49 protein-coding genes and 2 tRNA genes (2 of these 51 only partly in view) are annotated in these 57,671 nt (G+C 57.2%); 17 read left to right on the forward strand and 34 right to left on the reverse strand.

Translation table 11 applies throughout. From position 1 onward, the window contains the following. The 18 genes from ndk to pncB all read right to left on the reverse strand — a co-directional run. Positions 1-218 carry the 5' portion of a nucleoside-diphosphate kinase gene (ndk, locus tag BQ7486_RS03885; protein WP_074009236.1) on the reverse strand. Its footprint begins 208 nt before the window's first position, so the window shows 218 of its 426 coding nt (coding positions 1-218); the start codon lies at positions 216-218; the stop codon falls past the left edge of the window. Between the two features lie 186 nt (positions 219-404). Then, on the reverse strand, positions 405-1,874 hold the full coding sequence (rlmD, locus tag BQ7486_RS03890) for a 23S rRNA (uracil(1939)-C(5))-methyltransferase RlmD (protein ID WP_074009042.1): 1,470 nt from the start codon (positions 1,872-1,874) through the stop codon (positions 405-407). 93 nt (positions 1,875-1,967) lie between these two features. Next, a complete protein-coding gene (locus BQ7486_RS03895; protein ID WP_022373731.1) occupies positions 1,968-2,909 on the reverse strand; it encodes a M23 family metallopeptidase in 942 nt (313 codons plus the stop codon). A 50-nt stretch (positions 2,910-2,959) separates the two neighbouring features. Further along, positions 2,960-3,703, reverse strand: coding sequence for a 5'/3'-nucleotidase SurE (gene surE / locus BQ7486_RS03900; RefSeq protein ID WP_022373732.1), 744 nt, complete (start codon positions 3,701-3,703; stop codon positions 2,960-2,962). A gap of 453 nt (positions 3,704-4,156) precedes the next feature. Continuing rightward, positions 4,157-4,233: transfer RNA gene (locus tag BQ7486_RS03905), tRNA-Pro, on the reverse strand. A 101-nt stretch (positions 4,234-4,334) separates the two neighbouring features. After that, on the reverse strand, positions 4,335-5,594 hold the full coding sequence (locus tag BQ7486_RS03910; protein ID WP_074009043.1) for a MerR family transcriptional regulator: 1,260 nt from the start codon (positions 5,592-5,594) through the stop codon (positions 4,335-4,337). Between the two features lie 170 nt (positions 5,595-5,764). After that, positions 5,765-6,142: an integration host factor subunit alpha gene (locus BQ7486_RS03915; protein WP_022373734.1), complete on the reverse strand. Its 378-nt coding sequence runs from the start codon at positions 6,140-6,142 to the stop codon at positions 5,765-5,767. A gap of 49 nt (positions 6,143-6,191) precedes the next feature. Continuing rightward, positions 6,192-8,600 carry a phenylalanine--tRNA ligase subunit beta gene (gene pheT / locus BQ7486_RS03920; protein WP_074009044.1) on the reverse strand — a complete coding sequence of 803 codons (2,409 nt, stop codon included), beginning with the start codon at positions 8,598-8,600 and terminating at the stop codon, positions 6,192-6,194. A 28-nt stretch (positions 8,601-8,628) separates the two neighbouring features. Next, positions 8,629-9,645, reverse strand: coding sequence for a phenylalanine--tRNA ligase subunit alpha (gene pheS / locus BQ7486_RS03925; RefSeq protein WP_022373736.1), 1,017 nt, complete (start codon positions 9,643-9,645; stop codon positions 8,629-8,631). A 252-nt stretch (positions 9,646-9,897) separates the two neighbouring features. Beyond that, positions 9,898-10,254, reverse strand: a complete 357-nt coding sequence (gene rplT / locus BQ7486_RS03930; RefSeq protein WP_022373737.1) for a 50S ribosomal protein L20 — start codon at positions 10,252-10,254, stop codon at positions 9,898-9,900. 18 nt (positions 10,255-10,272) lie between these two features. Further along, positions 10,273-10,470, reverse strand: coding sequence for a 50S ribosomal protein L35 (rpmI, locus tag BQ7486_RS03935; RefSeq protein WP_022373738.1), 198 nt, complete (start codon positions 10,468-10,470; stop codon positions 10,273-10,275). Positions 10,471-10,629: 159 nt separating this feature from the next. Next, positions 10,630-11,166, reverse strand: coding sequence for a translation initiation factor IF-3 (infC, locus tag BQ7486_RS03940; protein WP_022373739.1), 537 nt, complete (start codon positions 11,164-11,166; stop codon positions 10,630-10,632). Positions 11,167-11,291: 125 nt separating this feature from the next. Beyond that, entirely contained in the window at positions 11,292-13,211 is a 1,920-nt protein-coding gene (gene thrS / locus BQ7486_RS03945; protein WP_074009238.1) for a threonine--tRNA ligase, read from the reverse strand. Between the two features lie 194 nt (positions 13,212-13,405). Then, positions 13,406-13,482 (reverse strand) — tRNA-Val (locus BQ7486_RS03950). A 114-nt stretch (positions 13,483-13,596) separates the two neighbouring features. Continuing rightward, the gene (locus BQ7486_RS03955) at positions 13,597-15,726 is read right to left on the reverse strand and encodes a RelA/SpoT family protein (protein ID WP_084765650.1); all 2,130 of its coding nucleotides are present in this window, start codon (positions 15,724-15,726) and stop codon (positions 13,597-13,599) included. 162 nt (positions 15,727-15,888) lie between these two features. Beyond that, entirely contained in the window at positions 15,889-17,922 is a 2,034-nt protein-coding gene (locus tag BQ7486_RS03960; protein WP_143183034.1) for an autotransporter outer membrane beta-barrel domain-containing protein, read from the reverse strand. Between the two features lie 396 nt (positions 17,923-18,318). After that, positions 18,319-19,725: a sodium:proton antiporter gene (locus BQ7486_RS03965; RefSeq protein WP_074009046.1), complete on the reverse strand. Its 1,407-nt coding sequence runs from the start codon at positions 19,723-19,725 to the stop codon at positions 18,319-18,321. A gap of 147 nt (positions 19,726-19,872) precedes the next feature. After that, the gene (pncB, locus tag BQ7486_RS03970; RefSeq protein ID WP_074009047.1) at positions 19,873-21,063 is read right to left on the reverse strand and encodes a nicotinate phosphoribosyltransferase; all 1,191 of its coding nucleotides are present in this window, start codon (positions 21,061-21,063) and stop codon (positions 19,873-19,875) included. Between the two features lie 289 nt (positions 21,064-21,352). On the opposite strand from pncB, the gene BQ7486_RS11895 reads away from it, so the two are divergent. Then, a complete protein-coding gene (locus BQ7486_RS11895) occupies positions 21,353-21,517 on the forward strand; it encodes a hypothetical protein (protein WP_154666307.1) in 165 nt (54 codons plus the stop codon). 15 nt (positions 21,518-21,532) lie between these two features. Beyond that, a complete protein-coding gene (locus BQ7486_RS11615; protein ID WP_143183035.1) occupies positions 21,533-21,868 on the forward strand; it encodes a hypothetical protein in 336 nt (111 codons plus the stop codon). Positions 21,869-22,191: 323 nt separating this feature from the next. On the opposite strand, the gene BQ7486_RS03975 is transcribed toward BQ7486_RS11615, so the two are convergent. From BQ7486_RS03975 to BQ7486_RS04035, 13 genes are all read right to left on the reverse strand, one after another. Further along, entirely contained in the window at positions 22,192-23,022 is an 831-nt protein-coding gene (locus tag BQ7486_RS03975; RefSeq protein WP_074009048.1) for a cysteine ABC transporter substrate-binding protein, read from the reverse strand. 82 nt (positions 23,023-23,104) lie between these two features. Then, the gene (locus BQ7486_RS03980) at positions 23,105-23,869 is read right to left on the reverse strand and encodes an amino acid ABC transporter ATP-binding protein (RefSeq protein ID WP_022372569.1); all 765 of its coding nucleotides are present in this window, start codon (positions 23,867-23,869) and stop codon (positions 23,105-23,107) included. Next, positions 23,866-24,546 (reverse strand): amino acid ABC transporter permease, encoded by a 681-nt coding sequence (locus BQ7486_RS03985; RefSeq protein WP_074009050.1) that lies wholly within the window; start codon positions 24,544-24,546, stop codon positions 23,866-23,868. The genes BQ7486_RS03980 and BQ7486_RS03985 overlap by 4 nt, the downstream gene beginning before the upstream one ends. After that, positions 24,527-25,189 (reverse strand): amino acid ABC transporter permease, encoded by a 663-nt coding sequence (locus BQ7486_RS03990; protein ID WP_204206988.1) that lies wholly within the window; start codon positions 25,187-25,189, stop codon positions 24,527-24,529. The genes BQ7486_RS03985 and BQ7486_RS03990 overlap by 20 nt, the downstream gene beginning before the upstream one ends. Positions 25,190-25,531: 342 nt before the next feature. After that, positions 25,532-26,539 (reverse strand): beta-N-acetylhexosaminidase, encoded by a 1,008-nt coding sequence (nagZ, locus tag BQ7486_RS03995; protein ID WP_074009241.1) that lies wholly within the window; start codon positions 26,537-26,539, stop codon positions 25,532-25,534. Positions 26,540-26,573: 34 nt separating this feature from the next. After that, on the reverse strand, positions 26,574-27,335 hold the full coding sequence (locus BQ7486_RS04000) for a pyridoxine 5'-phosphate synthase (RefSeq protein WP_022372565.1): 762 nt from the start codon (positions 27,333-27,335) through the stop codon (positions 26,574-26,576). A gap of 41 nt (positions 27,336-27,376) precedes the next feature. Then, positions 27,377-28,186 (reverse strand): DNA repair protein RecO, encoded by an 810-nt coding sequence (gene recO / locus BQ7486_RS04005; RefSeq protein WP_074009051.1) that lies wholly within the window; start codon positions 28,184-28,186, stop codon positions 27,377-27,379. Next, positions 28,179-29,105, reverse strand: a complete 927-nt coding sequence (gene era / locus BQ7486_RS04010) for a GTPase Era (protein ID WP_074009052.1) — start codon at positions 29,103-29,105, stop codon at positions 28,179-28,181. The genes recO and era overlap by 8 nt, the downstream gene beginning before the upstream one ends. Before the next feature lie 10 nt (positions 29,106-29,115). After that, positions 29,116-29,820 carry a ribonuclease III gene (gene rnc, locus BQ7486_RS04015; RefSeq protein WP_074009053.1) on the reverse strand — a complete coding sequence of 235 codons (705 nt, stop codon included), beginning with the start codon at positions 29,818-29,820 and terminating at the stop codon, positions 29,116-29,118. Positions 29,821-29,845: 25 nt separating this feature from the next. Continuing rightward, positions 29,846-30,736, reverse strand: a complete 891-nt coding sequence (gene lepB, locus BQ7486_RS04020; RefSeq protein ID WP_022372561.1) for a signal peptidase I — start codon at positions 30,734-30,736, stop codon at positions 29,846-29,848. 27 nt (positions 30,737-30,763) lie between these two features. Further along, positions 30,764-32,041 (reverse strand): RNA-guided endonuclease IscB, encoded by a 1,278-nt coding sequence (gene iscB / locus BQ7486_RS04025; protein WP_074009054.1) that lies wholly within the window; start codon positions 32,039-32,041, stop codon positions 30,764-30,766. Between the two features lie 298 nt (positions 32,042-32,339). Then, a complete protein-coding gene (gene lepA / locus BQ7486_RS04030) occupies positions 32,340-34,136 on the reverse strand; it encodes a translation elongation factor 4 (RefSeq protein ID WP_022372560.1) in 1,797 nt (598 codons plus the stop codon). 193 nt (positions 34,137-34,329) lie between these two features. Next, positions 34,330-35,529: an ATP-binding protein gene (locus BQ7486_RS04035; protein ID WP_074009055.1), complete on the reverse strand. Its 1,200-nt coding sequence runs from the start codon at positions 35,527-35,529 to the stop codon at positions 34,330-34,332. Positions 35,530-36,092: 563 nt separating this feature from the next. Here BQ7486_RS04035 and BQ7486_RS04040 point away from each other — a divergent pair. The 6 genes from BQ7486_RS04040 (at position 36,093) to BQ7486_RS04065 (ending at position 44,068) form a co-directional block, all read left to right on the forward strand. Continuing rightward, positions 36,093-39,197, forward strand: a complete 3,105-nt coding sequence (locus BQ7486_RS04040) for a molybdopterin-dependent oxidoreductase (protein ID WP_074009056.1) — start codon at positions 36,093-36,095, stop codon at positions 39,195-39,197. A 33-nt stretch (positions 39,198-39,230) separates the two neighbouring features. After that, positions 39,231-40,124: a 4Fe-4S dicluster domain-containing protein gene (locus tag BQ7486_RS04045; protein WP_074009057.1), complete on the forward strand. Its 894-nt coding sequence runs from the start codon at positions 39,231-39,233 to the stop codon at positions 40,122-40,124. A gap of 18 nt (positions 40,125-40,142) precedes the next feature. After that, on the forward strand, positions 40,143-40,877 hold the full coding sequence (locus BQ7486_RS04050; RefSeq protein WP_022372557.1) for a cytochrome b/b6 domain-containing protein: 735 nt from the start codon (positions 40,143-40,145) through the stop codon (positions 40,875-40,877). A gap of 89 nt (positions 40,878-40,966) precedes the next feature. Next, a complete protein-coding gene (locus BQ7486_RS04055) occupies positions 40,967-41,848 on the forward strand; it encodes a formate dehydrogenase accessory protein FdhE (RefSeq protein WP_074009058.1) in 882 nt (293 codons plus the stop codon). Between the two features lie 28 nt (positions 41,849-41,876). Beyond that, positions 41,877-42,734: a formate dehydrogenase accessory sulfurtransferase FdhD gene (fdhD, locus tag BQ7486_RS04060; RefSeq protein WP_084765655.1), complete on the forward strand. Its 858-nt coding sequence runs from the start codon at positions 41,877-41,879 to the stop codon at positions 42,732-42,734. A 152-nt stretch (positions 42,735-42,886) separates the two neighbouring features. Further along, positions 42,887-44,068, forward strand: coding sequence for a DUF2863 family protein (locus BQ7486_RS04065; protein WP_022372554.1), 1,182 nt, complete (start codon positions 42,887-42,889; stop codon positions 44,066-44,068). Positions 44,069-44,154: 86 nt separating this feature from the next. Here BQ7486_RS04065 and BQ7486_RS04070 read toward each other — a convergent pair whose 3' ends face one another. The 3 genes from BQ7486_RS04070 to clpB form a co-directional block, all read right to left on the reverse strand. Continuing rightward, positions 44,155-45,396 (reverse strand): RNA-guided endonuclease InsQ/TnpB family protein, encoded by a 1,242-nt coding sequence (locus BQ7486_RS04070; protein ID WP_074009059.1) that lies wholly within the window; start codon positions 45,394-45,396, stop codon positions 44,155-44,157. Continuing rightward, the gene (gene tnpA / locus BQ7486_RS04075) at positions 45,332-45,664 is read right to left on the reverse strand and encodes an IS200/IS605 family transposase (protein WP_074009060.1); all 333 of its coding nucleotides are present in this window, start codon (positions 45,662-45,664) and stop codon (positions 45,332-45,334) included. The genes BQ7486_RS04070 and tnpA overlap by 65 nt, the downstream gene beginning before the upstream one ends. A 282-nt stretch (positions 45,665-45,946) precedes the next feature. After that, a complete protein-coding gene (gene clpB, locus BQ7486_RS04080) occupies positions 45,947-48,541 on the reverse strand; it encodes an ATP-dependent chaperone ClpB (RefSeq protein WP_074009061.1) in 2,595 nt (864 codons plus the stop codon). Positions 48,542-48,944: 403 nt separating this feature from the next. On the opposite strand from clpB, the gene BQ7486_RS04090 reads away from it, so the two are divergent. The 9 genes from BQ7486_RS04090 to BQ7486_RS04135 form a co-directional block, all read left to right on the forward strand. Next, positions 48,945-49,940 carry a Bug family tripartite tricarboxylate transporter substrate binding protein gene (locus tag BQ7486_RS04090; RefSeq protein ID WP_074009243.1) on the forward strand — a complete coding sequence of 332 codons (996 nt, stop codon included), beginning with the start codon at positions 48,945-48,947 and terminating at the stop codon, positions 49,938-49,940. 148 nt (positions 49,941-50,088) lie between these two features. After that, on the forward strand, positions 50,089-50,559 hold the full coding sequence (locus BQ7486_RS04095) for a tripartite tricarboxylate transporter TctB family protein (RefSeq protein WP_022373119.1): 471 nt from the start codon (positions 50,089-50,091) through the stop codon (positions 50,557-50,559). A gap of 12 nt (positions 50,560-50,571) precedes the next feature. Next, positions 50,572-52,080, forward strand: coding sequence for a tripartite tricarboxylate transporter permease (locus BQ7486_RS04100; RefSeq protein WP_074009063.1), 1,509 nt, complete (start codon positions 50,572-50,574; stop codon positions 52,078-52,080). 62 nt (positions 52,081-52,142) lie between these two features. Continuing rightward, positions 52,143-53,504 (forward strand): RluA family pseudouridine synthase, encoded by a 1,362-nt coding sequence (locus tag BQ7486_RS04105; protein WP_074009064.1) that lies wholly within the window; start codon positions 52,143-52,145, stop codon positions 53,502-53,504. Between the two features lie 114 nt (positions 53,505-53,618). After that, positions 53,619-54,656 carry a tetraacyldisaccharide 4'-kinase gene (gene lpxK / locus BQ7486_RS04110; RefSeq protein WP_074009065.1) on the forward strand — a complete coding sequence of 346 codons (1,038 nt, stop codon included), beginning with the start codon at positions 53,619-53,621 and terminating at the stop codon, positions 54,654-54,656. Positions 54,657-54,670: 14 nt separating this feature from the next. Next, on the forward strand, positions 54,671-54,877 hold the full coding sequence (locus BQ7486_RS04115; RefSeq protein ID WP_022373123.1) for a Trm112 family protein: 207 nt from the start codon (positions 54,671-54,673) through the stop codon (positions 54,875-54,877). A 3-nt stretch (positions 54,878-54,880) separates the two neighbouring features. Continuing rightward, positions 54,881-55,642 (forward strand): 3-deoxy-manno-octulosonate cytidylyltransferase, encoded by a 762-nt coding sequence (gene kdsB, locus BQ7486_RS04120; protein WP_074009066.1) that lies wholly within the window; start codon positions 54,881-54,883, stop codon positions 55,640-55,642. A 426-nt stretch (positions 55,643-56,068) separates the two neighbouring features. Next, on the forward strand, positions 56,069-56,722 hold the full coding sequence (gene adk / locus BQ7486_RS04130) for an adenylate kinase (RefSeq protein ID WP_074009068.1): 654 nt from the start codon (positions 56,069-56,071) through the stop codon (positions 56,720-56,722). Positions 56,723-56,849: 127 nt separating this feature from the next. Beyond that, positions 56,850-57,671: the start of a sodium-translocating pyrophosphatase gene (locus BQ7486_RS04135; protein ID WP_022373126.1), read on the forward strand. The gene runs 1,227 nt beyond the window's last position; 822 of the gene's 2,049 nt are visible here — the first part of the coding sequence; it begins with the start codon at positions 56,850-56,852; its stop codon lies beyond the right edge, outside the window.

Below are 57,671 nucleotides of genomic sequence, written 5' to 3' on the forward strand. Positions count from 1 at the left end.
ATGACGGGACCGGAGATCATGAAGTCCACGAGCGCCTTAAAGAAGGGGCGTTCGCGGTGCACAGCGTAGAAGCCTTCGGCTTCGGCACGGGAGAGCTGACGCATCTGAGCGGCAACAATGCGCAGACCGTTGGTTTCGAAACGGGAGTAGATCTTGCCGATCACGTTCTTGGCGACGGCATCGGGCTTGATGATGGAAAGGGTACGCTGAATAGCCATTTCTTCTTTTCTCTTCTTTGAGAAGTATGCGAGTTTGCGGTTAAGTCCGCCGCAGCAGTCTTTGCCGCAGACACAAAAACACATCGGCTGCGCGCGTCCTAAAAAAAACCGCGCAGTCGATGCCTGAAAATTCAATCCCCGGCCCTTAAAGGCCAAGGGGCGGTTATTTTAGCATGGAGCCGGTTTTTAAACGCCGTCTTCAGGCACCTTAGAGGCGGCGTCTTTTGCCGTCGTTTCAGGCGTCTGCAGGCTCTCGGCCGCAACCGGCTCCTCCGGTTTTTTCTCAGGCTTGGGACCGGGCTCAAGCACCGCCATGCTTTCGACGTGTCCGGTGTGCGGGAACATGTTCATGACGCCCGCGGCACGGATGTGCCAGCCGCCTTCATGGTGCAGAATCGCACAGTCACGTGCAAGCGTTGCCGGGTTACAGGACACGTAGACCACACGCGCGGGGCGCTTGTCGGTTTTCGCAAGCACCTGCGCCAAAGCCTGCGCGCCTTCTCTCGGGGGATCAATGAGCACGCGGTCAATGCCGCCCGACCTTTCCCAGAGCGCATTCCAGTCGTCTTCGCTCCAGGTAAAGAGGTTCCGCGCGATAAAGTCGGTTTTCTCAGCAAGGCCGTTCATTTCGGCGCCGGCCCGCGCCCGGGCCACAAGCCCATCACTGCCTTCTAAGCCCGTGACGTGCGCCGCGCACCGCGCCAGGGGGAGCGTAAAGTTACCCAAACCGCAGAAAAAGTCCGCGACCTTATGCCCGGGCTTTACGCCCAGAAGATGCACGGCACGCGAAACCATCGTTTCATTTAAGGCGTGATTGACCTGCGTGAAGTCCGTGGGTTTAAAGACGATGTCAACGCCGAATTCCCCGAGGTGAAGTCTCAGCTTATCGGCGTCTTCCGGGTTCATGGGATAGGCGGTCTCAGGGCCCTTGGGCTGCAGCCAAATGTCGGCGCCCTTGTCTTTGCCGAACGCAAGAAGCCTTGCGGAATCGGCCTCCGTCACCGGCTCAAGATTGCGGAAAACAAGCGCCGTATGGCCGTCGCCTGCGACCGCCACTTCAATCTGGGGCATCCGGTCACGCATATCAAGGGAAGCGACAAGCTCACGCATCGCAGGGAGCATGTCGCTGATTTTCTTCGGCAGAATCAGGCACTCTTTCATATCCGCGACATAGCTGGAGCTTTTTTCGTGAAAGCCCACGAGCACGCCGCCCTTTTTCTCAACGTTTCGGACCGTCAGGCGCGCTCTGTGGCGGTAGTGCCAGAAGGGACCGTAAATGGGCGCAAGAAGCGACTCGGCCTTCAATTTTCCGATGTGCCAGAGCGCGTCGGTTAAAACCGCCTGCTTAAAGGCCACCTGGGCATTGGGTTCAAGGTGCTGCATGGCGCAGCCCCCGCAGCTGCCCGGGCCGATGCCGAAATTCGGGCATTTGGGCGTCACGCGCAGCGAAGACTCCTTGAGAATCGTCTTCACGCGCCCGATTTCAAAGTTGGGTTTATTGCGGAAACACTCGTAATCCACGGTTTCTCCGGGCAAAGCCCCTTCGACAAACGCAACCTTCCCTTCGTGGTGCCCGACGCCGCGTCCCTCGCCGTCCAGGCGTTCAATCGCAATGCGGTAAACCGGATGTTCCTTGACTTTCTTTGCTCGGGCCATTTTTTTCTAATCTGTTCTCAAAGAAATTAATCAGCCCGGCCGGCATCGGATGACGCTCGACCGGGCACGGGGTGTTTTTTGTACGCTCCGCGTTTAGGGTTCTTTACGCGGCTCAAGATACTTCATGGGATCAAGCGGCGGCCCCTGACGCACTTCAAAGCGCATCTTGGCGCCCGTGTCGCTGTCGGAATCCCCCATCAGGGCAATCGTCTGCCCCTTGCGCACGCTTTCATTGATGCGCACAAGGATTTTGGAGGTGTTGCCGTAAACCGTCACCAGGGGCATCGCGCTCTTACCGGGCAGACGCACGTTGTGGCGCACGATCACGAACTGACCGTAGCCCTTGACGTTCTGACCCACGTACTGCACCGTACCGTCAAGCACGGCCTTAATGGGTTCGCCGATCGTGCCCGCGATATCAATCCCCATATTGCCGGTCTGCTCGTAGGTGGCGATCACCGCTCCGGGCACAGGCCACGGGAACTGAATTTCACCGCGGGCGGCGGCTTCACGCATCGCCCTCTGGGCTTCAATTTCGCGCGTCGCGGCTTCATCCGGCGTCTCAGGGCGCTTGGCAACTTCAACCGCCGCACCCGCTGCGGGTGCTGTTGTTGTCGCAGTCACGGTTTCGCCCCCCGCCGCAGGAACCATTTCAATGGTCTCACCCATCACCGTCGTTTCGGCGGGCTCGGTCTGAGGGATTCTGAGTTCAGTTCCGATCGAAATCGTCGTCGGATCGGAAATACCGTTTAAGGCGGCGAGTTCCCTCGGGTTCACGCCGTAGCGCACGCCGATGTTGTAGAGCGTATCGCCGGCAACCACCACGTGCATGCGGCCGCTTGAAACCGGGGCTTTTTCTTTCGCGAGGTAGGGCGAAGCCGGCACCTGCGTTGAGGAACCTTCCTCAATGGGTACGGTCGTTGCCGCACTCTCACTGCCCCGCGCGTGGTTTTCAATCGGGGCCATCGTGGTCGTGGTGGAGCAGCCCACCAGGGTTGCCGCGGCCGCTGCGGCGAAAAGAAGTTTCAGCTGCATGAATTCAGTTGCTCACAAAAATAGGTTCGGGCCGAAAACTGCCGGATATTTTACTGAAGCCATTTGGCGGCATCAGCAACGCGGTTGTGGGCCGTGAGGTCAATCTGCAGGGGTGTTGCCGACACAAAGCCGTGGGACACCGCCCAAAAGTCCGTGCCCGGTCCGCAGTCACGGGGGTCGCCCGCTGCGCCCAAACGGTAAACCGCAGGCTGCTGCGTTCCCGGCTGCAGAATGAGCGGATACGCGTTGTGGCGTCTGCCGAGGCGCGTAGCCATAATGCCCTCAAATTCGTCGGCGGCAAGGTTGGGCATATTGACGTTTAAAAGCACGGGATCCGTTCCCGTTTTACGGCTTAAAAACCGTTCCACCACAACGCAGGCCATATCCACTGCGGCATCGAGATTTTTCCAGCCCTTTTCAATCTGGCTGAAGGCAATGGAGTCAATCCCGAAGACGTAGCCTTCGATCGCCGCAGCGACCGTGCCGGAATAAAGCGTGTCATCGCCCATATTGGCGCCGCAGTTAATCCCGGAAACAACAAGATCTGGCTTATCTTTGAGAAACCCGGTGAGCGCCGTATGCACACAGTCCGAAGGCGTTCCCTTCACCACAAACACGTTTTCCGCCGTCTGCATGACCGAAAGCGTTTTATTAAGCGTCAGGGCGTTACTCGCACCGCTTTGGTTGCACTCAGGCGCAAACACCGTCACGCGGCCAAAATTACTCATCGCGTGCGCGAGCTTCTGAATACCGGGCGCGCTGTAGCCGTCGTCATTACTCACCAGGATATGCATGGCTTTCAAAGAGAAAAACAATCCGAAAACGGCAGTGTACAAGAGGCCAGGCCAAAAGACGTGCCTTCTGGCACCGATTGTGTTTCTGACGCGCAGATGACAGTTCTGTCAGAGAGTGCGTCTTTCAGATTGGGCTCTGCCCGCTCGCGCACCATTGCGCACACCGTCGGTCGCTGACCGATCCCATTTTTTTCGGAAACCTTACAAAAAATGCTGAAAAATCTGTTTACCTCCCGCGCTCTCTGCGCCGACTTCGGACTTCTTATCCTGCGCGCGGGCCTCACGCTTTCCCTGCGGGAAATTCTGTGATTTGGAGACTGAGAACCGGCCGGTTTGTGATTACTGCACACCGGCCGTCTTCTTATTCTGCGGAGAAAAACTGACTCGCTGTCCGGAGCCACGGATAGAAGAATGAAAAAAGGAGACAACTTTCGTCATCTCCTTTCCTGGAATTGGTCGGGGCGGCGGGATTCGAACTCGCGACCCCTTGCACCCCATGCAAGTGCGCTACCAGGCTGCGCTACGCCCCGAATGAGTTGCGCATTGTACAGAGTTCGGCGCCTGTCGGCAAGAAAAATCAGCAAGCAGGCGCCGTTAAACCGTCAACGCATTGAAATCAAAGACTTCTTTATTACTCCGCAGTTTTTGCCGGCATGAGACTTTTGAGTTCATTGACTGCTGCATTTAAAACCGTACGAAGCCGCTCACACTCAGCGCGGCTGACGCGCAGTTCCTCGTCTTTGCCGGCCAAGAGCGTGTCCACCGACTGCCTCTTCTGCGCCTCTTCACTTCGGACAGCTTCAATGCGGCTTACCTCTTCGCTCTTTTGAGCAACGGTCTTCTGTAGCCCCTCGATTTCAGCCTTCAGTGCTTCAATCTGGCGGACCTGCACCTGAGCCTCATTTTCTTTTTCCTGCGTTTCGTTGCGGGCCTTTGTGAGTTCCGCGCGCAATGAGGTCATTTCACCGGCTCTCTGGCGGATTTCAGCCGTCTGTGCTTCAAGGCTCTCACGAACCTTGATGAGGTCAGCCTCAAAGGTTGCTGCGCGGCTCTGGGAAAGCGCAAGCGCCTCCGTTTTTTGCTGCAGCTCCTGCTTAGTCTGCACGAGGTCCGTGCCGCCCGCGGTGAGTTCCGTACGCATCGAAGCCACACGCTCTTCAGCAGCCGCAAGGCGCTCTTCAACGGAAGCCAGCGCCACTTCCTTTTCATTTAAGACGGCCTTGACGCGGCGCAACTCTTCAGTCATTGCCGTGCGGTTAAGACGCAGTTCGGAGAGTTCCGCATCACGCGCGGCCAACTGCTCCTTAAGCGAGGCAAACTGGCCGGAAACGGCATCGGCCTGAGCGCGCACCCGGGCGATTTCCCCGTCGCTCACCTTCTTTGCCTGCGCAAGCGCTTCGTTTACGGCCTTGCGGGAAGCCTGAGCCACCAGCACCGACACATCGGGCTGCACGGCAGAAGGCTCATAAACAGGGGCCTGCGGCGCCGCGGCAGCCGGAGCGGGCTCAGGCCGAACGGGAGCTTGAACGGGCACTTCAGGCTCTGCGGCCTGCGGCACAGTCTCAGGTTCAGCGGGCGCTTGCGGGGCGGAAGCCTCAGCCTTCGCCGCCGCCTGCTCGGTCTGCGTCTTTACGCCCACATGCGGCGCCACGATCGGAAACTTAATCTCTTCAGCGATGCGGGCCTTCGTTTCCTCAATCGAGAGGTGATCGACGTAAAGGAACTTTTTGATGCGCATCACGAGCGCTTCGTCATTGACGGTGAACCGGGTCTTGGGTGACCCGTCGCTTTCCCTTAACTGCGGGAACTGAATCTGCCAGTAACGCAGGATATAAGAGGCCAGTCCGCAACGTGCGGAGAGCTCATCAACAGAATAGGTCTGTGGGTACATTGGACTATCAAACCGGTTGCAACAACATCAATACTCATTGTGCTCAGGGCAGAAAAAAACCGGACTCAGCCGATGATGTGCTGATTCCGGTTTTCTTATTTACACCCCACGCATCATCGTCTGCTGAGTTTAGAGCAAAAGCGGCGCGCGTGCGCAGGCAATTTTCGGACTTACTTAACCGATTCCATGCCTTCGGGTTCTTTAAAGGAGGCCACGCTGTCGCGCATGTGCGGCGCGGCAAGGAACGTCACCACGCTGCGGGCGCTGATTTCGTGCGCTTCGCCGGTCTTGGGGTTACGGCCCGGACGGGCCACCTTGTCGCGGGTGGAGAAGGTCCCGAAGTTGGCAAGCTTCACGTCACGGCGCTGCACGAGGGCACGCAGAATTTCGTCAAACACCGTTTCGACAACGGCGTTGGCTTCGGCGCGCGACAGCCCCATGCGGTCGCAGAGCACTTCAACGAAATTCATCTTCGTAAGCGTTGAGTGATTTGCAGGCCCCACCGGGTACTTACCCCGCGCGGCATCGATCTGAGTCACAGGTTCCATTTTTTTCGTGTTTTAACTGAACGGTTGAATTCAATAAATTGGTTTTCGTTTAAGCACGCAGGCGGCAGCCGAGCACGGAAAGCGCATCGAGCACCGCGGTCACCACGGCGTCGGCGCTTTCGTCGGACAACGCCTCTTCGCTCTTTGACGACAACGTCAGGCGGAAGGCCATGCTCTTTTCGGCCGCAGCCGCATCGTCTTTGGGGCGGTAGACGTCAAAGAGACGGAAGTCGTCGATGACGCTGCCCAAGTTCGTCGCCTTGAGTTTTTCCACCGCGGCAAAAAGAGCCGACGCCTCCACAGCGGCAGGTACCGTCACGGAAATGTCGCGGTGCATCGGCTGGAACTTACTTACGGCAACCGGATGCGGCACCAGGATGGTGGTGAGCGCATCGACGTCAAGCTCAAAGACAACGGCGGGTTTCGGCAGTCCGTATTCGTGGCACAGACGCGGATGCAGTTCACCCATAAATCCCGCTTCGCGGCCGTTAATAAGGATGCGTGCGGAGCGCCCGGGGTGCAGTGCCGGATGCACGAGCTTTTCAAAGGTGGCCTTAAGCGGCGCAATCAGCGCCTCAACGTCGCCCTTCACGTCAAAGAAGTCGACGTTGCGGGCGGCTTCGCCCCACTGCAACGTGTGCGCGTCACCGTAGGCAAGGCCTGCGATATGGTTGGGCTGGCGCACGCCCTTCACGGTAAAGTCACCGTCTTCGACGGTTTCATCCGGGAAGAACACACGGCCCAATTCAAAAACGCGAACGTCTTCGGCCTTACGGTTTAAGTTAAAGCGCAGAATGTCCACGAGCCCTGAAATGAGCTGCGTGCGCATGACGGAAAGCTGGCTTGCGATGGGATTCAGAAGCCGGATGGGCTTGTCGTTCCCCGCAAAATCCTTTTCCCACTTCTCTTCAACGAAACTGAAGTTGATGAGTTCCTGATAGCCGCGCTCGGCGAGAGCCAGACGCAGCGCGTGCTTGCTGCGGCTTGCTTCCGGAGCGCAGCGCATGCCGATACGGGCCAGGGGCGGCCGGTCGGGGAGCTTTTCGTAGCCGTAAAGGCGCGCCACCTCTTCCACGAGATCTTCTTCGATCTCGATGTCAAAGCGGTACGTGGGCGACGTGACCACGAAGTCTTCGCCGTCACGGGTAAATTCAAACCCCAGACGCGTAAAGGCCTGCGCCATGAAGTCTGTCGGAATGTCGATGCCGACGAGCTTGTTGCAGCGCGCCGGACGCATGCGGACCGTGCGGACCTTCGGCAGATTCACGCACTGATCGTCAACCGGACCCACCTTCGTTTCCGCCGTGCCGCAGATGTCGAGCACAAGCTGCGTGATGTAGTGCATGTGTTCGACATTGCTGCCGTAGTCCACACCGCGCTCAAAGCGGTGCGCGGCGTCCGTGGAGAAATTAAGCTTGCGGCAGCGGCCCTGGATCTTGACCGGATACCAGAAGGCGGCCTCAATGAAGATGTCGGTCGTCTCATCGCTGATTGCGGTGGCGTCGCCGCCCATGATGCCCGCGATCGCTTCCGGACCGTTTTCGTCACAGATCACACCGTAGTAGGGATCAAGCTTCACGGTTTCTTCGTTTAAAATCTTGATCGTTTCGCCGTCCTTGGCCCAGCGAACGGTGAGGTCGCCCTTCACTTTCTTGAGGTCAAAAAAGTGCGTGGGACGGCCGAGCTCGAGCATCACGTAGTTGGAGATGTCAACGAGCGCGGAGATCGAGCGCTGACCGCTTCTTTCAAGCCGGTCCTTCATCCACTGCGGTGTGGGGGCCTTCGCGTTTAAACCGCGGATGACGCGCCCCGTGAAGCGCCCGCAAAGTTCCGGCGCCTCAATGTGAACGGGTTCGGTGCAGCTGCAGGTGGCTTCCACCGCGGGCATCGCGGGGATCGTAAGGGGAGCACCGGTGACCGCGTGCAGGTCGCGCGCGACACCCACCACCGAGAGCGCGTCGCCGCGGTTGGGGGTGAGTTTGATTTCAAAGCGGCTGTCATCAAGGTGCAGCACCTTGCGGACGTCTTCACCCACGGGGGCGTCGGCGGGAAGTTCCCAAATGCCGGTATGGTCGCTTGAAACCCCGAGTTCACGGGCCGAGCAAAGCATGCCGAAGCTTTCCACCCCGCGCATCTTGGCTTTCTTAATCTTAAATTCCGGGAGCACGGCGCCGATCTTGGCGCAGGCCACCTTCAGTCCGGCACGCACGTTCGGAGCGCCGCAGACAATCTGCAGAATTTCGCCGTTACCGACATCAACCTTGGTGACGTGCAGGTGATCCGAATTTTCGTGATCCACGCATTCCAGAACGTGGCCCACGACAACCCCGGTGAAATCCGGGGCGATCTTCTGGACTTCTTCAACTTCCAGACCTGCCATCGTGAGCGATTCCGCGAGTTCCTCCGTCGTCAGATCCGGATTGATGTAGCTTCTCAGCCAATCTTCAGAAAAAAGCATCTCAGTAAACTCCTAAACCCGACACGTATCAGTTGAACTGGCGCAAAAAGCGCAGATCGCCTTCAAAGAACAGACGCAGATCGTCCACGCCGTAGCGAAGCATCGTGAGGCGTTCAAGCCCCGAACCGAAGGCAAAGCCGATGTAGCGTTCGGGATCCAGGCCGTAATTGCGGATCACGTTGGGATGCACTTCACCGGCACCGGAAATTTCAAGCCAGCGGCCCTTCTTGGGGCCCGTTGTAAAGGCCATGTCCACTTCGACCGAGGGTTCCGTAAACGGGAAGTAGCTCGGACGGAAACGCACGATGAGGTCATCCGTTTCAAAGAAGCGGCGCAGGAAGTCGGTGTAAACGCCCTTTAAATCCGTAAAGGAGATGTCGTCTCCCACCCAGAGGCCTTCAACCTGATGAAACATGGGCGAGTGCGTGGCGTCGCTGTCCACACGGTACGTGCGCCCCGGGGCGATGACCTTAATGGGCGGCTGATGCGTGCGCGCATAGCGCACCTGCATGGGAGAGGTGTGAGGACGCAGCGGCAGCGGCAGCCCCTGCCCGTCGTTACGGTCCACGTAGAACGTATCCTGCATGGAGCGGGCCGGATGGTTCGGGGGGTTATTTAAAGCCGTGAAGCTGAACCAGTCGCTTTCGATTTCGGGGCCGTCTGCGACATCAAAACCGATCGAGCGGAAGATCTCCTCAACGCGCATCCAGGTGCGGATCACCGGATGCACGCCGCCCGCGGGCACAACGCGGCCCGGCAGCGTCACGTCGACGGCTTCGGTCGCCAGCTTCTTTTCGAGTTCGGCGTTGGCGAGCGCCTCGCGGCGGGCCGTAAGCGCAGCATCGATGGCCTGCTTGACCGCATTAATCGCCTTGCCGCGCTCCTTGCGCTCTTCGGGCGCGAGCGCACCGAGCCCCTTCATGAGCATCGTCACGGCGCCGGACTTACCGAGGTAACGGGCCTTTGCGTCTTCAAGGGCCGCAGGCTGCGTTGCGGCCGCAAAATCGGCCTTGGCCGATTCGATCAGTTGTGTCAGTTCATCCATCGTTCAACCATCAAGAGCGCTGTTGAGAGAGGCGTCACAGACAACGCCCAAAAAGCGCACTTTGCCTTTACAGTATCGGGGAGTCCGTGATTATAGAAAAATCTACCGAAAAATCAACGTGTTACAAAATTTTCAGGCATAAAAAAAGCCCGGCCCCCGTTACAGTTGTCTGTTTTCGGAGAACCGGCGCTTTTATCCGTGCGGGAAAACCCTTTCGGATTGTCCCGCACGCTGAGTCAGTGAAAACTCAGATTAAGCCAGGGCAGCCTTGGCCTGTTCGACGAGAGCGGCAAAACCGGTCTTGTCAAAAATCGCCATATCGGACAGAACCTTGCGGTCCAGAGCGATATCGGCCTTCTTGAGGCCGTTCATGAAGCGGCTGTAGGTCATGCCGTTCGCACGGGTTGCGGCGTTGATACGCGCAATCCAGAGGCGACGGAAGACGTGCTTCTTGTCGCGGCGGTCACGGTAAGCATACTGACCGGCACGCATGACGGCCTGCTTGGCAACACGGAAAACGTTGTTGCGGCGCAGGCGGTAACCCTTGGCGAGGGCAATAATCTTCTTATGACGGGCACGGGCCGTCACACCACGCTTAACTCGAGGCATTGTTCTTCCCCTCCCTTCTTATGCGTAGGGCAACATACGGTGAATGGACTTGCTGTCAGACTCGTGAATGGTGACCATTCCGCGGAGGTGACGCTTGTTCTTCGTCGTACGGTGAGTCAGGATGTGGCGCTTGGTGGCGTGCGCACGCTTGATGGATCCGCCGGAACGGACCTTGAAGCGCTTCGCAGCAGCCTTCTTTGTCTTCATCTTCGGCATTTGCCGTTCTTCCTTCTGATTTATCGGAACATCAGGCGGACCGGACGTTGATTGACTCAACCGTGCCGGCCTCTTCGTTTTGGCCCGCCCCGACTTTTAACCGCGGCCGAAAATTTTTCAGCCGTAGCGTTTTGAAAGTCCGTGATTATATACGAAAAATCACTTCTTTTTCTTCGGCGCCAGAACCATGATCATCTGGCGGCCTTCAAGCTTCGGATTCTGCTCGATCTGAGCCTCCTCAGCCAGATCCGTGCGGATGCGTTCCATGATCTGGGCACCCAAATCCTGGTGCGCCATTTCGCGGCCGCGGTAGCGGAGCGTCACCTTGGCCTTGTCGCCGTCTCCGAGGAAGCGGCGCAGGGCGCGCAATTTGGTCTGATAGTCGTTCTCGTCGGTGGCCGGGCGGAATTTGACTTCCTTGACCTGCACCACTTTCTGACGGGCCTTCATTTCCTGCGCCTTTTTCTGTTCCTGATAGCGGAACTTGCCGTAATCCATCAGGCGGCAGACAGGGGGCTGCGCGTTCGGTGCGATTTCCACCAAATCCACATCGGCCTCTTCGGCCATGCGCAGCGCTTCGGCTGTACGGACAATACCGATCTGGGCGCCGTCGACGCCGGTCAGTCGGACCTCAGGAACCCGGATCTCGCCGTTGATCCGGTGATTGCGATCTTGAGCTATGACACTACTCCTCAATGTTTCTTCTGAATTTCCTCCGCAGACTCAGGAGGAAAGCCGCGGCGCCGGAAATTGCTTCCGGGGCACCGCAAGGAGCCGCCCTTAACCGGGCGGCTCACGCACCGGCAGAAACGGTCTGCGCCTTATTCGTCCTTATTGAGACGACGGGCATTTTCATCGGCCACACGGGCGATGAAGTCAGCCACGGGCATCACACCGAGATTGCGGCCGCCGCGGGCACGGATGCTCACGGTACCGTTCTGCTTTTCCTTGTCGCCCACAACGGCGATATAGGGATGTTTCTGCATGGTAAGCTCGCGGATTTTATAGTTGATCTTTTCGCCGCGCAAATCAGTCGTGACGCGCAGGCCCGCGGCCTTCATCTGTTGGGCAACGCTCTTGGCGTAGTCAACCTGATCGTCCGTAATGGAAGCCACAGCCACCTGGAAGGGGCTCAGCCACACCGGCATCGCGCCAGCGTAGTGTTCGATGAGCATACCGATCCAGCGCTCCAGAGACCCGAGAATGGCGCGGTGCAGCATCACGGGCACCTTGCGGCTGTTGTCTTCGGCGACGTATTCGGCACCGAGGCGGCCGGGCATCTGGAAGTCAACCTGCACCGTACCGCACTGCCAGGAGCGGCCGAGGCAGTCCTTTAAGTGGTACTCGATCTTGGGACCGTAGAAGGCGCCTTCACCGGGGAGCACTTCATAGGGCACACCGATGCTGTCAAGACTGTGGAAAAGGGCTGCTTCAGCCTTATCCCACACGGCGTCTTCACCGATTCGCATCGCAGGACGCGTTGCAACCTTAAAGGCGATGTCTTCAAAGCCGAAGGTGTGATAGACCTCACGCACGATGCGGGTAAATTCCACGCATTCCGAGAGAATCTGATCTTCCGTGCAGAAGATGTGACCGTCGTCCTGCGTGAAGCCTCTCACACGCATCATGCCGTGAAGCGACCCCGAGGGTTCGTTGCGGTGGCACTGACCGAATTCACCCAAGCGCATCGGAAGATCGCGGTAGCTTCTCAGATCCGCATTAAAGATTTGGATGTGGCCCGGGCAGTTCATGGGCTTTAAGGCGTAGTAGCGGTTTTCGCTTTCCGTCGTGAACATGTTCGCGCGGTACTTTGCCCAGTGACCGGATTTTTCCCAGAGGGTGCGGTCGATCACCTGCGGGGTCTTCACCTCGAGGTAGCCGTTATCCTGGTAGATGCGGCGCATGAACTGTTCAACAACCTGCCAGATCGTCCAGCCCTTGGCGTGCCAGAAGATCATGCCCGGGGCTTCGTCCTGCAGATGAAAGAGATCGAGCTCTTTACCGAGTCTGCGGTGATCGCGCTTTTCGGCTTCCGCGAGCATTTCAAGGTAGGCGTTCTGTTCTTTTTCCGTCGCCCAGGCCGTACCGTAGATGCGCTGCAGCATTTCGTTTTTGCTGTCGCCCCTCCAGTAGGCACCCGCGACCTTCATGAGCTTAAAGACCTTGAGTTTGCCGGTTGACGGCACGTGAGGCCCGCGGCAGAGGTCGGTGAAGTCGCCCTGGCGGTAGAGCGAAATCGTTTCGCCCTGCGGGATACCGGCGATGATCTCGGCCTTGTAGTGTTCTCCGAGGCCCTTGAAGTACTTCACGGCTTCGTCACGGTCCATCACGAAACGTTCGACCGGAATATCCTTTTTCGCGAGTTCATGCATGCGCGCTTCGATCGCGGTGAGGTCTTCGGGCGTAAAGGGACGTTCGTACTTAAAGTCGTAGTAAAAGCCGTTTTCAATGGCGGGTCCGATCGTCACTTCCGCCGTCGGATACAGTTCTTTGACAGCCTGCGCCATGAGGTGGGCGGTCGAGTGGCGTAAAAGCTCAAGCCCTTCGGGGTCCTTGGCGGTGACAATCGCCACCGACGCATCCTTTTCAAGCTTATAGGACAGATCGACGAGCTTACCGTCAACCTTGCCGCAGAGGGCGGCCTTCGCGAGCCCTGCGCCGATTGACTGCGCCACATCGGCCACCGTCACGCCCGCTTCATACTCCCGGCGCGAGGCGTCGGGCAACGTCACCGTAATCATTTTGACTCCTTTATCCGTTGCGCCACGTGACGCAGCCGATAGTGTTTTTTCAGTCCAAAAAAAAGTGCGGCCCGTGAGCCGCACTTTTTGTAGAGAAGAAGGATTCGCGCCGCCCGCAGACTTAAAGCTTACGGGTGTTTGTTGTCTCAGATATCAACAAACTGTAGGACACTTTTCCTGTCTCCTGAAAATTCTGGTAGGCACGATTGGACTCGAACCAACGACCCCCACCATGTCAAGGTGATGCTCTAACCAACTGAGCTACGTGCCTGAGAGAGATGCGAACTATACAGAGGCAAAAACAAAATTGCAAACCCGCAAACCTGATATTTTACCTTGTTTTGTTTAACCCCCTGATTTTGAATGCTTCTTAATTTTTGACCTCTTACGCGCGGCGCGCACTCATCACGCCCGGAAGTTCTCTTAAGGCGGCAAGCGAGCGCACGAGGTCACTTGAATCATGCACTTCCACCGAAAACCGCATGTGGGCGTCACCCTTCACATTCATCGTGTTCATGCCGATGATGTTCTGCTTTTCGCGCATGAAGATTTCGGAAATGTCCTTAATAAGGCCCACGCGGTCCTGCGCCACCACGAAGATGTCGACGGGATAAACCGCCTCAGCCGAGTGCCCCCAGCTCACTTCAATCATGCGCTCGTGTTCGTTGGCGGACAGGTTTTTGACGTTGGGGCAGTCCATGCGGTGAATCGTCACACCGCGCCCGCGCGTCACAAACCCGATGATTTCGTCCGGAGGCGCCGGATGGCAGCAGCGCGCAAGCTGCGTCATAAGTGACCCCACCCCCACAACGAGCACGTTGTCCTTGCCGCCCTTTTTGGCGTTACGCACAAGCACGTCGGGTTCGGGCTCATTGTTTGTTTTCTGCGGCTGCAGGGCCTGCTCGATTGAGCGGGGGCTGAGCTCCTCTTTCGCGAAGGCAATGCAGAGGTCATCGACCGAGTCAAACCCGAGGCGCTTTGCAAGATCCTCAAGCTTCACGGCGGTTTTCCCGAGGCGCGCGAGTTCCTTATCGAGCCTTTCGCGGCCCGCATCGGTCTGCTCCCGCAGTGTCTGCGCGTTAAACCACTGACGCACCTTGGTGCGCGTTCTCGGGGAGACGGCAAATCCGAGTTCGGGGTTAAGCCAGTCGCGCGAGGGACCGCCCGTTTTCACCGCGATGATTTCCACGGTCTGCCCGGTCACAAGCTTCGTGTTTAAGGGGACCATGGCGCCGTTAACCTTGGCGCCCCTGCAGCGGTGACCGAGTTCGGTGTGCACCTGGTAGGCAAAGTCGATGGGCGTAGCGCCCGCCGGGAGTTCCACCACCCGCCCCTGCGGTGTTAAGGCGTAGACGTGGTCGTCAGCAAGGCCCTCGGCCTTCGGAGGCTCCACGTCACTGTGCCAGGCAAGAATCTGCCTCAGCCACGCCACACGCTGCTCTTCGGCTTCCGCGCCCTTATCCTTGTTGGAGTTTCCAGTTTCCTTGTATCGCCAGTGCGCGGCCACACCAAGTTCTGCAAATTCATGCATCGCACGCGTGCGGATCTGAATTTCGACCGGTTTTCCCGAGGGGTCAGTCACCACCGTATGCAGCGACTGGTACCCGTTGGGTTTCGGGTGTGCGATGTAGTCGTCATACTCTTTACTTAAAACCGTGAAGTGCTTCTGCACGATGGAGAGGACCTGATAGCAGTGCTCCACCGTGTCCACGATGATGCGCATGGCGCGGATATCAAAAAGCTGGTCAAAGCGCAGGTGCTTACGCACCATCTTTTTGTAAATCGAATAGATGTGCTTGGGGCGGCCGCTTACCTCGGCCTGAATCCCCTCTTCCCGCAAAAGAATCCGGATCTTGTCGACGCAGTCCTGCATGAACTTGAGGCGCTGCTCGCGGGTTTCATCAAGTTCCCGGGAGATTTCTTCGTAGATCTTGGGTTCGGTAAAGCGAAGCCCCAGGTCTTCAAGCTCCCACTTCATCTGCCAGATACCGAGGCGGTTTGCCAAGGGCGAATAAAGCGCGAGCGTTTCGCGCCCGTATTCGGCGGCCTGCGGTGCTCCGGACGCCGCAAACCACCGAAGCGTCTGCAGGCGGCTTGCAAGCCTCAGAATCACCACGCGCAGATCGTGGCACATCGCCAAAAGCATGCGTCTTAAGGCTTCGGGCTGATAGACGTCCCGTTTGTCGCTTCGCGCCCGCTGGCTTACGTTCACCAGGCGCTGCAGGTCAGTGACAAGCTGCAGCACCACCGGTCCGAACGTTTTTTCAATCCACTCTTCGGAGTCATGCACGCAGTCGGCGACGTCAAAGAGGTAAGCCGCACAGAGAAGCTCATCATCGTCGCGCACCCCGCGCAGAATGTCGGCCATGCCGTCGGCGTGCGTGAGGCGGTCTTCTCCCGTAAAGAGCTTTTGCTCACGGTAAAGGGGCTCCACCAGACGGCGCGCGAGACGCCAGTCAGGCGTCCCGGTCACTTCAGCTGTGGGGGTATCAGTGGTTTGCGTGACTTCAGACATCTTGAGACTCTAATCCGGGAAAAACGCGGGCGGCCCGGGAAAATGTCGGCCGCCTGCGGTCTTGGAAAACAGACTTTTTAATTGTACCGACTCAACCCGCAAAGCTTTACTTTCTTTGTGCCCGCAGTGTTGCCGAACGTATCGGGCACACCAACCCCCTCGTCAGAAAAGCGCCCGGTAGGTAAGCGCCGCCCAGACGCCCTTCATACCGTATTGAGCGACTTCACCTCCGGCCTTAACGCCCAGCGTCCAGTAAACAGGAATGAGGTTGCCGGTGGGTTTGGCGCCGAACCCGAAAATGCCGCCCTCGGTTTCTTCAATCTGCCGGGAAGTTGCAAGTTCAAATCCCGCCGAAGCGGCCAGCCGCCACTGCGGCACACCGTTAAAAGTAACGGACGAGGTGACGGTATCGTTGGCAAGGCGGCTCGTGATATTCCAGTCAGTGTCTCCGGTATTTATTTCGGCCGAAAGTTCCGCCGAGGGCGTGAGCGTAAAGTAGCTGTAGGACCAGCTCCCCGCAGCTTTAAGCCCTGCTCTGAAGCTCATCCACTGAAGTTTCTCCGTTTCCGTTTCAAAGGCGGTTCCCGAAACAGCGGTTCCGCCGTTAATCCGCACGGACCCGTCACTGACTTTGGCTGTGTTATAGGAAACAGACGCCGCAGGCTGCCACCACAAATCCGGCGTCCCGTACGGTACGGCCCGCCATTCAAATCCCGCCGTGAGGCTCTTTATTTCGGGTTCCGTGATAAAGCGGCGCTCCACTTCGACTTTTTTTGCTTCGCCCTGAGCGGCCGTATAGGTAACGGCTGCCGTCACCGTTCCCCAGGTTCCCGCATCATAAAAAAGCGCAGCACCGGCGCCGGCCGCGGTGTTCTCCGCAGTAAAGCCGTCAATCACAAAGCCGTTGTTGTCGATATCGGCCGTAGCCGCACTCATCGCGACGGTGACGGCCCATTTGTCGGAGAAATGCCAGTCCAGGCCGAGGATTCCGCTCGTGATGTCAGCCTCATACGTCCAGTCGTAGCCCGAAACCATGTCGCCCGAATCAAAGCGGCCGGTTCTCACGTCCGCCCACCAGTATTTGTTCGTTTCGGTAAGAAGCCCGTTTTGCCTCACGTCGTGGGAAAGCAACATGTCGTGCGCCGTTGTCTGCATGCGCTGCGCAGTCTGCACGAGGCCAAAGGCCGCGGGCATAAAAGCCGAGGAGTCAAGCGCCGCCGAAGCTGCGGTCTCAACACTGTGCCCTGTGGCGCCCTTACCGTCAAAAAGATCGTTGATGTAGCTGTGACCAGCACCGTAAAGCGCGAGGTTAGCCTCGGGCTTGGCGTCCAGAATCGTCTCCACGCGTCCCGCAAGCGCCCGGGCTTTTAACCCCGCCGCATCCTTCCAGTAGCGCCGTGTAACGGCAAGCGTGCCGTTTTCGATCGTGAAGTCACCCCAGAAACGCGTGCCCGTGATGGTCACCATATCATCGGTCCAGGACTGATCAAGCGTGAGGTTTAAGGGGTTTTTACCATCCCAGCCGGTGATCACAAGGTGCGCTCCGGTCAGAGCCGTCACGCTTTTTAGGTCAGCAGATGCCCGCGTTGTTGTTAGGCCCGAAGCGTCCAGAAGCCACCGTCCGGCTGAGCCGATGCGGATCCCGGTAAAGCCCGCGTCCGTTGCCGGGTCGGTTTCAGTGACACCGACCTCCAGCGCAACCCCTGCGTCTTTGATCTGAGATTCCGCGGTGCCGTCGCTCACAAACACCGCACGGGTGCCGGGTTTGGCGAGAGCCCCCTGCGCTAAAAGACTGTTGAGGCCCTTTTGATCTTTGCCGTAGGCTGAAAGAAGACGGTCGCCGATGACAAAGACGCTGTCGCCGGTGACCGTGAGAGCCGCCGGTGCGGCAGACGGCATTTCGCCCGAACTCACGCTGTAACCCAAATCCGGCCTAGCCAATTGTCCGACAAGGACCATGGCAGGCGCGTAAAGCTCTGACGTGCTGCTCCCGGCAACATGAACCGCCGCACCGGAGTCAACCCGCAGAGACGAAACGGAATAAAACCCCTGACCGAATGTCACTTTTCCGGGGGCAGCTTCTTCAACCGCTGCGTCATTCCACACTGTGATCGTTCCCAACAGTCCGTCGCCGGTGAGATCAAGTGAACCCGATATTTCCAGGCTCCCTTCTTCGAACTCAAACTTCCCTGCCACAGAATGCGCTCCCTGATCCAGTATCAGCTTGCCCGGCCCTTTCAATGCTACGTCTCCGCTAATCGTAAGAGGGGCATTTGCAAGCAGAGCATAGGGCTGCTCACCTTCAGTCGCCGGCAGAAACTCAACCCCCGATGAATAATCGGAACAGGCGGCTACACCCTCACCTCCGCAACTGCTCCATTCTTTTATCTGCACTGCCGCCGTCGCCGGCATTGCCGTCAAAATCGCGCACGCTGTGATCAACGCGGCCGTGTGCGGTTTGTACTGCATGACTTTGTCTCCTTGTGCCGACCAGGATCGCTGTATCGACACATTAAAATGAAGCGGCCGGCAGGTTAGTTACCCATCGGCCGCTGAAAAACTACGGAATTTTTGTTTTTATCCGGTGGTGCATCACAGGAAAATCATATCCACGATGAAAAAGACCGGGAAGAGAATCCCCACGGACCAAAGCATGTAACCGAAAAAGCTCGGCATCTTGATGCCGCGTTCGTGCACGATCGCCACCGTCATAAAGTTCGGGGCGTTGCCGATATAGGTGACGGCACCCATAAAGACCGCGCCCATCGAAACGGCCGCCAGAGTCCTTGCGTGCTCAGTCATCAGGCTCATGGGATCGCCGCCCGCCAGGTTAAAGAAGGCGAGGTAGGTGGGCGCGTTATCCAGAAACGCCGACAGCGTACCCGTGAGCCAGAAGAACATGACGTTGTTGAAGTCACCGTTATCGTGCGTCACCAGAGAGACGAGCGCTGCAAACGCGCCGTCGTGACCGGCTCTCAGCATCTCAAGCACCGGCACGATGCAGATAAAGATACCGAAAAAGAGTTTGGCGACTTCGGCAATCGGCGCCCATGTGAACTGATTGGCCGTACGGGCAATCTTGGGCGTAGTGGCAAGCGACAAAACCGCAAAGAGGATAAAGAGCGCATCACGCACAAGACCGGGAAGGGTCAGATGCACCGTGAGCACTTCAAAGTGCACGTCGCTTTTCCAGAAGCCGCTCATCAGCACCGCACCGATAATGCCGACAAGCCAGAGGAAATTGACGGCGCCGTCAATGCCGAAAGGCACGGACTGATCGTTATTCGGTACAAACGTTCCCTCACGGACTTCCTTACGGTAGCAATACACTTCAATGGCGAGGTACACCGCCATCAAAAGCGCCAGCGTCACGAGCAGAGGCGGCAGGAGGTGCACCGTCGTCCAGAAGAAGTCAACGCCGCGCAAGAACCCGAGGAACAACGGGGGGTCTCCCAGGGGCGTAAGGCACCCGCCCACGTTAGCCACAATGAAGATAAAGAAAATGAAGGTGTGCATCTTGAGACGCCGCCCTTCATTGGCCGCAATCAGGGGGCGAATGAGCAGCATCGCCGCGCCCGTTGTACCCATGAGGTTTGCAAAAAACGCGCCGATCAGAAGAAACGCGGCGTTTACAAGGGGCTTACCGACGAAACTTCCCTTCACATGAATGCCGCCCGCAACCACAAAAAGTGCGCCTACAAAGAGCAGAAACGGGATGTAGTCACCGAGAATGGCGTGCGCCACGGCGCCCGTGGCGGTTGACGTGCCCGCATAGATAAAAAGCGGCACCGCGCAGCAAAGCGCCCAGAAAACGGCGACCTTACCGAAATGGTGGTGCCAGAAGGAAGGGGCTAAGAGCGGAAACAGGGCAATCGACAAAAGAATGCCCGCAAAAGGCACGGCCCACCACAAGGAGAGCTCGGCGCCGTTAAGTCCGGCAGCCTGCGTGAGTGCGGGAAGGCCCGTCAGGGCTGCCGCCGTCAAAATGCGTCGCAACAATCTGTACTCCCGTTTTTGAGAGAAAAAGTCGTGCCGACGGGCCAAAACCGCCCCGCCGGAACTTCGGAGGCTTGATTTTAGCTAAAGAATGGTACGAAATTAACAAATTGTCGCATTTAGTCCGTAATTACCCGCACAAAAGTCGCATTACGGAACGCTTTTATCCGGCATACCGAAGACCTGCCGCAGGTACGCGAGATACGTCGGATCGTCGCACATCCCCTTGACGGGGTTATCGGAAATCTTCGCCACGGGCTGGCCGTTTGCCCTCACCATCTTCACGACGATGTTTAAGGGCTGTGGCCCCAGGTCATTCATGAGATTGGTGCCGATACCGAAACCGATGCCGATGCGGCGGTGAAATCTCCGGTAAAGCTCGATGATCCGCGGAACCGTGAGGCCGTCACTGAAAACGAGACTTTTGCCGCGGGGATCACACTTATTCGCCCTGTAGTGTTCGATCATCCGCTCGCCCCAGACAAAGGGGTCGCCCGAATCGTGCCTTGCCCCGTCAAAGAGCTTGCAGAAGTACATATCGAAGTCTTTGAGGAAGGGTTCAATCCCGTAGACGTCAGAAAGCGCAATGCCCAAGTCCCCGCGGTACTCTTTGGCCCACATCTCAAAGCCGAAGACCTGGCTGTCACGAAGGCGCGGGCCCAGGGCCTGACAGGCCTGCAGGTACTCGTGCGCCATGGTGCCGATTGAGACAAGCCCGTAGCGGCGCGCGAGATCAACGTTACTCGTGCCCGAAAAAATGGGGCTTCCGAGTTCATCAATCAAAACCCGCACCACCTTTTCCTGCCAGGCGCGCGAAAAGCGGCGGCGGGTGCCGAAGTCGCTTACGCGCAGATCAGCGTTGTCCGGTTCATTTTTCAGAAGCGCAATCTTGGCTCGTAAGCGCCGCATCCCTTCGGCTTCATCGGGCACGGGCGCAATGTGCCGGAAATAGACTTCGTTCACAATCGCCAAAATCGGGATTTCAAAAAGAATCGTGTGCAGCCACGGCCCCGTGATTTCGATCGAAAGACCAAAGTCACAGGCAGGATCCTTCGTCACCCGGATGTACTTGTCTTTCAGGTGAAAAAGACTCAGAAAATCCACAAAGTCGCTTTTAATAAAGCGCAGCCCCCCTAAGTACGCAAGTTCCGCGTCCTTAAAGGTGAGCGTACAAAGATGCATGACCTCATCGCGGATCTCATCGGCATAGGGCGAAAGATCAACGCCGGGCGTGCGGCAGCGGAAGCGGTAACTCACCTCCGCCCCCGGAAACTGATGCAGCACACACTGCATCATTGTGAATTTGTAGAGGTCGGTGTCAAGAAGCGATTCGATAATCATCGGTTGCCTTTTAATCAGGCGGTTGCGTTACCTCCGTTTTACAGGAAACGGACGCGTTTTGCCTCAAGTGAAAGACCTATTCACGCATTTTTAGCAGACGCACAAAAACCGGCGGGCAAAATCCGGGCTCTCCCTTTGGCCTGGACGCCGCCCGCCGTTCACAGAATTTCCCGCAGGAAGCCCGGGGCTTGAGCCCCGGGAGGAATGCGGGCTTTCGAAATTTTTTAATCTTGGAGCAAACGCAGCCAAACCATGCACATAGTTTTCGCTTAAGGTATATTCAGCCGCTGTGAAATCGCGCACACCGTCCTTTGTCATCGAGCTGGGCCTGAAAACCGGAGAGGATCAGGAAAGTGCGCTGGAGACCTACTTTTCCGATGCACGCCAGCTCTTCAATGCTGTTCTTGGAACGGCAAAGAAACACGTGCGCGCCATGAAAAGCACTGAAGCATGAAAGCTCACGGCCGCGATGCCCAAGGGCAAAGACCGTAACAAGCGGTTTAAGGAAATTCAGAAATCCGCCGGGCTAACCGAGTATGCACTGCATACTGTCGTGAAAGAGCACCGTGCCAAGGGCGGCTTTACAAAGCGCATCGGCATCAACGAAGCGCAGAAAATTGCCACACGTGTCTGGCAGGGCATTGAGCGCCGGCTGTTGTGTGGTGGAAGTCAGTCCCCGCAAAACTGCGCCCGAGTCAGCACGATCCCGAAACGGGAACGTACCGTAAGAAGGCTCTTTGGGAGAGAAGTCATCCGTTGGGAGACACGGACTGGTACATGGACCGCGACCTTGCGGCCGCCATGAACCTGTATTTTGCGGATCCCGCCACTGACAGCTACGATCTGATGGCTGAGCAATCAGCGCTTGCGAGGCACAAACAAGTCTCAGGGAACGCCGGATCGATAGTGCAGTACAAACCAGCGAATCGGCAAGACGAAGCTGTCCTTCGCCGGAACCGACGGATCGAGCTGATGAAGCCCGTACCCGTAGAGCGGTTGCGTTTTAAATGTTCCTGTGGTGCAGGGGACGCCCGGGCAGACAAGGCCTCAAACACCTTGGCTGTTTGCGGGAAAGCCTGCACCGTGTCAGGAAACCCCGCGCTTTCAAACGCGGGTTGTTTAGATCCGTCAGAGCTTGCCGCCTTCAACGACAAGGTCATCGGGGTTAGAAGCCGCGCCGTAGACGGGCGCGAGCGTTTCCTTATAAGCCTTGTGGAAGAACTGTTCCTTACCGAGCTTCACGATTTCAGTGTTGATGAAGTCCAGAAGCGACTTGTTCCCTTTCTGCACAGCCGCGGCAATCGTGTCGAGGTTGCCGAGCTTAGTGATCCCGACGGTAAAGCCTTTGTTCACGAGCGCCCAGGCAAGGACTTCGGTGTTGTCGGTGGAAAACGCGTCACCGCGGCCGTCTAAGAGCGCGTTATAGGCGTCGGCGTATTGATCGTACTTCTGCTGACGCACTTCCGGATGATTTTCCTGGAAGTAGGTTTCAGCGGTTGTCCCTTTGGCGATGATGAGGGTCTTGCCTTTGAGCTGCTCAACCTTTGTGATCGGTGCGCTCTCGGGCGACACAACGCCCAGAGCCACCTTCATGTAGGGCAGCGCAAAGTCCACCTTTTCGGCGCGTTCTTTTGTTACGGTGAAATTGGCCAGAATGATGTCGACTTTATCGGTCACGAGAAATTCCACGCGGCTTGCCGGATCCACGGACACGTACTTCACCTTGACGCCCAAGTCCTTAGCGAGACGGTTACCGAAATAGACGTCGTAGCCTTGATAGTTCCCCTTGGCGTCAACGTAGCCGAACGGGGCCTTATCGGAAAAAACGCCGATTACGACTTCGCCGCTTTTCTGAATTGCATCAAGCGGTCGGGCTTCAACGGAAAACGAAGCGGCCGTAAAGGCGGTGGTAAGCGCTGCCGCAGTGGCGGCAAGGCGACGGATTAAAGAAGAAGACATTTTGTTTTTCCCTGTATGTGTCCATGAATGACGATTGTTTAAGAGTCCCGGCCGAGGGGCCGGGCGTAAGACACCGGCGTCGTCATCTGCCGTCGGTGTCCGCTGAAACCTTGGTTTTTCTTTCGTAATCGAAGGTGTGCAGAAACTCCCGCGCACGCTCGCTCCTTGGGTGCGTGAAGAACTCCTCAGGCCTTCCCTCTTCCACGATGTGGCCGCCGTCAAAAAAGACGATCCGGTCCGCAACAGAGCGCGCAAACTGCATTTCGTGCGTGACGATCACCATGCTTAAGCCTTCGTCGGCAAGTTCCAGGATCACCTGCAGCACTTCGTGCACCATCTCCGGGTCCAATGCCGCCGTCACCTCGTCAAAAAGCATCACACTCGGATTCATTGCGAGCGCCCGCACGATGGCCACACGCTGCTTTTGGCCGCCCGAGAGTTCCCTGGGGTAAAAGTCCCGCTTTTCCCAAAGACCCACGCGCTTTAAAAGCGTCTCGGCCGTTTTCTGTGCCTCAACTTTGGTTTTTCCGGCGACCTGCACGGGAGCAAGCGTCACGTTTTCAAGGACTGTGAGATGCGGAAAAAGGTCGTAACTCTGAAACACCATTCCGAGGCCGTTACGCAACGTGCCCGCGTACGTGACGGGTTTACCCTTGAGAAGCACCTCCCCCGCGTCGATCGTTTCAAGGCCTATGAGGCACCGCAAAAACGTGGATTTTCCGCAGCCGCTCGGCCCCAGAATCACCGCGACTTCGCCTTTGGCAAGCGAAAAATCGATGCCGTCTAGAATCGTATTGGCTCCGAAGCGCTTCACCAGGCCCTTCGTCTGCAGTTCAGGTTGCGTCATGAACGACTCCATTTCTTCTCAAAGTGCCCTGCGGCAAGCGTGATCGGCCAGCAGGCAAAAAAGTACAAAAGAAAGACGGCGGCATAAATCCAAAGCGCCGCGGTCGGAAACTGAAAGCGGTTTGCGTCAATGATCTGCTGACCGACCTTGAGCACTTCAACGAGCCCGATCAACACCACGAGGCTTGTCGTCTTGATCATGCGCGTTACGAGATTGATCGCCGGAGGCACCAGGCGCTGCAGCGTCTGCGGAATGATCACAAACCGATAGGTCTGCAGAGGCGACAAACCCAGCACATGCGCGCTTTCGTACTGATGCCGCGGGATGCTCCCGAGAGCGCCTCTCACGAGGTCCCCCATTTCCGCCGTTCCCCAGGCCGTAAAGACAATGATCGAACTCGTGTAGGCCGAGAGGTTCCAGCCGAAACTGCGCGTAAAACCGAAGTAGACGACAAAAAGAAGTACAAGCTGCGGCATGATCCGGATAAATTCCAGATACGTGCGGCTTGCGATTTTGGTGACCGGATTGTTGATGCGCATCACCATGCCGAAAAGAACGCCCAAGGGAAGCGACAAAGCCACACTCACAAGGCTCACGTTTAAGGTCATCAGAAGGCCTTCCAAAAGGCGCCTCACGTTGTCGACGTTAAGAAGTACCTCATACCCCGAAGCCTGCATGACGCATCCTCCTTTCAAGCCAGGAACCGAAAAGCGACACCGGCAGCAAAATGATGATGTAGGCCACGACGAGCATTAAGAGTGCCTCGTCGGTCTTGTAGTAGTTGCCGATCAGATCCTTTGTGACGTACATCAGGTCCGGCAGCGCAATGGCGCTTACAACCGATATTTCTTTGATGAGGAAAATGACGTTTGCGACAAAACCGGGCATTGCGACGGCAAGCGCCTGCGGCAGCACCACAAAGCGCATGGTCTGCAGGGGCGAGAGACCCAACACACGCGCGGATTCCGTCTGAATTTTTTCTACGGCCGTAAGCCCGCTTCTTAAGGCTTCGGCCATGTAGCTTGCGCCTAAGAAAACAAGGCCTATGACGGCGCACCATTCGCCGGAAAGCCGCACCCCGATTTTGGGCAGTCCAAAGTACAGAAAAAAGAGCTGCACCAGAAGCGGCGTGTTGCGGGAGAGCTCCGTGTAGATGGCCGCGGTTTGCGCGAGCACCGGTATGCGGTAGTAGCGCACGACGGCGACCACAAGGCCCGCTGCGAGCGCGAGCACAATCCCGAGCGCGCCGACACGAAGAGTTAAAAGCGCCGCGTCGGTGTACCACGGGAGGTACTTCGCCATAAAGTCCAGATCAAGCAATTTGTGTTTATCCGGAAGGCAAGGCGCGCAGGCAACAAAAAAAGGACCGCACGCATTGCCGCCGGTCCCCTGTTTCGTTATGTATGACGAGCCTTACTGCAGGCTCAGGCTAACCGGAGGCAGAAAACGCACACAACACGTACAGCAACAATTGCCGTGCATCGTCATCGCGCTCATCGTCCGCCTCCTCTGAAAAAAAATTTGTTTGAGATGTCGGAGAGAATATGGGGATTTGAAAGGCCTGTCAAAGGCTCTTCGGTAATACCTGAGTTATGTCAGCCCGTCTGCGCCCAACCTCCTAATTCCATTGACGGAGTCAGGCGCAGAAGCAGGCACTTTCTCTTAAGGCTTCATCTGCTGCAGCGCCACTTTATAAAGCGCCGTGCACTTGAGTTCGTCGCGCGCAGGCGCCATGCCGCGGGGAACGATTCTCTGCCAGCGCTCGCGAAAGTCGGCGGTGGGCCTCCACTCCAATTTTGCCGTCAGCGTATCGGCTTCTTCCGGGGAATTGCAGACGATGAGCGCATCACACCCTGCCTTAAGCGCGGCTTTGGCGCGCTCCAAAATGTCGCCCCCGGTGCCCGCGCCCTTCATAGAAAGGTCGTCAGAGAACACCAGGCCCGTAAAGCGCAGTTCGTCGCGCAAAATGCCTTTCAAAATCTTTTCCGAGTACGTGGCGGGAACGCTGTCTAAAGCCGGATAAAGGATATGCGCGGTCATCACGGAACAAAGCCCCGCGCCCATCCAGCTGTAGGGCTTGGCGTCCGCGTGAAGGATCCGGTCGGCCTCACGGTCATCCACCGGCTGCTCCTTGTGGCTGTCCGCCGAAACAAAGCCGTGACCGGGGAAGTGTTTGCCGCAGTTGGCCATCCCTGCAATAAGCATCCCCTGGCTCAACGCTCGCGCGAGCCGCGTCACCACGCGCGGATCCAGAGAAAACGCGCGCTCGCCGATCACTTCGCACTTACCCCAGTCAAGGTCCAAAACCGGCGCAAACGTAAAGTCCACGCCGCAGGCTCTGAGTTCGCTTGCCATCACGTAGCCCGCTGCGGTGAGGCTGCGGGCGGCGGCTTCGGGGTCCGCTTTCCAGAGTTCCCCATAGGTGTGCATGCTCGGGATTTCGGTAAAGCCCTCGCGGAAGCGCTGCACGCGGCCCCCTTCGTGATCCACACCGATCAGCACGTCAGGTTTCACGGCATGGATGCTGTAGCAGAGTTTTTTAAGCTGCGCGGGATTTTTGTAGTTGCGGGTAAAAAGAATCACCATGCCCACCAGGGGACTTCTGATGCGGGCAACTTCGTGGTCGGTGAGTTCGGTGGAAGCTATGTCGCAGACAAGAGGACCGGGCATGGCAGATTTCCTTTTCGTGGTGTCTTTCTGACGGTTATTTTGCAAAACGAATACGGTCGTCGGCTCTGAGAATGATGCCGTTGTACCGCCCGACGGTTTCCGTCATCCCGTATTCCAGGGCTTCGGCAATGAGGGCGTGCCCGATCGAGACTTCATCAATGTAGCGGCAGGCAACAAGCAACTCTTCGAGGTTCGCAAGACTCAGATCGTGCCCGGCGTTAACGCCTAACCCCGCTTCGTGCGCCGCCTGCGCGGACTCCGCAAAGCGCGTAAGTTCCGCAGCCGCCGCTCCGGTGCCCCGCGTAGCGGCATAGCTTTCGGTATAAAGCTCGATGCGGTCAGCCCCCACATCTTTGGCAAGTTTCATATTTTCTGGCTCGGGGTCCATAAAAAGACTCACGCGAACGCCTAAGGCCTTGGCTTCGGCAACAACCTTTTCAAAGGCCGCGCCGTCTTTTTTGAGGTCACAGCCGTGATCGCTCGTTTTCTGCGCGAGGCTGTCCGGAACAAAGGTCGCCTGATCGGGGCGGACGTTTCGCACGTGCTCCATCAGGTTCATGAAGGGGTTGCCTTCGATATTAAATTCCCGGCCGGGCCAGGCCTTAAGTAAACGGGAAAGGGCCGTGACGTCGTCGGGCCTGATATGCCGCTCATCAGGCCGCGGATGGACCGTGAGGCCCGCGGCGCCCGCCTTGAGCGCCAGGGCCCCGAAGATCACGGGGTTCGGGGTGTTGCCGTCGCGGGAATTACGTAAAAGCGCAATCTTATTGAGATTAACCGAAAGCTTTGTCGTCATGAGAAATCAAAATCCGCCGTCAAATCACTGGAAAAAGCGCGTCAGAACTGCTGCCACTGAGCCATGGTTTTTCTGACGTTAAGGCCCTTTTGGCCCACATAGTAGCCGATCAGAAGCCGCAGCACATTGCGTGCGGCGACAAGAATCGTTTCGTCACTGAAGTCCTGTGTGAAGACCGCGTGCGCCACACGTGCGGGCACAAGGGGGAGCTCAGAGGCGCGCTGCCCCGCGTCACTGACCGGAACCAATTCGCCGCCCTCCACCACACAGTCTTCGTCTTCTTTACCGGCCCGGGCACTTTGCCCCCAGCCCAGAATCCGAAGCAGGTCCACTTCAAAGATCCTCAGCGCCTGCTGCACGGCCGTGCCTTCGGCAAGAGCCTTCAGGGTCCGCGTATAGGCGTCAAAAAGCGCTGGCTGTGGGTCCGCCGGTTCCGTGAGCTTTAAAACGAGTTCGTTGATGTAAAAACCCGAAAGAAGGGCGTCACCCGCAAGCGGCGTGAGCCCCCCGAGCCAGCGCGCCACCGTGAGGTTTTTCACCTCACCCGCGCCGTTATAGTTGATGATGAGAGGCGAAAAGGGATTGATGAGACCGCGAAAACGGCCCCCGGGGCGCTTGGCCCCCCTTACCGACATCACCTGACGCCCGTGGCGCTTGGTAAAGCATTCGGCAATAACGCTTGATTCCTTCCAGGGCCAGGTGCGAAGGACAAACGCGGGTTCGTCCCTCACCTTTAAAACCTTCGCAGGTTCACCAGCCTCTTTAGCAAAAGCCTTCAGAGCCATGAGCGAGGGCTCAGTGGGCTCCGGCAGCGTGTCACTGTCGTCCGAGACGTCTTTGGTATCAGTCATACCCGAGCGTTTTAAGGGCCTTTACGTCGTCGCTCCAGCCGCGCCGCACACGCACCCAGACCTGCAGATGCACGTGTTTGCCGAGCATCTTTTCAATATCGATGCGTGCAAGCCTTCCGATTTCGCGCAGTTTTGCGCCGCCCTCACCGATCACAATCGGTTTGTGGCTTTCGCGCTCAACAATAAGGCACGCGTCAATCTGCGCTTCCTTGTCGTCCTCCTGCCAGCGCTCGATCGTCACCGCGACGCCGTAGGGAAGTTCGTCCCCTAAAAGGCGAAACGCCTTTTCGCGGATCGTTTCGGCGGCGAGATACCGCGGCGACCGGTCGGTGTAGAGATCCGGATCAAAGTAAGGCACGGACTCAGGAAGCAGTTTTTTCACTTCGTCCACCACTTCATCGAGCCGCTTATTTTTTTCCGCCGACACCGGCACAATCGCCGCAAACGGAAACTTCTGCATCGATTCGGCCATCAGGGGCAGGAGCCTATCGCGGTCCTTGACCTGATCGATCTTGTTTAACACAAGAATGACGTTTGTCTGCTTGGGGTTTAAAAGCCGCAGGACGTTCACATCCTCGGCTTTCCAGCCCTGTGCGTCAATCACAAAGAGAACGGCGTCAACTTCCGAGAGGGTATTTCGCACCGTACGGTTCATGCGGCTTAAAAGCTGCGAGTTGTAGCGCGACTGAAACCCGGGCGTATCCATGAAGATTAACTGGGCATCGGGGTAGGTGACGACACCCAATACGCGGTCACGCGTGGTCTGCGGTTTTTTGCTCGTAATCGAGACCTTTTCACCGACGATCGCGTTAATTAATGTGGATTTACCGACGTTGGGACGCCCGATCACCGCCACATAGCCGCAGTGAAAGGCGGGCTTTGCGTCTGTTTCAGACACGGGATGATTGCTTTGCGTCATCGCACTCTCCTTACGATTTTACGGCCTGCAGTTTCGCGAGCACCGCCGCTGCCGCCATCTGCTCGGCGGCGCGCCGGCTCTTACCCTCACCCTCACAGGTCACCGCCGGATTTTCAATCACGCAGGCACAGCGAAACGTCTGATTGTGCGCTGCACCCGTCGTGGTGATCACGCGGTATTCAGGGAGCTTCATGTGCGCAGCCTGCAGAAATTCCTGCAGCTGCGTTTTGGCGTCTTTGGCAAAGCGCTCGGGTGTGACGTTCCCGGCCGCAAGAATCGGCTCATAAAGCCGCAGAATCACGCGCTGCGCGGCTTCAAAGCCGCCGTCCAGAAACACCGCGCCGAAAACCGCCTCACAGGCGTCCGCAAGAATCGAAGGGCGCTTGGCGCCCCCCGTTTTGAGTTCGCCTTCACCCAAGCGGATAAAGCTTCCGATATCAATTTCAGCGGCGATTTCGTCCAACGTCTTTTCGCAGACGAAATTGGCGCGGGTGCGCGAGAGCACCCCTTCGGTGTAGTGCTTGTCTCTTAAAAAAAGCGCGTGCCCCACCACACAATTTAAAACCGAGTCCCCGAGAAACTCGAGCCGCTCGTTGTGTTCGGCACCGAAACTTCTGTGCGTGACCGCGCGCACCAAAAGCGCGCGCTTTTTAAACGTGTAGCCGATTCTCTCTTCCAGAACCGAGAGATCAAGAAGCACACGACGCGCAGGCATCGACATAAAACCTCCCCTTCTGCGGTTAACGGAAGAAACCGATACGGCTCATATCGCCGAAATTGGCCCAGATCAGAAACGCCCGGCCCACAAGGTAGCTGTCGGGCACCACACCCCAGTAGCGGCTGTCTTCGCTGTTGTCGCGGTTGTCGCCCATCATGAAGTAGTGGCCTTCGGGAACCTTGCAGACAAAGCCGTTGGAGTAGTACTTGCAGGACTCAAGCGCCCGGTCGTAAGGGGTGCCCCTTAAGCCCATCGGCGCGCGCTCGTCAACAGCCATGATGTGCGTGACGTCACCGAGCGTCTCCTCACGCTCAGAAAGCGTCACGAGCGTATCGGAATCGACCCAGTCGCCCAGGATCTTCTGCGGCATTTCCTTGCCGTTTACCATAATCTTTTTGTTCACGTAAGTCACGGTGTCACCGGGCAGGCCCACCACGCGCTTAATGTAGTCAACCTGCGTGTCCATCGGATAGCGGAAGACCACAACGTCACCGCGCTTGGGAGTCCCCACCTCGAGAACCTTGGTGCCGAGAACCGGGAGCCTTACGCCGTACTCGTACTTATTCACCAGAATAAAGTCGCCGATGTGAAGGGTCGGGAGCATCGAGCCCGAGGGAATGCGGAAGGGCTCAAACAAAAAGGAGCGCAGCAAAAAGACGATACAAATAACCGGGAAGAGACCGGCCGTGTAATCAATCCACCAGGGCTCACGCAGGGCGCCCGCCGCAATGCGGCTTCGCTCCTGCAGCACCACGGGTTCACCCCGATCCACAGCCTCGCGGTTGGCGGCATCAAAGTCGTCCGTAAGGCGCTTAGCTTCAGCCTTACGCTTTTTGGCCCAGACAAGTTTGTCGCAGACCCACATCACCCCGGTAAAGACCGTGAGCAGAAAAAGAATGAGAGCAAAGTTCATAGAAATTCCGCGAGGAAACCCGCGTCTTCAGACGCGGGAGGAATCGCGGCCCTCCTTTCTCAGTTCAGTTAAAAACATCTTTCGCTGCTCAAGAAGCGAAAGTTTCTTGTAGGAAATACCGGCAGAAATCTTTGTACCGTCCAGACGGCGCACATCGAATGCACCCGAGGAGCGTCTGCCAAAAATAAAGCCGACTTCCCCTTTGCACAGCACCTTGTCAAAGAGCCTGAAGCCGTGCACTAGGTACGGAGCCTGATGGCGCTTGCGCACACCGCCTTTGAGAATCGTCAGCTTGTGGATCTGGCGATTGTGGCGGCGCGTCTGTTTCTGAAACAGGTATTCGCCCCGACGTTTTGCGTCGAGGACGCCAGCAATGCAGAAAGCGTCCGCGCAATGCGTCTTTGGCAAGCCCGCGACGATGCGCTTGTGTTTTGTCAGATACCCGTAGGTATTCGTGACAGGCAATTCGGGATGGCGCTCGCGCAGGCGGTTGAGCACCGTCCAACGCATGATGCCCATGAAAGTCTCTGCCCTGAAAGAAGCGCCGCGCCGGGGACTGAACTGCTTCAACTTGCCTGCGTGATACGCCTTGTGGCACGTCTCGCACAGTGTGATGAGGTTGCCCGGCGCGTCGCCTCCCGTTTTCCGACTCTCAATGTGATGCACGTTGAGAATCAGATCTTTCGATCTGCCTTTGCAGGCTTGGCAAACGTGACCGTCGCGGAACAGCACATATTCGCGCACGTTCCAAAAGCCAAGCTGCTCGCCCTGCTGATAGCCTTCGCCTTCAATCTCCGGGTTTTTGATCTTCTGAATGTCGAAGGATGCGGTTTCAATCACGATTTTGGTGATCGGAAGCACTCGGCAAACCGCTTCAATGCGCGATATGTGCGCCTGAATGCGGTTCTCCACGGACGGCGCAAGCCAGCCCTTGTGCTTTGATCGAACGCGATTGTCAAAACGCGGCGCACGGTAGCGGGTCTTGTGGTTGCGTCGGGAGCGGCGAAGTGCCAAGCGATCCGAGAGCAAGCCCGTCACGTCCTGCCGCAGTTCGACCTCGGAAGCCAACAACTCTTCCTTGGCGGTCGTTGCGCTCAGGCCGACGTGCTTGTAGCCCGCATCCACACCCAAGCTGATCGGCTGCTTGGTTTCGCCCGTCGGCACCGTCAGTTGAATCACAAAGGGCGTTCGGCGCACAGGCACGGCCTTCCCGGCTCGAAGGAGCTTACGCGCCTTGGGCGGGGAGCACGGCATGAGCGGTTGCCCGCGCATATTCAACACAAAAACTTTCAAAGTGTTCTCCATTGACGGATACCTCACGGGCTCCGTCTGCTCGACCTTGCGGTCGGTGGTGATCCTTCGCCAATGTTGGAAGGGGTTTGTTGTCTGAAGCACCGCTCCTACCTCTCAGAGCTTTTAACCGCAGACCGCAGAGCGCGGGACTAGGATCGACATCCCGCGGTGCCTGTTTGCGTCCCGTCTTGCGACGGAACGGATTCCCAACCAACGGAGTCCGTCCGAAAACGGACTGAGGCTAGTCAACCAAGACTTGTTGCCAAGCCTCTGACTTCAGTCAGGGGTAGTTGACTGTCGTGGGCCCGAATTATTTCTTGTCATCAACCTGAAGGATGGCGAGGAAGGCTTCCTGCGGAATTTCCACGCTTCCCACCTGCTTCATGCGCTTTTTGCCGGCCTTTTGCTTTTCCAGAAGCTTCTTCTTACGCGTGATGTCGCCGCCGTAGCACTTCGCAAGCACATTCTTGCGCAAAGCCTTCACGTTTTCGCGGGCAATAATGTTTCCGCCGATTGCTGCCTGTATCGCCACGTCATACATCTGACGCGGGATGAGCCCGCGCAGACGCGTCACGATGTCACGGCCGCGGCTTACCGCATTGGTGCGGTGCACGATGGAACTTAAAGCGTCCACGCGGTCGCCGTTAATGAGCATGTCGACTTTGACGACGTCAGACGCCCGGTATTCCTTGAACTCATAGTCCATCGAGGCGTAACCGCGGGTGATGGACTTCATGCGGTCAAAGAAGTCAAGCACGATCTCCGCCAAGGGCAACTCGTAGGTGAGATGCACCTGGCGGCCGTGGTAGGCCATATTGATCTGAATACCGCGCTTTTCCTGACAAAGCTTCATCACCGCGCCCACGTAATCGTTGGGGACGAAAATCGTCACGGTGTCAATGGGCTCGCGGATTTCAGCAATCTTATCAACGGGCGGCAATTTACTCGGGTTTTCCACCCGAACGACTTCGCCGTTTGTCATCAGCACTTCGTACACAACGGACGGGGCCGTCGTGATGAGGTCCATGTCGTATTCGCGCTCAAGACGCTCCTGCACAATGTCCATGTGCAGTAAGCCCAGAAAGCCCGCGCGGAAACCAAAGCCCAAGGCCTGAGAGACTTCCGGCTCGAACTTCAAAGCCGCGTCGTTAAGCTGCAGCTTTAAAAGTGCCTCACGCAGCGCGTCGTACTGGTTGGACTCCACCGGGTAAAGACCAGCAAAGACCTGGGGCTTGACTTCCTTAAAGCCGGGCAGGGGTTCAGAGGCCGGTTTCTGAGCGCTTGTGATCGTGTCGCCGACGCGCGCGTCTTTGAGTTCCTTGATGCCCGAAACGACAAAGCCCACTTCGCCGGGTTTGAGGCACTCACGCTGCTTAGCTTTCGGTGTAAAGACACCGACCTGCTCCACAAGGTGCTGAGCGCCCGTTGCCATCAGCATCACCTTGTCCTTGGGACGGATGACGCCGTTTACCACACGCACCAGGGTCACGATACCGACGTAGTTATCAAACCAGCTGTCGATGATCAAGGCCTGCAGGGGCGCGTTTTCATCGCCCTTGGGGGGCGGAATATCCGAAACAATGCGCTCGAGGATGTCTTCCACACCCATGCCGGTTTTCGCTGAACAAGGAATGGCGTCGGTGGCATCAATCCCGATCACGTCCTCGATTTCTTCTTTGGCCGCGTCGGGATTGGCGCTGTTTAAGTCCATCTTGTTTAAAACAGGGACGACTTCAACACCCAAGTCAATCGCGGTGTAGCAGTTTGCAACCGTCTGGGCTTCCACGCCCTGGGTGGCGTCGACCACGAGAAGCGCCCCTTCGCAGGCCGAAAGCGAGCGGCTTACCTCGTAGGAAAAGTCCACGTGCCCCGGGGTATCGATGAGGTTTAACTCATAGGTCTTGCCGTCTTTGGCACGGTACTTAAGGGAGGCCGTCTGCGCCTTAATCGTGATGCCGCGCTCGCGCTCGAGATCCATGCTGTCCAAAACCTGCTCGCTCATTTCACGTGCGGTCAAACCGCCGCAGGTTTGGATCAGGCGGTCGGCAAGCGTACTTTTGCCGTGGTCGATGTGCGCAATAATGGAAAAGTTACGGATATTGTCCATAGCAGAACGTGTCGGTACGACACCGTCTAAAAAGATACGGCCAAAGTCTCGTGCGAAAATCCTGAGCAAGTCAGGACAGCACTTCTCGCACCAAGCTTCGGCTACTGAAAACAACTTATTTTAGCAAAGGAAACAGACGTTTCCGCAGAATCTTTCTCTGTCAAAATTCTTCAGCACGCTGAAGAATTTTGCGTCATTTTTCTTCATCGTAATGAAGATTTTTGTCATCCGACAATCTCTTTCCGCCCTCATCGTCAAAGAGCGGGCTTCTGATGTCTTTGGGTGTGACCAGATAGAGATTCGCGTCCTTAAAGGCACTCAAAAATTCACTCTTTCCCTTTACAGGTGCCGTGGGCGAGAGTTTGCACTCAAAAGCATTGATTTTCTTGGGACCAACCTCCACCAAATCGATCTCCCGGGGCGAGCGGCCGGTGGTACGCCAGAAATAAACCTCAGTGAGGTCCCTTAACTGGCTATGCAGCTTAATGCGCTCCATATAGAAGAAGTTTTCCCAAAGCGCCCCCGCATCTTCGCGTGAAGACAAAGGATCAAAGTTTTTGATGACGGCGTTACGGATCCCGGTGTCGCAGAAGTAGATCTTGCGCCCTTTTTTTAAGGCATTGCCGGGATTGCGTGAGTACGACGGACAAACCTTCACAATGAAACACTCTTCAAGCAGCCTCACATACTGTTCCACCGTGTTGCGGGCAAGTCCCACTTCGCGAGCGAGTCCGTCAAAAGAAACTTCAGATCCGATGTTTAATGCAAGGTGCTTGACGAGGTTTTCAAAAGGCAGCGGCATTCTTACCCCCGCCAAAGCAAAAAGATCTTTAAAAAGGAGTGAGTCCACGTAATCCGTGAGCGTATCGGCCGCCTCCTCCGGCTTGTTGCAGACTTCCGGAAAGAGCCCGTAGACCATATGCCAGCCAAGATTCTGAATGGTCTTTCCTTTGCCGCGAGACTGCGCGAGCTCTCTTAAGGACAAAGGCCAGAGCTGCCGGGTCACGAGCCGCCCCATGGCAGATTCCTTGACGCCCGCGGCAAGCGTAAGCGCCGAAGACCCGGTGACGAATATCGCCGTGGGCTCCTTAAGCGTTTCGTTCATGTCCACGAGCCGCTTTAACGTGAGTCCGATATCGGGGATGCGCTGCGCCTCATCAATCACCAGAAAGCGGGTGCGCGTGAGAAGCGCCTTGACGTCAGCTGCGGAATTCAGACGCAGCATCTCGCGGTCATCGGGTTCGTCACCCGAATACCAAACCACGTCTTCGTCTTTGAGAAGCTCCCGCAGTACCGTTGTCTTGCCGGTTCGGCGTGCGCCGTAAATCACCACGGCTTTGGGCGGCGTCTGCCGCATAAGATCCTCTGCAATTGTCCGCTTGATGTAAGTCATGTCAAAATTCTTCAGTACGATGAAGATATTTTACGCAATTTCTTTCATCGTATTGAAGATTTTTTCACCGAACCGGATCGCCGTCCGGCATCGCCCCCGGTCATCCGGTTGGTCTCCGGCATCCAAAAAGCCACAAAACCGCCGATAAAACACATCAAAAGCTATGCTTCCCTTTTTGCGCGATCTAATCGAAAAGGATTAGTCTTTTTTCAGAAATTAATCCTTTTTTAACGATCCCGCCCTATCCCATTGTGCGTACGACGTCGAAGGCCCTTTCGCGGCCGATTTTCAAAAAAGTCCCGCCGTTATTGCCTATTCGGGCATCCTCCTACTGAAAAGAACTAACGTTATTCATAAAAAGAATAGCGAAAATCCTTTTAAAACATGCTCCGTCAGAACGATTGACGCTCTTCTGAAATTTCTTGAAACTAGCCGCCGACACGCGAAAAAGGGCCTTGTCTGAAAGGTCCTTTCACGCCAAAACGAATAGTGCGGACAGGCGGGCTTAACGGCACCGACCTCAGGTCCGTGCAGTAACCCTTACCTGAATTCAGGAGAGATCCATGGAACTTTCACGCAGAAGTTTCCTCAAGCGCGGACTGGTGTTCGGCGGCGGTGCTGTCGGTGCCGCCTCGGGCACGGCCTTTGCCGCTCAGGAACCGAAGAAACCCTACAAGCTGCGTAACGTCAAGGAAGTGACGAACATCTGCTGCTACTGCTCCGGCGGCTGCGGCACGATCTGCTCGTCGCGCGACGGCGAACTCATCAACCTCGAAGGCGACCCGGACCATCCGGTCAACCTCGGGGGCCTGTGCTCGAAGGGCGCCGCAATGTGGGGCCTGCGTAACGTCGTCACCGAAGACCGTAAGGCAAAACTTCATCCGGACCGTGTGCTCTATCCGCAGGTGCGCCGCCCCGGGAGCAAAACCTGGGAACGCTTAAGCTGGGATCAGGCTGCTGAAGAAATCGCGCGCCACATCAAAAAGACCCGTGACGCGACCTTCGTTGAAAAAGAAGGTGATGTCACCGTAAACCGCTGCGACGGTATGGCAAGCTTGGGGGCCGCTCAGCTCAATAACGAAGAAGGATGGCTTGTGCAGAAGTTTGCCCGTTCCATGGGTATCTGCGCCATTGATAACCAGACGCGCGTGTGCCACTCTTCGACCGTGTCGGGCCTGGCGCCCTCCTTTGGCCGCGGCTCCATGACGAGCCACTGGTGCGACTTTGCCAATTCCGACGTCATCATGTCGATCGGTTCGAACAACGTGGAAAACCACCCGTTGTCGTCGCGCTGGGTGGAGCGCGCACAGGATAAGGGCGCGACCTGGATCGTTGTCGACCCCCGTTACTCCCGTTCGGCCGCACAGGCTGACATCTACGCCCGCATCCGTCCGGGTACCGACCTTGCCTTCTACGGCGGTCTCATCAATTACATTCTTTCGAACAACCTCTATCAGAAGGAATACATGCTGCATTACACCAATGCCGCGTGCCTGCTGACAGACGACTATAAGTTCGATCCTGAGAAGGGCCTTTTCTCCGGCTGGGATCCGGAAACGAAGACCTATTCCAACGCGAGCTGGGGCTACGATGTCGCGAAGCACCTGCAGTGGGACACGTCCGAGGGCTCGGCTTTTGCCTGGGTAAACCGCCCGGGTACGCCCGAATTTAAGACGCCGGATCTGAAGGTTTTAAAGCGCGACATGACGCTCACGGATCCCCATTGCGTTTTAAACATTCTCAAAAAGCACTACGCCCGCTACACGCCTGAGCTCGTGCAGCGCATCACCGGTATGGATCCGGACGTGATGAAGAAGGTCTGGGAGGTTTACGCTTCCACCGGGGCGCGCGACAAGGCCGGCTCCATTCTTTACGCCCTCGGCCAGACTCAGCACAGCTACGGCTCTCAGAACTGCCGTGCGATGTGCATGGTGCAGTTGCTTCTGGGTAACGTTGGTATCGCGGGCGGCGGCATCAATGCCCTGCGCGGCGAACCCAACGTTCAGGGTTCAACCGACGTGGGTGTGTCTTCGCACCAGGCGCCGGGTTACCTCTCCTGGCCCACCGGCAAATCTCATCCGACGCTTGCTGCGTACCTTTCCAAGGAAACGTATGCCGGGGGTTACTACTCCAACAAACCCAAGTTCTGGGTGTCGGCACTGAAGGAATGGTTTGGCGAAAACGCCACCAAGGAAAACGACTACTGCTACGATCTGCTGCCGAAAACGAGTCCCAAGCTCGACTACGGTGACTATTCCACGATCATGTCCTTTAACGACATGCGTGACAACAAGATCAAGGGCTACTTCTGCTGGGGCATGAACCCGGCGCACTCCACCCCCAACGCCAAGCACGCCCGTAAATCGATGGCGAAGCTTGACTGGCTCGTGGTGGCCGACTGGTTCCAGACGGAGACGTCGCTTTTCTGGGCGGCTCCCGACATGAAGGCAGAAGACGTCAAGACCGAGGTCTACTTCCTGCCGGCAGCCCTCCTCTACGAAAAGATCGGCTCCATCAACAACTCCGGCCGCTGGATCCAGTGGCGTGAGAAGGCGGTTGAACCGCCGGGAGAATGCCGCAACGACTTCGAGATGATGATGCTCATCTGGGACAAACTCCGTGCGCTTTACGAAAAGGAAGGCGGCGCCTGCCCCGATCAGATTCTCAAGGCCAATTTCAACTACCGTATCGACGGCAAACCGGACCTGCGTGCCCTTTGCTGGGCCCTTAACGGCTACACCATCAAGGACGGGAAACTCATCAAGGGCTACGGCGAACTGCAGGCTGACGGCACCACGGCCTGCGGCATCTGGATTTTCTCGGGCTACTACAACAACGAAGCCGACAAGATGGATCCCATGAAGCAGCCCATGACCCGCAGAAGTAAGGCTGACCCCACGGGGCTCGGGCTCTTTCCGGGGTGGTCGTTTGCGTGGCCCGCAAACCGCCGCATTCTCTATAACCGTGCGTCCGCCGACCCGCAGGGCAAACCCTGGGATCCCAAGCGTGTGCTCGTGGAATGGAAGGGCGATCATTGGCTGCAAAACGACGTGGGCGACTTCGTCACAGCCGCCAAACCCAACGACAATGCGTTCTTCATGAACTGGGAACAAAATGCGCGCCTCTTTGCCTATCCGATGGTAGACGGGCCCCTCCCTGAACACTTCGAACCGCATGAGTCTCCGGTAAAGAATCTGTTAAACGGCGCTCAGGGTAACCCCTGCATCCGTTTTGCCGATGACCCGTCGATAAAGCGCGGCAATGTGAAAGACTTCCCGTTTGTCGTGACGACTTACTCCGTCGTTGAACACTGGCAGTCTGGTACGCAGACCCGCAACATCCCGTGGCTCAACGAAATCAGCCCCTGCAACTTCATCGAAATTTCCGAAGAACTTGCCAAGGAAAAGGGCATCAAAAACGGTGACGCGGTGCGCGTGTGGAATAACCGCGGCGACGTCAAGGTTGCTGCGATGGTCACCAAGCGCATGAAGCCCATGATGATTGACGGCAAACTCACGCATGTCGTGGGTATGCCCCACCACTTCTCCTGGGCCACGAACCTCGCGCGGGGCGACAACATCAACGACCTGACTCCCAATGTGGGCGATCCCAATTCCTACATTCCCGAGTACAAGGCCTTCCTCGTGAACCTTGAGAAGGCGGCTTAAGTCCGCGCCGTGTCAACTAGGAGATAAAACAACATGGCTAAAGCAAAAGAAGTTGCCATTCTGTTTGATTCATCGCACTGCACCGGCTGCAAGGGCTGCCAGGTTGCCTGCAAACAGTGGAACATGCTCCCCTCGCCGATGGGGTTAAATGAAAACAAGTTCACGGGGTCGTATCAGAGCCCGATGGACTTAAACGGCAATACGCGCCTTATCATGACCTTTGACGAAAAGGAGTCGGGAAACAAATTCCAGCCTCTGAATTTCGCCATCGGCCGCCGCTCCTGCTACCACTGCACGGATGCTGCGTGTGTTGAGATCTGCTCTTCGGGCGCGCTCTACCACAAGGAAAACGGCGTTGTTGCGTTTGATACCGACAAGTGCAACGGCTGCACGTACTGCCAGTCGGCCTGCCCCTTTGATGTGCCGCGCTTCAGAAAAACAGACAGCAGGATCGATAAGTGCACCCTGTGCTTTGACCGTCTGGAAGAAGGCGGGGTTCCGGCCTGCGTCAAGACCTGCCAGCCCGAGGCTCTGAAGTTCGGGCCCCGTGAGGAAATGATCCGCATCGGTAAAGAGCGTGTTGAGTTCTTGAAGAAGAAGGGCTTTGACAAGGCGGAACTCTACGGTGAACATGAAATGGGGGGCTTACATACCCTCACGGTCTGCAAGTACGGTCACGAAGCCTACGGGCTTCCGACCGATCCCAAGCCCAACAGCATGATCGCCACCATGAAGACCATGAAGGCCGTCACCGGTATCGGTACCGCCGCAGTGGTCGCCGGCCTTGCCGCTTCCTTCGTTGCCGCCACCGGCTACCGCCGTAAGAAGGTGACGATTGAAGAGGCCAAGGAACACTGGACACCCGAACAGCGTGAAAAGGCTGACCGGGAAGTGAAAGAACTGCTTGGCCGTGAATCACGGCAGTAACACGATCAGGAGAAACAAATGACCCGCTATATTCAGCGTCACTCCCTTCTGACCCGCGTGACCCACGGTGTTGCGGCCGTAAGCTGCATCCTTCTTGCGATCACCGGTGTCTTCGTTTTCGTCCCGAGTCTCGGGGGCGGCATCATGGGCGGCGACTTCACGTACGCCATGCGCATGCTGCACCGGATCCTCGCTATTCCCTTTATCCTGATTCCTCTCTGGGCAATCATCAAGTCCCCCAAGGGCTTTGTGCATCTCTTTAAAGAGGACATCTTCGGTAAGTGGGACAAGGACGATTTTGCGTGGGCAATGAAGTTCCCGTTCTACCTCTTTGCCCCGGGCAAGGTCCACATGCCGCCGCAGCACCACGTGAAGTCGGCGCAGAGGCTCGCTGACGGCGCTCTCGTCTTCTTCTGCTTCTTCCTTGCCGTTTCCGGCATGGTTATGTGGCTTAACACGGGGCTCTTGCCTGACGGCAGCTGGAAGGTGGAATTCAGCCCGACGACGGTTCTCGTGGCACACCTCGTGCACGACGTCTTCTTCTTCCTCACGGTCTTTGTGGGTATTGCCCACATCTACCTCGGCGCGGGCATTTTCCAGCCCTACCGCGGTACCGCCCGGATTATGTTCGGTGACGGTAAGGTGAGTGAGTCGGACGCCGCCTATCACTGGGGTTACTGGGCCAATGAAGAAATTGCGCTCGGCAAGAACGTGACCACCGTGAACGACGAAAAAGACAAGAAGTCTGCTTAAATCGCCGTTATGAAGGTACAAGGGCCCTCAAAGCCCTTGTACCTTACACTCTCCTTCTCAATCAACAACACTTAAAAAAGAGAACTTTCATGACAAGCCGTCTGTCTGTACGCAATGCCGTCAACCACCTCAATACGCTCAAGGATCCCCAGCTTGAAGCTCAGGCAAAGGACGCCGCAAAGATCCTTCTGGAAGCCTGTGATCTTGCCGGGGATTTGAGCGCCGAGGCGCCCGAATGGACGGGCGACGATGTCCTGAAAGCTCTTACCGGGGTGAAGACCCTCTTGGCAGCCGCCGCTCCGAAATCCACCGCCGAAAATTTCGCAAAGATTGCAGAGGCCTTGACGGACACCTATCTCGCGGAAAGCAAGTTGTCGGACGACCTCAAAGCCAAATGCGCGGCCTGTGACTGGAAGACGGTCACGACGGATGAGGCGCTCAATAAAGGCTTGGTGAATCCCGAAAACTTCGCGGAAGGCTTGGTTGCCAGCATGAACCCGGAAATTGAGCCCTTCACGAGCCTCATCATTCATCTCACGCTTCGTGTGATCCTGCAGGATTCGGTGCGCGAAGCCGACCGCCGCATTGCCGACAACCAGAAAGACACGATTCACTTTAACCGGCCGTTAAAGTGCCCGGTGTGCGGCGGACTTCCGGCGATTGCGTGTGTGGCGAGCACCGCCTACCACGGTAATGTGAAGCAGCTTTTCTGCGGCACGTGCGGCGCGCACTGGCCCTTTGACCGCATCCGCTGCGCGGTGTGCGGGGATCAGGCTGTAAGCGACCTCTCCTATGTGCATGATTCGGGGGACGAGAGCCGGCGTCTGCACGTCTGCAAGTCCTGCCATGCGGCTTTCCCGACGGTTTTCGTGAACGACCTCGAAAACTTCGATCAGGATGTGGACGGTATCGCCATTTCCGGTCTTGCCGCCTACTACAGTGAAGAACAGGCCAAAAAGGCCAATGCCTGAGTCAGATTCCACACAAAGGAAATTCATCATGGCGTGCGACAGCGTAAATAAGGTTTTTCACGAGGGACTCGGGTCAGCGAAGTCTGACATTGAGACCGTGGCCGGTATCCGCCGCGTGACGGTGGATAAGTTGGACTGCGTTGAAAAGCTCGAAGACTGGGTCGCTGAAGAGGTCCCCGTGGCCCTCACCTATAACGGCATTTCGCACGCCGTCATGATGTGTACGCCTCTGATGCTCGAAGAGTTTGCGGTGGGCTTTACGCTCGCGGAGCGCATTGTCCCGACGCTTTCCGACATCTACGGCGTGGAAATCAAAGACGGCTGCCGCGGCGGCAAGGTCGCCGACATCACGATCGCAAGCGAACACTTCTGGCACTTAAAGGAACGTCGCCGCTCGATGACGGGACGGACGGGCTGCGGGATCTGCGGCGTGGAGGATCTCGACTCCGCCGTACGGATTCCGGACACCGTCGCGCACACCCAGACCTTTGACATGCGCCACTTCAATAAAGGATTGGAATACTTAAGCCACATCGAGATGCTCGGCAACCTCACGGGCTGCACGCATGCGGCCGTTTGGGTGAACCCGGACGGCACGTCTGCCGGGGGCGCAGAGGACGTGGGGCGCCACGTGGCTTTGGATAAATTGCTGGGCCTCAGAGCAATGTCGGGGTGGACGGACGGTGCGCTTTTTGTGAGCTCACGCGCCTCCTACGAAATGGTGCAGAAAGCCGCCGCCTGCAACGTGGAGATTCTCTTTGCTGTATCGGCACCGACGGCTCTTGCGATTGACGTCGCCAACCAGTGTGGCGTGACGCTTGCGGCTTTCTGCCGCACCAACCGCGCCAACATCTACACGCACCCCGAGAGGCTCCAGGGCCTTTAAAATCCCCTCCCCGAGCTTAAGCAGCGCGGTAATACATCGGAAAAGGCGCTGATTTCGGGCTCTTAACTGTTCAAAGACGCCTTAAGCCATGTAGACTGCGCCCGCACGCACAATTTGCGGGCGCTTTGCTTTTTTCCCCACCGGTTTAAACCATGGCGAACAACTTTTCTTCTGATATCACGGATATGGATGAGGCTGCTTCTGAGCTCATCCGCTACGCGCGTTTGGCCACAGAAGCCACAAGCCGCTTTGAAGACGGCGTCGTGGACACGGGCTTTGAGTCCGCGGTACGTGCGCCCCTTGATAAGGGAGAAGATGCCGTCATTGAAACGGCCCTAAACCGCCTAAAAGAAGAAGAGTCTCCGGCCTACGAGGAACTCCTTTCGATGGCCGAAGACTGCGCCCAGACGCGCGTGGACGCGAAGGGCGTGCACCTTTTGGTGCTCATCCCCATTATGTGCTGGAGCCGGTATCTGATTCCGCACGGGAAGATTTCCAACGAAGCGCTCAAAGCCACCGCAGAACTCTTTCAGAAGGGTTGGGCTACTGAAAAAGCGACAGTGCAGATCGGGGACTGCCTCTTATCGGCCGATCACCTCCCCGAGGGCCTTGCGGACGTGAGGCACCTTCTTGACCGTCTTACCAAGAAAACGAAGACCGGGATTGTTGATATCGCCAAGGTTGTGACCACGACGCCTCCGCCCGATTTTGCGGATGTCAGGTACCTCGCTTTAGGCGTCTCTGCTCCCGATACAGCGTCGCTTTTTCATCCGCTCAATCAGTCTTATGAAGAGCGCGCCCGCACCGTGATGGATTTTTGTCTGGGGGTGCGGGAGATTCTTCAAAACGACTTTATCGGCACGATGATTGACGTGCAGCCGCCCGCGAGCTTTTTCTCGGGCTGGCGGCAGGCCGATGCCACGATGCGCATCTTTGCCGTACGGTCTTTGGTCGATTACGTCTGCTGCATGGGCTACAGCCCGGCTGACCTCATTGCCACGACTGCGGTCTTTACGAAGATGGGGGGCGAGACGCACGAAGGTGACGGGGACGAAATCCGCGTGAGTATTTCCGTGAAGGACCAGCCCTCAAAGGTGGTGGCGGGGGTTGTGGCGCCCTCGATGCCCGAAGACAATGACAACAATCAGACCTTTATCGGGGCGGTGCTTGATAACTGCCGCGTGGGGCGGATTATTCCCTTGACGCAGACCTTTCCGATGGAATGGTGTGAGGAGTGCGGCGCACCCTTGTACGCCAATCCCGAAGGGTATGTGTGCCACATTGAGCCGCCTGCGGGATTGGATGAATCGAAGTTTGCGCCGACGCTGAATTGATTCTTTTAGCTGGCCAGTAAACAATCCCCCGTCTGAAGACGGGGGTTTTATTGTAACCGCATCACACGGCCCAACATAAGGCTGGTTTACATCAGCCCCTGTGCTGACAGCTGTCGGCACAGACCCTGCAGATTGCGGCTCGCATTCAAGTCGCTGTGCGCAAGGTGACCACATTGGCTGCATCGGAACCCGTGCTTATGGCGTTTGCCCGGTGCCCCGCACTGTGAGCATGTCTGGCTTGTATAGCGCGGATCCAGGAAAACACACCGGATTCCAGCGGCTGCCGCTTTGTAAACAATCATCTCCTGCAACTCACGGAAAGACCAGCGGTGCAGTCGGCTTCTGATGCGTTTCCCGGCCTTGATGTGATCCCGGATATGCGTCAGGTCTTCCAGGGCGATTAACTTGATACCCCGCTTTGCGGCTTCCTGCACAATCTCTTTGCTTACAACGTTATTGACATGCGTCACATGGCGTCTTTCTCGGCCTGAGGCTTTTTTCAGGTGCTGTCTGGCACTCTGAGAGCCGTTGCGCTGAAGACGCTTTCTCTGACTCATATATCGGTCTCTTTTATCCTTTAATGCTCCTGCTTTCCAAATACGGCCCGTGCTGACGGCCGCAATATTGTTCTCGCCGACATCAATACCCATGATCTCGTCGGCTTTCAGATTCTTTAAATGCTCTTCGCCCGAACAACCTTGGGACTCCACTGCGATGTGAAGCTCCCAAAACGCTTCTTTCCGGCCTCTCCGGGGATGCAGAACAAGGTTGCACTCCTTACGCTTTCCAGAAGCCAGCAACTCTTTTTGAAAAGGGCCGGGGCACAGACGTGCCCGAATCCGACCGCTGATGGTTGAAATTGAAACAGTGCCGTCAGGGAAAAATGTCAGCGTGTTCTTGTCGACGTGAACCGAGGGGTGCCTGAACACCAGCGTCTTGAGCTTCTTGTCCTCACTTTTGAGCTGTGCCGGATGCTTGGCAAGCTCCGTCTTGTAGGCTGCCGACACCGAGCGGATGACGTTACAGGCATACTGGCTGCCGAGATCCGGAAATTTTGCCTTGATCTTGTCATAAACTGCGTGATGCAGCGTGAAACGCTGCCAGAGCCTCTTCGTGCGGTCCGCCGCTACTGTCGGAACTACATAGTTACACACCTGCGCATAGAGTCTCTGCGTCGCTGCGAGCTTTTCGTGTGCTGCCGGATCGAGTAGTTCCAGCCGAACGCAGGCTGTGCGGACACACTTGCCGCTCCCCTCAACGCGTCTAACGCCGTCCGCGGATGTGTTCAGTCCTTTCGATGTAGCTTTTGATCGTTTCTGCACTGACACTGCCTGCTGTTCCGACGTAGTAAGAAAGCGACCAAAGATGGCCTGCCCAATGTTCATTTTTGAGTTCCGGATGCCGCATCAGCAGCATCCTTGCACTGGCACCCTTCAATACTCTCACCGCGTCGGCAATGCTGACGGACGGCGGAAAACTGACCAACAGGTGCAGGTGATCCGGCTGAATCTCCAAAGAAAGTATCTCATACTTTCTTTCAGCGCATATGCTTTCAAGCAACTCACGCAGAGACTGCGCAACACCGGTGAATGTCAAGTGAGCTTTCGCCGATTTTGTTCTTAAAAAGTAGGTTGTAGTCTGAGCTCAGTGAGGGCTTTGCCCTCTCCGCCTTCGGCGGATTCACCCAGAGTTTTTTGGCCCGTAGAAAAACCTTTGATGCAGCTGTGCTGCACCGTTCGCGTGAGAGGTCGGCAGGCCTGTAGAATGAGCCTCCTCAGGCAGGAGGAGTCCGAGCCTGAGGCCCGCGGGAAACCGCCATTTACTGGGGCAGAAGCCCCAACAAGCATGGAATCCCCCCGCTTGAGCGGGGGGAGGATGTCAATTTGCTTTCTTCACGTCAAAGACAAAGTGATCGTCCTTGCTGTCCACAACGACATGATCCTTCGGAGCGGCCTTGCCTTCAAGAAGCAACCGCGCCACTTCGTTTTCGATGTGTTCCTGCACGGCGCGCTTCAACGGCCGAGCGCCGTAAAGCGGATCAAAGCCGACCTTCGCAATTTCATCGAGTGCCGCATCCGTGACGTCAAGCACCACGTCCTGCGCCGCCACGCGTTTGGCGAGCTTATCGATCTGGATCTTCGCAATCGCGTGGATTGCTTTGGTATCGAGAGCATTAAAGACCACGATCTCATCAATACGGTTGATGAATTCGGGGCGGAAGTGTTGTTTCACTTCCTGCATCACGGCATCTTTCACTTTGTCATGAGGTTCACCCTGCATCGCCTGGATTTCCTGGCTGCCCAAGTTACTCGTCATGACAATCACGGTGTTCTTAAAGTCGACGGTGCGGCCCTGGCCGTCGGTCATGCGGCCGTCGTCCAAAACCTGTAAAAGGACATTAAAAACGTCGGGATGCGCTTTTTCCACTTCGTCGAGCAAAATGACGGAGTAGGGCTTACGGCGCACGGCTTCCGTGAGGTAGCCGCCCTCTTCGTAACCAACATATCCCGGAGGCGCACCGATCAAACGTGCGACAGAGTGCTTTTCCATGAATTCACTCATGTCGATACGAATCATCGCGTCATCGCTGTCAAAGAGGAATTCCGCAAGGGCCTTCGTAAGTTCCGTCTTACCGACACCCGTGGGTCCGAGGAAAAGGAACGAACCGTACGGACGGTTGGGATCCGAAAGACCTGCGCGGCTTCTCAGAATCGTTTCCGTCACGCGGCGCACAGCCTCAGGCTGCCCGATGACGCGCTTACTTAAGGCGTCAGCCATATGAAGAAGTTTCTGGCGTTCGCCTTCCATCATCTTTGCGACCGGAATACCGGTGGCACGGCTTACGACCTCCGCGATTTCCTCAGCGCCCACGCTTGTGCGCAAAAGCTTCGGACGGCCCTTGTCTTCAACCTTATCCTTCTTTTCAGTCTTTTTGAGTTTTTCTTCAAGCTTCGGAAGGACGGCGTACTGCAGCTCAGACAAGCGTTCGTACTTGGCTTCACGCCTGCAGGCTTCCATTTCCTGACGCACGCGGTCAATTTCGTTACGGATGTTCTTTTCACCGAGCGCTTCGCTCTTTTCAGCCTTCCAGATCTCTTCGAGGTCGGAGTACTTGCGCGACAGCGTCTCGATCTCCGCTTCAATTGCGGCGAGGCGCTTCTTACTTGCCTCATCCGTTTCCTTCTTCATCGCCTCACGTTCAATCTTTAACTGAATCAGACGGCGATCCAATTTATCCAATTCTTCCGGCTTGGAGTCAATCTCCATCTTCACACGGCTTGCGGCCTCATCAATGAGGTCAATTGCCTTATCCGGAAGGAACCGGTCCGTAATGTAGCGGTGCGACAGTTCCGCGGCCGCGACAATCGCTGGATCCGTAATTTCCACGCCGTGGTGCGCTTCGTACTTTTCCTGCAGACCACGCAGAATGGCGATTGTGTCTTCCACACTCGGCTCGTCCACAAGGACCTTCTGGAAGCGGCGTTCAAGTGCCGCATCCTTTTCAATGTACTTGCGGTATTCATCAAGCGTTGTTGCGCCGATCACATGCAGCTCGCCGCGGGCCAGAGCGGGTTTCAACATATTGCCCGCATCCATGCTGCCCTCGGTCTTACCGGCACCGACCACCGTGTGGATTTCATCAATAAAGAGAATGATCTTGCCGTTGGAAGCCGAAACTTCTTTCAGCAGTTTCTTTAAACGCTCTTCAAATTCACCGCGGTACTTGGCACCCGCGATGAGCCCTGCCATATCAAGGGACAGCACGGACTTACCGCGTAGCGTATCGGGCACTTCGTTATTGACGATACGCTGCGCAAGGCCTTCGACGACGGCGGTCTTACCCACACCGGGTTCACCGATCAGCACCGGGTTGTTCTTCGTGCGGCGCTGCAGAATCTGCATCGTGCGGCGGATTTCATCATCGCGCCCGATCACGGGATCGAGTTTCCCCATGCGGGCCCGTTCGGTAAGATCCACCGTGTACTTCTTGATGGCGTCGCGCCCGCTTTCGCCTTCGGCGTCATCGACCTTTTCGCCGCCGCGAACTTGCGCAATCGCGGCTTCGAGCATCTTGCGGGTAACGCCCGCCGAACCCAAAAGCCTGGAGGTGTCAAGCGTGTTGTCCGTCAAGGCGAGCAAAAACATTTCCGAAGAAATGAATTCGTCGCCGTGGGCCATCGCCTCTTTTTCAGTGAGGTTCAAAGCGCGGCCGAGGTCACGGCTTACCTGAACGTCGCCGCCCGTGCCGCTCACCTTCGGGAGGTTTTCAATCGCGGCATCGGCTTCGCGCTTGACCTGCTGGGCGTTGCCGCCCGAGCGTTCAATGAGGCTTACGGTGCCGCCCTCTTCGTCAGCAAGCATTGCCGCAAGCACATGCACCGGTTCGATGAACTGGTTGTCGTGCGCCAGGGCAATCGACTGCGCCTCAGAGAGCGCCTGCTGGAATTTGGTCGTGAGTTTATCTTGTCTCATGTGTCTGAATTCCCTTCGGTTGAGTCCTTAAAGCGGACCCGAACCGACGTCTAAAAGCTGTTAACCGCTATATGCGGCCGACACATCCGCTTTTCAAGGAAAATCCGAATCTGAAAATCCGAATAAAACGAGTCGGGAAAAGGCTTTGCGCCTGTATCGATACAGTCTGATACAAGATTCCCGGCCTCTTGTATTCGTCACTACACCCGAGCCCGGACACCCCATTTTTTTCCTGCCGTACCCCCCCCCGCCTCAGGCCCTGCAAATACAGCATTTTGCATAGGCGGAAATCCCCAACCAATCCTAGAATCAACGGCAGTTTTTCCAATTTGAACAACAAAACGCCGGCTCAATCGCGTCCACTGCGAGGGTGCCGGTGCAGTACGCACGAAAGGAAGATGAAGTGGTAAACAACAACCGTCGCGCCATTCTCGGCGCAGCCCTCGCGGCACCCGTTCTTTCCTGGGCCCCGGTGGCCCTGTCTCAAACCGGCACCGGCTCCAACCCGATCCGCATTGTGGTTCCCTATCCCCCCGGAGGTCCGCTTGACGTTTCGGCGCGCGCCATTGCCGAAGCCGTGCAGAAGTCTCTGGGTAACGTCATCGTCGACAACCGTCCCGGTGCGGGCGGCAACCGCGGCGTAAGCTACCTCGCTAAGCAGCCCGGTGACGGCATGACGCTCTGTGTGGGTGCTGTGGCCACGCACGCCATCAACCCGAACCTTTTTAAGAACCTTCCCTACGATCCGGTGAAGGACTTCCGCCCCGTCACGCTCATCGCACACGTTCCCAACGTGCTCGTTGTGACGCCTGAATTTGAAAAGCGGACCGGCATTAAGTCAGTGGCCGACCTCATTGCCTACTGTAAGAAAAACCCGGATAAGTTGAATTACGCTTCGGGCGGCAACGGTTCGGGCGGCCATATGGCTGGCGAACTTCTCAAAGCCAAGGCCGGCATCCGTATGGTGCATATCCCGTACGCGGGCGCAGCCGCCGCGCAGCTTTCTGTCCTCGCGGGCCAGACGGATCTTATTTTCGATAACCTCGCAAGCGCCACCGCGAACATCAAGTCCGGAAAACTCATTCCGCTTGCTGTCACGACCACGACGCGTGCCGCAGCACTTCCCAACGTCCCCACGATGGCTGAAGCGGGCGTCCCCGGTTTTGACATTTCCACCTGGTACGGTCTTTTTGTGCCGGCTTCTACGCCCGACAAGATCCTTAACCGCTTAAACAAAGTGATTACGGATGCTTTAAAGACCTCGGCCTTGAAGGAACGCCTTGCGCGTTTGGGCGGCGAAGCAGCCCCCTGCTCAAGCGCCGACTTCGCGAAACTCATCCAGAGTGAACTCACGAAGTACGCTGAGATCGTGAAGGTCTCCGGCGCCCGCGTGGATTAACGCATCAGGCGTCAAAACAAAGAAAGCGGTTTTTCGGCAGCCCTTTGCCGGAGAACCGCTTTTCGTACAATTTCCGTCTTTTTTACGGACGTTCTCGGATAAACTCCCCCGCTTTTCCTGAAGAACCGTCCGCAGCAGAAGTTTCATTATGTCCTTGCGCAACGCCAAAGATTTTTGGGCCGGCATTTTGTTTGCCGTCACAGGCGTGCTTGCCATTGTCACCGTCCAGGAGCACAGTCTCGGATCCGCCGCCCGCATGGGCCCCGCGTACTTTCCGACGCTTTTGGGAGGCATTCTCACCGTACTCGGGGTGATTCTCTCTTTGCGCGGGCTTTTCTCGCGTGAAGCGCTTGTTGAGCCCGACGGCGGCCGCGTCGAACCCTTTCACTGGAAGATCTTCTTTCTGGTGCTGGGCTCCGTGCTCGCGTTTTCACTGCTTCTCGCAAGCTGCGGCCTCATGATTGCGATTGCCGCGATGGTGATGATTTCAGCGTTGGCAGACAAAAACTTTCGGTTGAAAGAAACCCTCATCGTGATTGTCGTTTTGGACGTCATCGCCTGGGTAATCTTTGTTTACGGCGTCGGAATGCTCATTCCGGTCTGGCCGGCATTTCTCTAAGGAGCCGGCACCATGGATCTTATTAATAACCTTCTGGTCGGTTTTGAAGCAGCGCTGTCGCTCCAAAACATCCTCTACTGCTTTTTCGGTGTCACGATCGGAACGCTTATCGGCGTACTCCCGGGGATGGGCCCGGTGGCAACGGTTGCGATGCTTCTGCCCGCCACCTACGCGCTTGATCCCTCTTCGGCCCTCATTATGTTGGCCGGTATTTACTACGGCGCGCAGTACGGGGGCTCAACCACCGCCATTCTTGTGAATATTCCCGGCGAAGCCGCAGCGGTTGTGACCTGTATCGACGGCCACAAGATGGCTAAAAACGGCCGCGCGGGTGCGGCTTTGGGGATTGCAGCACTCGGATCCTTCTTTGCCGGGTGCGTGGCAACACTACTTATTGCCGCCTTTGCGCCGCCTTTGACCGCCATTGCCTTTGAGTTCGGGCCCGCGGAATACTTCAGTCTCATGGTGCTTGGCTTGATCGGTGCTGTGGTGCTTGCAACCGGGTCGCTTCTCAAAGCCGTCTGCATGATTTTGGTGGGGTTACTCCTGGGCCTTGTCGGTACCGACGTCAATTCCGGGGCCTTACGGTACACCTTCGGGTTTGACGAACTGCAGGAAGGCATCGATTTCGTTGCGCTTTCAATGGGCATTTACGGCTTTGCCGAAATCATGAGTAACCTCGAGCAAAACGAGCGCAGGACGTTGATCCCGGGCAAAGTCGGCTCCGTTCTTCCGACCAAAGCCGACCTCAAGGCAAGTTCCGGTCCGATTCTGCGCGGTACGGTCCTGGGCTCCCTTCTCGGCGTGCTCCCCGGGGGAGGCGCACTGCTCTCGAGCTTTGCAAGCTACACCATCGAAAAGAAACTTGCGGGTACAAAGGCGAGTCCCGCTTTCGGCCAGGGCAACATCCGCGGCGTGGCGGGACCTGAGTCCGCCAATAACGCCGGTTCTCAGACCTCCTTTATTCCGATGCTGACACTCGGGATTCCGTCAAATGCCGTCATGGCCCTGATGATCGGCGCCATGATGATTCACGACATTGTGCCCGGACCTCAGGTGATGACCTCCAACCCCGCGCTTTTTTGGGGATTGATTGTCAGTATGTGGGTGGGTAACCTCATGCTCATCATTCTCAACCTCCCCATGATCGGCGTTTGGGTGCAGTTACTCAAGGTCCCCTACCGGTGGCTTTTCCCGGCGATTCTCGTTTTCTGCTGCATCGGCGTCTATTCGATCAACAACAATGTCTGGGACGTGTGGATGACGATTGCGTTCGGTGCCCTGGGGTATCTCTTTCATAAACTCGGGTGCGAAGCCGCTCCCTTGATCCTCGGCTTCATTCTGGGCCCCATGATGGAAGAAAACCTCAGACGCGCGCTTTTGATTTCCCGCGGTGACCCCATGGTCTTTTTCACGAGTCCCATTTCCTGCGGGCTTCTCCTCGTGTCGCTTTTGCTGCTCGTGGTGGTCGCAGCCCCCGCGATCCGCAAAAAACGTAACACGGCCTTCCGCGAAGACTGATAATGTTCGGGCTCAGAAACGATTAACGTTCTGAGCCCGAATTTTTTGCCCACATTCTTCCAATGTCCGAGACCTCCTCTTTTGACGCTTTCCCGGCGGTTATCCTCCCCTCAGGCACTGCGCCCGCGGGCACCCTTCAGTGCCCGAGAACGCTGCCTCCGACCGCGTGGGACCTAGCGGCGAAAAACGCAGCCCCGGATTTAGCCAAGGGTGGCTTCGGCCGCATGGGGGCACTGGTGACGATCGACGATGCCGGACGCGTCACCGCGCACTACGCCTTCACGTCCCACGCAGAGCGCGATCGCACCGTGCCGGGACCGGGTAAAGCCCGAACCGACTGGCCGCGTTTGAACCGCACCGACGTTCCGGTGCTCTGCTTTACCGATGCCGCAGGCAACTCCTTTACGCTCGCGGAGCTCCTTACCGAACTCTTTGCGCCCTTCCCGGACAAAAATCCGCTGCAGGGCGGCGCGGAACAGGAGCTCAGACGTGCGCTCTGGCGGTTCACGACGCTTGCTTCAGCGACGTCCCCCCTGGTACGGCTCGTTGCGGCCCTTAACCGCACCCGGGCTGAAAACAGCACCCACGCTTCCCGCATCATCAGCATGACCGAATGGTGGGTGGGCACTTCGCCCGCGCACGACATCCGTTTTAACGGCACCTTTTACGGGCCTGAGAAGTCAGCCGTTTATCTTCTCGAACGCCTTTTAAAGGGCGGGGAAAGGTTGCCGGAACCCTTACCGCGCTGGGATCCGGCCGTCCCCGTCACTCCTCAAATCCTCTACGAAGACCGGGACCTCGTTGTGGTCAACAAACCGTCGCGCCTTGCGTCCGTGCCCGGTATCCGCGAAAAGGTGAGCGCCAAAAGTGTGTTGGAAGAAACGGTCGGGGCCCTGCACGTCGTGCACCGGCTCGACGCCGACACCTCAGGTGTCTTACTTTTTGCTAAAAATAAAGAAGCGCTTGCCGTCATTAACGAAGACTTCCGCGCCCGGCGCGTGCATAAGCGCTATGCGGCGCTTTTGGAAGGCGACGTCGCCGAAGGCAGCGGAAGCGTCGCGCTGCCGCTCGCGCTAAACGTCTTTGACCGCCCTCGGCAGTGTGTGCTCCCCGTCGCAGCCGGCGGTTCTGAGGCCCTCACGCGCTTTGAGGTGGTGCGGCGCATCTCCGGGAAAGAGAGGACCTGCACACTCATCAATCTCTTCCCCGAAACCGGCCGCACCCATCAGCTGCGGATTCACTGTGCGCATCACCTGGGGCTTAATGCCCCGATTGCCGGCGACCCGTTTTACTCACATGCCGGGTTAAAAGCCGAGGCACCCGGAGTCCGTTTGTGCCTGCATGCGGCTGAGCTCACGTTTATCCATCCGATCACAAAAAAGACTATTTGCATCGTCAGTGCCCCGCCTTTTGGTTATGATTAGGAAATACGGCCGCAGAAACACACGTTTGCGGCACCACTCTTGACAGAACACAAATGCCGGACGAACAATCTAAGCCACCTCTTGCACCCTTTGTTTTCTTTCGGGGACATCGCCATGCGCGCTGAACTCGAAACGTGGCTTCACGCCCAGTGGGCCAAGCGCGGTCTTGCCGCCTGGCTTTTAAGTCCTTTAAGCCTCATTTACCTTGCCGCGGTACGCATGCGCGCACACCGCATCCGCGCTGAAAAGCTCCCCGTCCCGGTTTTGGTTGTCGGCAACATCTATGTCGGGGGCACCGGCAAAACCCCGGTCACGATTCAACTCGTGCGGACACTCAAAGCCGTGGGCTATAAGCCCGGCGTCATCAGCCGCGGTTTCGGCCGCAAGGGGGATACGCCGCAGTTGGTGACTCCGGAATCAGACGCCCGCGTCGTGGGCGACGAACCGCTTCTGATTGCCCAGCAAACCGGGTGCCCGGCAGCCGTGGGGCGCGATCGTGTGGCCGCAGGAAAGCTTCTTCTTGCTTCGCACCCCGAGATCAATGTGATTGTGAGCGATGACGGTCTGCAGCATCTGCGCCTTGCGCGTGACTTTGAACTGGCCGTGATCGGCGCGCGCGGCATCGGTAACGGCTGGGTGCTCCCGGCGGGGCCCTTACGTGAACCGCCCTCAAGGCTTGACACCGTTGACGCATTGGTTTTAAACGCCACAACGGACACCATCGCAAGCAGAACGCCGCGCTTTGCCGCAACAAGCCAGATCGGCGCCGCGCATCAGCTCGCAACCGGGGCGACTGCCCATATTGACGACCTTTCGGACAAAATCAATAAGGCGAAATCGCGCGTTTTGGCCGCAGCCGGCATTGCCTCGCCCGAGCGCTTTTTTGCGATGCTCAGGGCCCACGATATCGCCTGCGCGGAACTGCGGCTCGGTGACCACTACAGCTTTGAAGTCAATCCCTTCGAGCACTGGGACACCGACTATATTTTCGTGACGGGTAAAGACGCCGTGAAGTGCAGGCAGATTCCGGAACTTGCCCAAGACCCCCGCATCTGGGCGGTGGACCTTGAGATGCATCTTGATCCCTATCTGATTGAACTTGTTCTGGGGCGCTTAAAAGAACTCAAACAAACCGCACCAAAAAACCACTAAAGTCTGAAACAAAAATGGATACCCGTTTAACCGATGTTCTCGTCTGCCCCGTCTGTAAGGGGCCGCTTCACTTTGATCACGCAACTTCGGAACTTCAGTGCGCCAAGTGCGCGCTTGCGTTTCCCGTCAAAGACGACATTCCGCAGATGCTGGTGAAAGACGCGCGCGAGCTCACCCCTGAAGAAATCGAAAAAGCCCGCGTCAAGCCCGCGGAGGCCTAGATCATGTCCTTTGCCGTCATCATTCCGGCGCGCATGCATTCAACGCGCCTTCCGAACAAACCCCTCATGGACATTGCCGGCAAACCCATGGTCGTGCGCGTTGCGGAGCGCGCGGCGCTTTCCGGTGCCTCGCGCGTTGCGGTGGCAACGGATCACGACGACATCGTAAAGGCCTGCACGGAAAACGGCATTGAAGCCGTTCTCACCAAAGAGACGCACCCCACGGGAACCGACCGGCTCTCGGAAGCCGCAACGCTCATGGGCCTCGCGGACGACACGATCGTTGTAAACGTCCAGGGTGATGAACCCTTGATTCCGCCGGAGGTTGTGGGGCGCGTTGCGAAAACGCTTGAAGAGGCGCCTGACTGTGCGATTGCCACGGCCGCGCACCCGATTGAGACGCTCGAGATCTTTTTAAATCCCAATGTTGTGAAGGTGGAATTGGACGGCACAAACCGCGCAATGACCTTTTCGCGGGCCCCGATCCCCTGGCCGCGGGACGCTTTTAAAGACGGCCAGAAGGCGCTTCCCCAAGGCTTTACGGCCCTGCACCATATCGGAATCTACGCTTACCGCGTTGCGTTTTTAAAGCGCTTTCCGGCGCTCACCCGCGCGCCCATTGAAGCAGCAGAGTCGCTTGAGCAGCTTCGCGCCATGTGGCACGGCTACAAAATCGCCGTGACGGTACTTTCTGCCAACCTCCCCGCGGGCGTTGATACGGCAGAAGACCTTGAGCGCGTGCGGCGCCTCTGGCCCGCTGCGTAAAACGCGTTTTCCGTCAAAACGGCCGCCCGTGATGAGCGGCCGTTTTTGTTGCGGGCGTCTTACGGGTAGTACCAGAGGCCGTTATTGTCAGCTTTCAGGTACTCACGGAACTCCTTGGACTGGTACGCCTTCACGATGTCGGAAGATGAAAGGCACCGAGCGCACGACGTTAACCACGCTGTTAAGAGCCGCAAAGGCCTGAGGGACGTGTCGTCCTGAGTTTTTGCCAAGCTTCTGAGAAACACCGGCGGCACACGCCCCGCCCCCTCCTTTCGGCCCATGTTTTTGCCCGCTTCTTTGGGCTAGAATGCTTGGAATCGACTGTTCTCAACGCCGCAGCCCGAAGGGTTTTGCTAACCCGTTGTCGGACTATGCCGCAGACGGGCGTCGGAAAAGAAAAACAGACTAATTTTTGGAGACGATCAAATGCGTTTGATTCTCATCGGACCTCCCGGTGCCGGTAAGGGCACTCAGGCCGCTTTCATTAAGGAGCGCTTCGGCATTCCCCAGATTTCCACGGGCGACATGCTGCGCGCTGCTGTCAAGGCCGGCACCGAACTCGGCAAGGCCGCCAAGGTCATCATGGATCAGGGGGGACTTGTGAGCGACGACATCATCATCGGTCTTGTGAAGGAACGCCTCACGCAGGATGACTGCAAGAAGGGATTCCTCTTTGACGGGTTTCCGCGCACGATTCCCCAGGCACAGGCCCTGCAGGCCGCCGGTGTGCCGATCGACTTCGTTTTGGAAATCGCGGTTCCCGATGCGGAAATCGTTGAACGCATGTCGGGCCGCCGCATTCACCCGGCTTCAGGCCGCAGCTACCACATCAAGTACAACCCCCCGAAGGTTGAGGGTAAGGACGATGTGACGGGCGAGCCCCTGGTGCAGCGCGACGACGACAAAGAAGAAGTCGTGATGAAGCGCCTTGCGGTCTACCATCAGCAGACAGAAGCTCTAGTGAAGTTCTACAGTGACCTCGCCAAGAGCGGCGCCAAGGGGGTTCCGCAGTACCGCGCGATTTCGGGCATCGGCTCGATCGACACGATCCGCGAACGCGTTTTTGAAGCGCTCAAATAAAGTTTTACCTGTAAGCCCACGGAAATTTCCCCGATTTTCGCGGGCTTATTCTTTAACAACCACTGGAAAATCACCGGCGTACGCCTTTCCTGCGATAAAAAGGAAAGCGACACCAAAGGAAGGTTCTATGACTACAGCTTTGTGGCTTGCCATTGCCGCCGGCATCCTAGCCGTCATCTTCGGCCTTGTCACCCGCAGCTGGGTGCTTGCCAAAGACCCCGGCAATGCCCGCATGCAGGAAATTTCGTCCGCTATTCAGCAGGGCGCTCAGGCTTATCTCACCAAACAGTATTCGACCATTGCGGTCGTAGGCGTCATTCTTTTCGTTGTGATCGCCTTTGTTCCGGCTCTTGGCTGGAAGACCGCCGTTGGTTTTGCTTTGGGTGCCGTTCTCTCCGGCGCCTGCGGCTTTATCGGCATGAACGTTTCGGTTAAAGCCAACGTCCGTACCGCCCAGGCCGCGAGCATCGGCATGAAGGAAGCCCTTAACGTCGCCTTTAAAGGCGGCGCCATCACGGGTATGCTCGTGGTGGGTCTGGGCCTTTTGGGCGTTGCAGGCTACATGGCGTTTCTCACCCAGACCGCTCCGGCTGACGCCAACCTCTACGCCACGATCAAGCCCTTGATCGGTCTTGCCTTCGGTTCGTCTCTGATTTCAATCTTTGCGCGTCTTGGCGGCGGCATCTTCACGAAGGGCGCCGACGTCGGCGCTGACCTTGTGGGTAAGGTGGAAGCCGGCATTCCCGAAGACGACCCGCGTAACCCCGCCGTGATCGCCGATAACGTGGGCGACAACGTCGGTGACTGCGCCGGTATGGCCGCTGACCTTTTTGAAACGTACGCGGTGACCCTTATCGCGACGATGATGATCGGTGCGCTCGCCACAACGGGCGACGCCATGCGTCTCGTGGAATACCCCCTCATTCTCGGGGCCGTTTCCATCATCGCA

This window comes from Duodenibacillus massiliensis (assembly GCF_900128485.1).
Lineage (GTDB): Bacteria > Pseudomonadota > Gammaproteobacteria > Burkholderiales > Burkholderiaceae_F > Duodenibacillus > Duodenibacillus massiliensis.

Bases quoted from the DNA above. Each gene is read 5' to 3' on its own strand.
- rlmD (WP_074009042.1), bottom strand. From the start codon at position 1,874: ATGGCCCGAGCAAAGAAAGTCAAGGAACATCCGGTTTACCGCATTGCG.
- BQ7486_RS03895 (WP_022373731.1), bottom strand. From the start codon at position 2,909: ATGCAGCTGAAACTTCTTTTCGCCGCAGCGGCCGCGGCAACCCTGGTG.
- surE (WP_022373732.1), bottom strand. From the start codon at position 3,703: ATGCATATCCTGGTGAGTAATGACGACGGCTACAGCGCGCCCGGTATT.
- BQ7486_RS03910 (WP_074009043.1), bottom strand. From the start codon at position 5,594: ATGTACCCACAGACCTATTCTGTTGATGAGCTCTCCGCACGTTGCGGA.
- BQ7486_RS03915 (WP_022373734.1), bottom strand. From the start codon at position 6,142: ATGGAACCTGTGACTCAGATCGATGCCGCGCGGGGTAAGTACCCGGTG.
- pheT (WP_074009044.1), bottom strand. From the start codon at position 8,600: ATGCTTTTTTCTGAAGATTGGCTGAGAAGCTACATCAATCCGGATCTG.
- pheS (WP_022373736.1), bottom strand. From the start codon at position 9,645: ATGGATGAACTGACACAACTGATCGAATCGGCCAAGGCCGATTTTGCG.
- rplT (WP_022373737.1), bottom strand. From the start codon at position 10,254: ATGCCTCGAGTTAAGCGTGGTGTGACGGCCCGTGCCCGTCATAAGAAG.
- rpmI (WP_022373738.1), bottom strand. From the start codon at position 10,470: ATGCCGAAGATGAAGACAAAGAAGGCTGCTGCGAAGCGCTTCAAGGTC.
- thrS (WP_074009238.1), bottom strand. From the start codon at position 13,211: ATGATTACGGTGACGTTGCCCGACGCCTCGCGCCGGGAGTATGAAGCG.
- BQ7486_RS03955 (WP_084765650.1), bottom strand. From the start codon at position 15,726: ATGTCTGAAGTCACGCAAACCACTGATACCCCCACAGCTGAAGTGACC.
- pncB (WP_074009047.1), bottom strand. From the start codon at position 21,063: ATGATTATCGAATCGCTTCTTGACACCGACCTCTACAAATTCACAATG.
- BQ7486_RS11615 (WP_143183035.1), top strand. From the start codon at position 21,533: ATGCCCAAGGGCAAAGACCGTAACAAGCGGTTTAAGGAAATTCAGAAA.
- BQ7486_RS03975 (WP_074009048.1), bottom strand. From the start codon at position 23,022: ATGTCTTCTTCTTTAATCCGTCGCCTTGCCGCCACTGCGGCAGCGCTT.
- BQ7486_RS03980 (WP_022372569.1), bottom strand. From the start codon at position 23,869: ATGACGCAACCTGAACTGCAGACGAAGGGCCTGGTGAAGCGCTTCGGA.
- BQ7486_RS03985 (WP_074009050.1), bottom strand. From the start codon at position 24,546: ATGCAGGCTTCGGGGTATGAGGTACTTCTTAACGTCGACAACGTGAGG.
- nagZ (WP_074009241.1), bottom strand. From the start codon at position 26,539: ATGCCCGGTCCTCTTGTCTGCGACATAGCTTCCACCGAACTCACCGAC.
- BQ7486_RS04000 (WP_022372565.1), bottom strand. From the start codon at position 27,335: ATGACGACAAAGCTTTCGGTTAATCTCAATAAGATTGCGCTTTTACGT.
- recO (WP_074009051.1), bottom strand. From the start codon at position 28,186: ATGACTGATACCAAAGACGTCTCGGACGACAGTGACACGCTGCCGGAG.
- era (WP_074009052.1), bottom strand. From the start codon at position 29,105: ATGACGCAAAGCAATCATCCCGTGTCTGAAACAGACGCAAAGCCCGCC.
- rnc (WP_074009053.1), bottom strand. From the start codon at position 29,820: ATGCCTGCGCGTCGTGTGCTTCTTGATCTCTCGGTTCTGGAAGAGAGA.
- lepB (WP_022372561.1), bottom strand. From the start codon at position 30,736: ATGAACTTTGCTCTCATTCTTTTTCTGCTCACGGTCTTTACCGGGGTG.
- iscB (WP_074009054.1), bottom strand. From the start codon at position 32,041: ATGGAGAACACTTTGAAAGTTTTTGTGTTGAATATGCGCGGGCAACCG.
- lepA (WP_022372560.1), bottom strand. From the start codon at position 34,136: ATGGACAATATCCGTAACTTTTCCATTATTGCGCACATCGACCACGGC.
- BQ7486_RS04035 (WP_074009055.1), bottom strand. From the start codon at position 35,529: ATGACTTACATCAAGCGGACAATTGCAGAGGATCTTATGCGGCAGACG.
- BQ7486_RS04040 (WP_074009056.1), top strand. From the start codon at position 36,093: ATGGAACTTTCACGCAGAAGTTTCCTCAAGCGCGGACTGGTGTTCGGC.
- BQ7486_RS04045 (WP_074009057.1), top strand. From the start codon at position 39,231: ATGGCTAAAGCAAAAGAAGTTGCCATTCTGTTTGATTCATCGCACTGC.
- BQ7486_RS04050 (WP_022372557.1), top strand. From the start codon at position 40,143: ATGACCCGCTATATTCAGCGTCACTCCCTTCTGACCCGCGTGACCCAC.
- BQ7486_RS04055 (WP_074009058.1), top strand. From the start codon at position 40,967: ATGACAAGCCGTCTGTCTGTACGCAATGCCGTCAACCACCTCAATACG.
- fdhD (WP_084765655.1), top strand. From the start codon at position 41,877: ATGGCGTGCGACAGCGTAAATAAGGTTTTTCACGAGGGACTCGGGTCA.
- BQ7486_RS04065 (WP_022372554.1), top strand. From the start codon at position 42,887: ATGGCGAACAACTTTTCTTCTGATATCACGGATATGGATGAGGCTGCT.
- clpB (WP_074009061.1), bottom strand. From the start codon at position 48,541: ATGAGACAAGATAAACTCACGACCAAATTCCAGCAGGCGCTCTCTGAG.
- BQ7486_RS04095 (WP_022373119.1), top strand. From the start codon at position 50,089: ATGTCCTTGCGCAACGCCAAAGATTTTTGGGCCGGCATTTTGTTTGCC.
- BQ7486_RS04100 (WP_074009063.1), top strand. From the start codon at position 50,572: ATGGATCTTATTAATAACCTTCTGGTCGGTTTTGAAGCAGCGCTGTCG.
- BQ7486_RS04105 (WP_074009064.1), top strand. From the start codon at position 52,143: ATGTCCGAGACCTCCTCTTTTGACGCTTTCCCGGCGGTTATCCTCCCC.
- lpxK (WP_074009065.1), top strand. From the start codon at position 53,619: ATGCGCGCTGAACTCGAAACGTGGCTTCACGCCCAGTGGGCCAAGCGC.
- BQ7486_RS04115 (WP_022373123.1), top strand. From the start codon at position 54,671: ATGGATACCCGTTTAACCGATGTTCTCGTCTGCCCCGTCTGTAAGGGG.
- kdsB (WP_074009066.1), top strand. From the start codon at position 54,881: ATGTCCTTTGCCGTCATCATTCCGGCGCGCATGCATTCAACGCGCCTT.
- adk (WP_074009068.1), top strand. From the start codon at position 56,069: ATGCGTTTGATTCTCATCGGACCTCCCGGTGCCGGTAAGGGCACTCAG.